The organism is Gardnerella sp. c10Ua_244 (assembly GCF_055818055.1).
The window spans coordinates 1-57,671 of sequence record NZ_JARFVS010000003.1 but is presented as its reverse complement, the minus strand read 5'-3'; the positions used below and the strand labels follow the sequence as shown (position 1 = coordinate 57,671).

The following is a 57,671-nucleotide window of genomic DNA, read 5'->3' as shown; positions in this document are numbered from 1 at the left end:
AATTACAATAGTAGTAGTTGTGTTTAAACAGTACGAAGGGGCTGTATATGCAGGAACATTTCGATACTAATTCCGCTTCGTCGGCTCGTCGTGCTCTTGTAGTTACTCACGCTAGAATCGATGTTCACAGTGATGTGGTAAATCAAGTCAAGACTCAACTTATTAAAGCTGGATTCGTTGTTGACATATTCAACAGTGCTTCTGTGTCTGATTTTGCTAAAAAAACTACTCGTATAGTTGATGAAAATACGGAAATAGTTGTGGTGCTTGGGGGAGATGGCACCATGCTTCAGGCTGCTGAGTTAGTGCATTGTACTACTGTTCCAATTATCGGCATAAATCTTGGTCATGTTGGTTTTTTGGCAGAATTTGAAAGTTTTCAAATTAATGATGCTATTCGTAGGATTGCAAACAAGGATTACACTATTGACAGGAGAATGGAAGCTCATGTAGATGTGTGGCTTCCTGGCGAAAGTAAGCCTTTAAGTGATTGGGCGTTGAACGATATAACTCTTGATCGCGAAGACAGAGGTCGAATGGTAGAACTTTCAATACGAGTAGACGATGTTGAAATGTCATCTTTTGGTTGCGATGGTGTAATAGTTTCAACTCCTACTGGTTCCACAGCTTACGCATTTTCAGCAGGTGGATCAATCATGTGGCCAAATGTAGAAGCGTTACAACTAGTGCCATTAGCTGCTCATGCTCTTTTTGCGCGTCCTCTAATTATTGGTGCCGGTTCTACTTTTACTATTGATATTCTTAATGAATCGTCTTCTGGAGGTTGGATTTGTTGCGATGGTAGAAGACAGCGCGCTCTTCCTCAAGGGTCAAGGATTCAAGTTCGTCAATCAAAAGATGACCTATTATTAGCTAGACTTTCTGGTGCTCCTTTTACGAAGCGTTTAGTTACAAAATTTGATTTGCCAATAGTTGGATGGCGTGAGCACAATAATAATTCTTTAAACTGAATTATTTAAGTAGAAAATAATATTAAATATAGCATTTATAAAACGAGGTACAGCGTGCTTGAAGAGTTAGAAATACGTAATCTTGGGCCAATTTCACATGCGCTTATTACTCCTTCGTCTCACATGACAGCTATTACGGGCGAAACAGGCGCTGGAAAGTCAATGCTTTTAAGTGCTATCAAGCTTATTTCTGGATCCAAAGCAGAAGTTGCAAGGATTTCTCCAAATGCTAAAGAAGCATGGGTTCAAGGCATATTTAGTATTCCTAAAACAAGTGAATTAGTAGATGCTGTTGGAAAATCCGGTATTGAATTAGAGCCTTCAGAAAATGACGAAAATAAATCAGATATGTATGTTTCTAGAACAGTACCACAAGAAGGTCGTTCAAGGGCAACAATTTCTGGTTTCGCAGTACCAAAAACAGTTCTTGAACAAGTATGCTCTCGATTGATAGTTATTCATGGACAAAGTGACCAATTACGCATAGCAACAAATTCAAAACAACGCGAATTGCTTGATACTGTATCTAAAAATAGTGAATTACGTAAGCAATACGCATGTGCGTATCAAGCGTGGAAAGATGCTAAAGAAACATGTAATCGACTAGAAAATCAAGCGTCTTCTTCGCGGCAACGTGCAGATTACCTTAGAGAATCGTTAGCGCGAATACGAGATGTGAATCCGCTGCCTAATGAAGATAAGGAATTGCGTGCAAAAAGAGAAAGAATTGAGAATTCTGCTCAAATTGTTAAAGCAGTGAGCATTGCGCTCGCATCCCTTGATTCCAGTCAAATAGATTATGGTGCTTCAGAATCATCTGAAGATGCTTGTTTTCTTGTAGATAAAGCTTCTCAAGCATTACGAAATATTCGTGTAGATGATTCTTTCAATTCTATTGCAAATCAACTTGACGATATTCATGCTCAACTTGACGATATCGTAATGCAGCTTGCTCAACAGTTGGATATCGATGTAAGTGAAAAAGATTTAGATGATTTAAATTCCCGTATTCATGATCTTACTGATTTAACTCGTAGGTGGGGGCCAACATTAGATGACGTACTTGATTGGTCCGAAAAAGCTCAGTTTGAACTTGAAGATTTAGATGATTCTCCTGAAGCTATTGCCAAAGCGCGTGCTAAGTGTGCTCAACGATATGATGATGCTCTTAAACTTGCTGAAGAATTATATAAAACTCGTTTAAATGCAGCTCATGATTTTGGCACTTTAGTTAGTGAAGAATTAAACTCTTTGGCTATGCCAGGTGCTCAATTAATTATCAGTGTAAATAGGCGTTGCGAAGATTTATCTTGTTCTATTCCGCTTGATTCTAACGGATGTGATGATGTAGAGTTTTTGTTCCGACCATTTCCTGCTTCTTCAGATTTGCCGATGAGCAAAAGTGCTTCTGGTGGTGAATTAAGTAGGCTTATGCTTGCAATTGAGCTTGTTGTTGCGAAGTTGACAGATTGCGACGAAGAAAATATTACATTTGTTTTCGACGAAGTAGATTCTGGTGTTGGTGGTGTTGCGGCAGTAGAACTCGGTAAACGTTTGGCTCAACTTTCTCAACATGCTCAAGTTATTGTTGTTACTCATTTAGCTCAGGTTGCTTCTTTTGCAGATGCACAATTTGCAGTACAAAAAAATCTTGTTGAGAATAGTGAGAATAGTTCTTCTGCTATAGTTGCGGATACTTCTGTTATTGAGCTTAATGATTTGATGCGTGAGCAAGAGATTGCTAGGATGCTTGATGGAAGTGAATCAAAAACTTCATTAGAACATGCTCGTGAGCTATTGAGTGCAAGTAGGAAGATCATTGATGGATTTACAAAATAATTCGTCTATTGTTGCAGCGATTTTTGATTTTGACGGCACGTTACTTGATTCTTTAAGCGTTTGGGATGATATTGATCGAGTAAGTTTTGCGAAACGTGGTATGAACGTTCCTTCAATCTTTGCGAATACGACTGCAACAATGAATCCTAGACAAATTGCAGAATATGTTATTAAAAATTACGGATTTACTGATGCTCCTGAAGATTTGATGACGGAGTGGTCAGATATGGCTTTTGACGCTTATGCTAATCATCTTCCGCTAAGAAAAGGCGCGTATGAATATGTGCATTATTTGCGTTCTAATGGTATAAAGCTTTTTCTTGTTACAACTCTTTCTAAACGCTTGTGTATTCCAGCTTTAAAAAGAGTTGGCATTTTTGATTGTTTTGATTTTATTCATTTTGGAGAAGATTTATCTGAAAAAGGTAAGCATAGTCCTAAAACTTATATCGATATTGCTAATCAACTTAAAGTAGATCCAGCTAAATGTGTAGTTTTTGAAGATTCTGCTACAGCTTTATGTTCAGCTCAGCAAGCTGGTATGCAAACATGTGGGGTAGTTGATAATTCAAACGTAAAAATTGATTTAGATTCGTCGTTTAATAAATGCTTAGCAGTATTTTCTGATTTTTCTTTCGCTCCAAGAATCAGCGATATAAGTTGAAAATATGCTATTGGTTGAGTTGATGAGGTTTCACATACCCCGGGTTTTGTCGCATACACAAGTGCATGCGGATGGCCATCCATCTCGATTTGACGTTACCGCCAAACTCTAGCAGTCTACCCGAAGACTTGAGCGAGCAGCTCTAAAGCGTCTTCTGCTTGACCTTGCTCCCAATGAGGCTTGCCATGCGGCTTACTGTTACCAGAAGTCCGGTGGTCTCTTACACCGCCGTTTCACCCTTACCCGAACGAAACGTTCAGGCGGTCTATTCTCTGTTGCGCTATCTCTCAGGTCGCCCTGGGCGGACGTTATCCGCCATTGTGCTCTGTGGAGCCCGGAAGTTCCTCAGCCACTCCGAATGAACATTGTGACCGCGGCCATCGTGAAACCTCAACCTTCCCAATTATAGCAGATACTATTAATATCGTAAAAAATTCGTTATTTTATAAGAAATTCCGTAATAAACGTTAATTTTTTTATTTTAATTTAATAAATCGCTAGGTTTGTATGGATTTAGCAGATATAATAGAAGAACCGACGGCATCGTGGCAGTCGGGTTGTACAAATCGAACTTAAGGTTCGAGTCTATATGGGGAGGTTTCGCATGGAAATCGTCATTACCGGTCGTCATACGCAGATTAATCAAAGGTTCCGTGACGTTGTAGAAAGTAAGATGAATCGTGTGACCGCCATTGCGCCTGATGCGCAGCGCGTGCAAATCGTGTTGACTCATGAAGGCAATCCAAGGCAGGCTGACACAGCAAAGCGAGTTGAAATTACTGTTGTTGCAGGAAGCACAGTGATTCGCGCAGAAGCTTCTAGCACTGATCAATTTAGTGCATTAGATATGGCGCTTGATAAGTTGACGCTTCGTTTGCGTCGCACTCGCGATCGTCGTAAGGATCATCGCCGTGGATATACGGAAATGACTCCTGTAGACATGGGTGCTGTAGAGCCTGAGATTGAGACTACTGTTGAAGAGCCAGAAGAAAATGAGGTTAATAGCGCAGATGCTGCTGTTGCTTCTGATTTAGGTCCTGGTGAATCTGTGGAAGTAAGTGTTGGCGACACTCCTATTGTGATTCGTCGTAAGCTACATATTGCAGAGCCTATGAGCATAGATGAGGCTTTGTATGAGATGGAGCTTATTGGACATGATTTCTTCCTGTTTGTAAACAAAGAAACTATGAGACCATCTGTAGTATATCGCAGACATGGTTGGAGCTATGGCGTGTTTGAAATTGATACACCTGAAAATGTTGCTAAGCAAAAGTAATGGTTAAAAAAACACGTCTAAAATGCGCGAATAAGTGCGTATGCCCGTCTAGCACAATGTTGGGCGGGCATTTTTATGTAGTAATCAGACTCGCTAACTTATAAAAATCGTAGCCGTCGCGTAATATGGGCACAGTTTACGTCTATGTTGGCTAGGCCGTCGTCATAGACATGACCTAAGGGAGCAAAACGTGGTAGATATCGTCGATAAAGCCTTGCGTATGGGTGAAGGCCATCAATTGAAGCGCCTTGAGAACGTAGCAAAGGCTGTGAATGCGTTGGAAGATGAAATTTCCGCGCTTTCCGATGAAGAATTGAAGGGTCAAACTGCTAAATTCAAGCAGCGTTTAGACAATGGTGCAAAGCTTGATGATTTGATGCCTGAAGCCTTCGCTACTGTGCGAGAGGTTTCAAAGCGTACGCTTGGCCAGCGTCATTTCGATGTGCAGCTTATGGGTGGCGCTGCATTGCATTGGGGCAATATTGCAGAAATGAAAACTGGTGAAGGTAAAACATTGGTTGCTACTTTGCCAAGCTATCTGAATGCTTTGGAAGGCAAAGGTGTGCACGTTGTCACAGTCAACGATTACCTTGCTAGCTACCAGAGCGAGCTTATGGGTCGTATTTATAGATTCCTTGGCATGAGTGTTGGATGCATTATTACAGACCAGCAGCCGCCAGAGCGTCGTAAGCAATACAATGCTGATATTACTTACGGTACAAATAATGAGTTTGGCTTCGATTACTTGCGTGATAACATGGCGTGGGAAAAGAGTGAACTTGTGCAGCGCGGTCATCACTATGCAATTGTCGATGAGGTCGATTCCATTCTTATCGATGAGGCTCGTACGCCACTTATTATTTCAGGTCCTGCTGAAGGTGATGTAACTCATTGGTATCGTGAATTTGCAAAGCTTGTTTTGAAGCTTACTCGCGATGTTGATTACGAGATTGATGAAAAGAAGAAAACCGCAGGTATTCTTGATCCTGGCATCGCAAAAATTGAGGATTACTTGGGCATCGATAACCTTTATGAGCCAAGCAATACAGCTCTTATTGGTTATTTGAATAACGCTTTGAAAGCTAAGGAGCTTTTCCTTCTAGATCGTGACTATGTTGTTACAAACGGCGAAGTTTTGATTGTCGATGAGCATACTGGTCGTGTTCTTCCAGGTCGTCGTTATAGCGAGGGCTTGCATCAAGCAATTGAAGCTAAGGAAAACGTGGAAGTCAAGGCAGAAAATCAGACTTTTGCTACTATTACTTTGCAAAACTACTTCCGCATGTACGACAAGCTTGCTGGTATGACTGGTACTGCTGAGACTGAAGCTGCAGAGTTCATGGGAACTTACAAGCTTGGTGTTCTTCCAATTCCTTCCAACCGTCCAGTAATTCGTAAAGATAAGGACGATTTGATCTTCCGCACAAAGAAAGAAAAGCTTACTGCTATTGTGCGAGATGTTGCTGAGCGTCATGCAAAGGGTCAGCCTGTGTTGCTTGGTACAGCTTCTGTTGAATCTTCTGAGATTCTTTCTTCGCTTCTTGACGTTGCTCGCATTCCTCACCAGGTTTTGAATGCTAAGCAGAATGCTAAGGAAGCTGCTGTTGTTGCTGTTGCAGGTCGTAAGGGTGCTGTAACTGTTGCTACTAACATGGCAGGTCGTGGTACCGATATTATGCTTGGCGGCAATGTTGAGTTCCTTGCAGATGCTAAGTTGAAGGCTGAAGGATATTCTCCAGACGATACTCCTGAAGAGTATGAGAAGCGTTGGCCAGGCGTTTTAGCTGAAGTTAAAGAGCAAGTTAAGGACGAGCACGAAGAAGTTAAGAATCTTGGTGGCTTGTATGTACTTGGTACTGAGCGTCACGAATCTCGTCGTATTGATAACCAGCTTCGAGGTCGTTCTGGCCGTCAGGGTGATCCTGGTGAGTCCCGCTTCTACTTAAGCTTGGAAGATGATTTGATGCGCCTGTTCAACACTCAGCTTGTTGCTCGTGTTATGGCTAAGGGATTGCCAGAAGGCGAACCAATTGAGTCTAAGTACGTTTCTAACGGTGTGCGCACGGCACAGAAGACTGTTGAAGCTCGTAACTTTGAAATGCGTAAGAACGTTTTGAAGTATGACGATGTTATGAATAAGCAGCGTACTGTGATTTATGCAGAGCGTCAGATGGTTCTTAAGGGTGAAGATATTCACGAGGACATCTTGAAGTTCATCAGTGACACCGTAGAAAGTTATGTGCGTGGCGCAATGAACGGTTCTGATAAGCCAAAGAATTGGGATTTGGACGGCTTAAAAGATGCTCTTAACTCTGTAATGCCTGTACTTCTTGATTGGGATCAGGTGCGTGAAACGATTATCAATCTTAAGGGCGAAAAAGCTGTTTCTGCTTTGCGTGATTTGATTGTCGACAGTGTAGTAAAGGTTTACTCTCTCATCGAAGATCGTCTCGGCGCTGATCCACTTCGTCAAATTGAACGTCGCGTTGTTCTTTCTGTTCTCGATCGCAAATGGCGTGAACATCTTTATGAGATGGATTATTTGAAGGATGGTATTGGTCTGCGTGGTATGGGTCAGCGTGATCCGCTCGTTGAATATCAGCGTGAAGGCTACCAGATGTACAATTCGATGATTGAGGCAATTAAGGAAGAAAGCATTCAGCTTCTATTCCACATTGATATCAATCAGATTGCTTCTACTGAAGATATTTCTTCTGACGATGAGCTTGATGAAGATGTTGCACAAGCTTCGTCTGAGGTAGATGCTGAAGATCAGGCTGCTGGTATTGTTGGTCCTGCACCTTTGAGTCATGCTGAGGGTGATGTTCCGTTGAGCATGCGACCAAAGAATGAAGAATGGAAGACTCCATGGTCTGATGGTCGTACATTCCCAGGAACAAATAAGAATGACGAGTGCCCATGTGGTTCTGGTCGTAAGTACAAGCTTTGCCATGGTCAAAACGAATCTGAAAATGAAGCTGAGTAACTTGAAAGCTGCTAAGTAAAATAAATAAAAGGCGGTGTGATTATAATCATGCCGCCTTTTTATTATATTCGATTGATTATTAGCTATACTCGAGCACCATCTCCATAATCGTTGTAATCTTCTTTATACGGATCAGGTTTTTTGCGATTCATAAGTAATCCTGCTCCACTAAGTAGCATTAATAGGCCGCATATAATACCAACAATGTTTGCTATAGCAGGAATAAAAGCACTTACAATAACACCGAAGATACCTATAACAAATAGAATCCACAAAACTACATTAACTAAAGATACGTTATAAAATTGTGGATTTGGGGGCACAAAATCATCTCCATAGTCTTCCATAGTCTTATCTAAATCAAGCCAACTTGTGCGTGTATTATCACGAGGACCTTTAGCAGTTATGATCGTGTGAGGGTCTTGCATTCTAGTAGGAATAATATAGGATTTATGGCTGCTTAGATTTTTTAAGCTAAATTTATTTTTTATAGCATTTTTTTGATTTTTAGAATTATTATCGCTTGCTATACTGTTGCGCTCTTTCTTTTTTTCTTCTTTCTGAGCGTGCTTTTCAAAGCTTTTTGCGCTACGTGAATTAGCAATATCATTCATATCGTCAGAATGCTCTGCAATAAAAGATGACCAATCGTCATCAAAATTTCTATTGTTTTGTTTTTGATTATTCTTTAACGATTCTGACGTTAACTCGTCATCACGGCGAGGGTCGTTGGTATTCTTAGAAGAAGTCATGAACTATACTGTAGCAAGTCTTCCTGATTCTATGCTTAAAATGTTCGAAATTGGACTTGCAAGAAAGGATATGGTATGTTGTACTGGTTCTTCGTGAAGGGACTTGGGGGTATTGCCTGCATGAGGATTCATCCATCAGCGCAAGGTGTTAAAAATGTACCTAAAAAGGGTGGAGCTATTATTGCTGCAAATCATCTTGCTGTTATTGATGACGCGCTTCTTCCATTGACTTGTCCTCGTATGATTCACTTTATGGGTAAAGCAGAATATTTTGAAGGCAAAGGTTTAAAGGGTCGTTTCAAGAAGTGGTGGTTTACTTCTGTTGGCGTTTTTCCTGTAGATCGTTCTGGAGGCGCAAAATCGCTTGGTGCCTTGAATCATGCTCGTGAAATATTAGAAAAAGGTCAGCTTTTTGGTATTCATATTGAAGGTACAAGAAGTCCAGACGGTCGTTTATATCGCGGTCATACTGGTGCTGCACGTCTTGCTCTTGAAACAGGTTGCCCGATTATACCAGTTGCAATTATTGGAACTAGAGAATTGCAAGTGCATGGTCAAGTTATTCCTGCAAAGGGTAAAACTAAGGCAATTTATGGCGAGCCTATTCAAGTAGAGCGTGTTTGTGACGAAAGCGAGATTACCCACGAGCGTTTACGTGAAATTACAGATAAAGTAACTAAGTCTATTCAGCAAATGAGTGGTCAAGAATACGTTGATGAATATGCTCAAACTGTAAAAGAACGTATGCGTAAAAAACGTGAAGAAAGTAACGAAAATAAGTAAAATATAATGCTGATTCTTATGCTATTAGATTAACATTATTACATATTTAAATTTTATTTATATTCAAATATGTAAGCGGCGAAAGTTATTTAGCTTCCGCCGCTTACATAACGCTCATATTACTGTAAGAGTGATAATAGAAGGATTTCCATTAGAATCCTTCAATGGTACTTCACTTCCAGCTCCAGGGGATTGGAAGCGCACTACGTGCATTAAATCACCAAGTGGAGCAGAAATACGAACTTTCAGTCCTAGATTTTCAATAATCCTTTTAGCTTCATCACTGTTCTTTCCGCAAACGTTTGGCAATGTAACAGTTTTTGGACCTTTAGAAACAACAACTTTAACACTGTCGCCCCAATGTAAGTCAGAACCAGCTTCAACGGAAGCGCGGATAATCTTACCCTTTGCTACAGTATCGCTATTTTCTTCTTCGTACTTTACATCCAGCTTAGCGTCAGTCAAAGCTAAGTCAGCTTCACTCTTTGTTTTCCCAACTATATCTGGCATTTGGACAGGCTTAGGTCCCTTAGAAAGTAAAACACTTACTTCTTCGTTATGGTTCATGCGTGTGCCAGGTTTAGGGTTAATATCAATTAAGCTGCCAGCTGGTATGTCTATAGAATACGTGTCTCCTGACTTATCGTGAACAATGTTAGTAAATCCTGCTTTACGCAATGTTTTCAAAGGATTTTTGCCATTGTAAGTCTTTGGATCTGTAATATCGTCCGGGATTGTAGACTTGCGAATTCCACGCGAAATCACAACATTAAGAGTGCTATTATTGTGCTTTTGAATATGGCTGCCGACGACATCAGGATTTGTTGAAACTACTTTTCCTTCTGGCACATCGTCACTATAATCTTTTGAAACTTTGTAAGGAATTCCAGCAATTTTAAGCGTGTGCTCATATTGTTGCCAATTGACATCAGTTATTTTGCAAGATGCATAATTTTTGCATTGAAGGTCGTCGGGCTTAGGCAGCGTCCAATAACTGCCAGAACCTAAGAAATACCAAAAACCACCAATAGCAGCAATTGCTAATACTCCAGCTGTGCTTAAACCTGCAATAAGGAAAACACGCTTTTTAGAAGAACGATTAGGCTTGTTTCCTAAGTTTTTTTCCTTATTTGACATGCCAAACGGTTTTGCTGCATTTAAGTTGTTGTTAAAATTGCGAGAGCTAATAGCAATTGTTGGCATATTGCTATCGTCAAATTCTTCTAAAGGATTATCTTGCGAATTGTATGACACATCTTCTGTATTAGTAGCATGCCATTGCATAGCTTGTGTTTTTTGAAGATTATTCGCATCGAAAGCACTGTCGGACTTCGCTAGTGAATTGTCTATTGCTACATTATTGACTTCAGGATTATGTAAATCATTATTTGTGTGTGAATCGAGTTCACTTACAGAACTATCTCTAGGTATTGCAACAGTTTCGTCTGTAGCATTTTGCAATAAAGAGTTGGAATTAGCAGAAAAATTAGAGCCTGAAGTATTTATTGCTCGTGTAGCATCTGAGTCATTATTAGGATTCAATTTGTCCGAATAATTTGCTTCAGGGGAAACACGCAAATTATTAATAGGAGAAAAGTCTGTTTCTTCTGAAAACTCTTGTGGTTCTTCTGCTTTGTATTGCCAATCTTCAGAGTTTAATTGTGTAGAAAGTGCACGTAATTTTGCTAATGCTTCACTTGCATCTTTAGGTCGTTCGTTCATGTCGCGAGCAGTGAGGTTTGCTATGAATTGTGCAACTTTTTCGCTAATTCCAGGGCAAGCTGTAGCAATTGAAGGAGTGTTTTCATGCACATGCTTGAAAACAAGCGTAACAGGATTATCTGCAGTAAAAGGCACTCTTCCTGCAAGCATTTCCCAAGCCATCATGCCTGCTGAATACAAATCACCTTGAGGAGTCGCAAGATTATGCTCAATAAGTTCAGGAGCAAGATAAGCTGCTGTGCCAAGAAGTAATCCTGTAGAAGATAGTGTTGCTTGCGAAATTGCTCTAGCTAAACCGAAATCAGTAATTTGAACATGACCTCGATCGTTAATTAAAATATTTTCCGGCTTAATATCTCTATGTACAACTCCAGCATTATGTGCAGAAGCGAGACCATCCAAAGTTTCTGCAAGTAGACGCAGCGTATCTCGCACACTGAATGTGCCTTGCATATTCATTTCATAACGCAAATTAACGCCATGAACATATTCCATTACGAGATAATCGAGCCCGTCATATTCGCCTGTATCATAAACTTGTACAATATGTGGATTTGCAATTGCTGCAGCAGAAGTCGCTTCTCTGCGGAATCTAGCAATAAATTGCTGGCGATGCACCCCTTGAGCAAGTTGAGTGTGCATGATTTTAATTGCTACAGGTCTATCAAGGCGTTCATCTTCTGCTTGATACACAGTAGCCATGCCACCCTGAGCTATTTTGCGCACAATGCGATAGCGATTTTCAATGCGCATACCTGGCTGCGCCTGCGTAGCTTCATCCATTGTCACAATCCTTATACGCGTAAAACCATTTTTACTACTTACGAGTGTACAAGCAAGATAGTAAAGAAAGCTAATTTCGAGCGTTATTTGCTAAATATTATTGTACATTACGCCATGCTTCAGGTATAAATCGTTTGCTAATTTCATGCAAAATAGCTTTTCCATTGTCGCTCAATGTACTTGATTCGATTGCTTGTTGTGAATCATTCCACAGATTCTCAATTCGCTTTTTTGATTTTTCAATAGCACCAGAAGTATGGTAAATCTGTATTATTTTATTTACATCATCTTCGCTTCGAGTACTACTCGTGTAAGCTTTTAATAGTATTTCTCTTTCGTTATCGTTTCCGTATTGCAAAGCATCTGCAAGAAGAACCGCACGCTTACCTTCTCTAATATCACCGCCAATAGGCTTACCTGTAATCTTGCTATCTGAAACAATATCAAGCAAATCATCAGCAATTTGGAAAGCAACACCTAACGAATTGCCAATAGAATTAGCAAGATTGTATGCTTCAGTTGGTTGCATATTTGCTGCAAGAAAGCCGAGAGTTAATGGAGCAACAGTAGTGTAGCTGGCTGTTTTCCATCTAAAAACATTCAAAGATGATTCCGCAAGTTGTATTGGATTATCTAGTTGCATCATTTCTATTGACAAATCCAATACTTGACCAATACCAACATTTCTTTGCATAGACGCAAATGCTGCTAACAATTCCTCGCCATAAGTAAAATTCTTCGCACGATTTCTTGCAATATCGAAACTTTCTGTGGCAAGTAGATCTCCCAGCATTAAACCTAAGCCTGTGCCAATATGCTTATTATTGCAAGCTTTACTTAATGCACAATACGCACTAGGCTTTCCACGTCTTAAATAAGATTCGTCAATAATATCATCATGAATTAATGCAGCTGTTTGAAATACTTCTAGAGCACAAGCTATGTCAAATACAGACTGTTCATGGATTTTTTGAATATTGGTTTCTTTTGATGCAGCGTAAAATGCTGAAATCGTAAGAAGAGCTCTAAGACGTTTTCCGCCTTCGCTTGAAACAATAGCTTGCTTTATTACTTGCTGTAGTATTTGCGCACATGTGGATGAAAGATTATTTTCTAATCCCGTATTAAATTGCTGAGAAATTAAAAAAGTAATTCTAGATTCAATATCGTTAAGACTGTAATTGTTGCCTATAAATGTGCTCATATTATGAAAGTTATCCACAGGGCTGAACATTACAAAACGCAATTATTATTATGGTTTAATAAGCTTTTCACCGCGGAAATAGTTTTTTATTGAATGCTGACTCATATCTTGAGAAACTTCAATATATCAAAAATGCTATTGCATAGTTTGATTATCAAAATAAAAAATCATGTAAAAAATGAGGGGGAGTATGCATGGAAATTGTAGAGGATGATTTGAAAACGAAGATATCGCATAATTGTATTGATGACTTTGATATGCAAAGTCTTATGCAAATTTATGGTGAAAGTGCTAATTCTTTTAATGGTTGTTTAGATTTTGCAGGTTCAGAAGATTTTGAAAGTTTTGCTGGAAGAGAAATTTCAGATATTAATGGGACTATATATCCTTCCAAAGAGTGCAGCTTTTTTATGACTTTTTCTAAGGAATATATTTACAACAACTGTAGTGATAGTGCGCAATGGATTAAAGGATTAGAATATTGGGTTCCGGCAGTTTCGGAAGCTTTTATAGAAAATGTTAATCAAAATGGCAAGCAATATGCTATTAGAGATATTGCAAGCAGAGCGCTTATGCGATGGTACAACATGTTTGCTTACGATGAAAAAATGTTTGGATATGATTTAGTAAATCTGCCAATAGCAATGTTGCATAATATTAATGTTCGTGATGCAATGCTTATTTCTATTCTGGATGAAAATCAAGAATGGTATGACGAAAAAACTTTGTCGGAATTTGCTTGGTGCCCTCATACACCTGAAGTATCTCGTAATTTGCGGCATTGTTTAGAAGCAAAATTCACTCAAACAAATAATAAGCCTGATATAAAGAGAGCTATTTTCGCGTGCAAAATTTTAAAATCTATGGCTATTATTACTAGAAGCATTCCAAAATTATCTGTGCAAGTTTACGCTTTGTTAGCTTATATCAGCTGGTGGTTTAGGCTCGGAGAAGTAAAATATTATTGTGATTGTGCATTGCGCATTGATCCTGATTGTTCTATGGCAAAAATAGTGTGTGGAGCATTCGAAAATGGTCTTGAGCCAGCATGGATTGAATAATTCGCCACGCCGCAAAAATTAGTTGTGGAATAATCGTCTTGCTTAAATGGTTTACTACTTAAGGTAAAACTTGCCCTTGCATGAACTATGCCTATATGCGTTACAAGGGGATAATACAGGAGGAACAGTTTGACGAGTGAAGTTGGATTAACGGTCGACAGCGACGAAATGCAAGATGATACTAAGCCTGTAAAAACTCGCAAGGCTAGCGCTGCGCGTAAAACCAGTACTCGAACTTCGTCAGCTGATAGCAAGACGCGCAGTTCTCGCTCAAAGAAAACTGAAGACAACAAGATTGATACTGAATCAGTATCGGCTGATGCTGAACATGACGAAACTGAAGATAGCGTAGACATTGAATCTCAAGATCAATTATCTATTGACGATCCTTTAGATGACGATTCACATCTTGATGTTGGTGATGAACATTTGAATCTTGATGATTTGGACGATATTCAGCCAGAAGATATATCTGATGTTGACGATTTAAGCGATATTGACGTTGCAGATGATCTTGATGATGAAGAGTCTGAAGATCTTGATGAAATTGATGATCACGACGAAATTAAGCATGATGCTCCGCAAGTGCCACAAGCAAAAGGCGCATTTGTTGTACGTGATGATGACGATGACGATAATCTAACTCCATCTGGTAATCCTAAGCGTCGTGTAATTGCTACAGGTGCTACTGCGGATCCTGTTAAGGATTATCTAAAGCAGATAGGTAGAGTTAGCTTGCTTAATGCTGAGCAAGAAGTTGATTTGTCAGAGCGTATTGAAGCTGGATTGTATGCTCAGCATTTGCTTGATACTCAAATTGATCAAATGGAGTTTAAGCGTAAACGTGAGCTTAAGTGGGCTGCAGCAGATGGCAAGAAAGCTAAAGATCATCTTCTTGAAGCAAACTTGCGTCTTGTTGTTTCTCTTGCTAAGCGTTATACCGGTCGAGGCATGCTTTTCCTTGATTTAATTCAGGAAGGTAACCTTGGTTTGATTCGTGCAGTTGAAAAGTTCGACTGGAAGAAGGGCTTTAAGTTCTCAACCTACGCAACTTGGTGGATTCGCCAGGCTATTACGCGTGCTATGGCAGATCAGGCTCGTACTATTCGAGTTCCAGTGCATATGGTTGAGGTTATTAATAAGCTTTCTAGGGTTCAGCGTCAAATGCTTCAAGATTTAGGTCGTGAACCTACGCCGGATGAGCTTGCTCGCGAACTAGATATGCCAGTAGAAAAGGTTCAGGAAGTACAAAAATACGGTCGTGAGCCAATTTCTTTGCACACTCCTCTGGGCGAGGACGGCGATTCCGAGTTCGGTGATTTGATTGAAGATACTGACGCAATCGCACCGTCTGATGCTGTTGCGTTCTCGCTCCTTCAAGAACAGTTCAGGCAAGTTTTGGAAACTTTGGCTCCTAGGGAGGCTGGAGTTATTAAGATGCGCTACGGCTTGGAAGATGGTCAGCCAAAAACTTTAGACGATATTGGTCGCGTTTATGGTGTTACTCGTGAACGTATCCGTCAAATTGAGTCTAAAACAATGTCTAAGCTGCGTCATCCTTCTAGATCGCAAACTTTGCGTGACTTCTTAGATCAGTGATTGTGTGAAGTTATATTACAAAGTGTCGTATTGTTGCTTTTGCGATAGTACGACACTTATTGCTTAAAATAATCGGTTGTACGTTTAATAAGTGCAAGGGGTAGAAGTGGTCTCTCATAAAGAGCAGTATGATGCCGACAGTTTGACAGTGCTAGAAGGCTTGGATGCTGTAAGAAAGCGTCCAGGCATGTATATTGGCACTACAGACAGCCAAGGCTTAATGCATTGCCTTTGGGAGATTATTGATAATGCGGTTGACGAGGCTTTGGCGGGTGCTTGTGACCATATTATTGTTACTCTTCACGACGATGGATCTATTGAAGTTGCAGATAACGGTCGTGGTATTCCAGTAGATGTTGAGCCAAAAACAAAGCTCACTGGTGTTGAAGTTGTTTTAACTAAGCTTCACGCTGGAGCAAAGTTTGGTAACGCTTCTTATAATGCTGCAGGCGGTTTGCACGGTGTTGGATCTTCTGTTGTAAACGCTTTAAGCTTGCGTTTAGATGTTGAAGTCGATAGAGACGGTAAAACGCATCATATGGCGTTCCATCAAGGGCATCCTGGTGTGTATAGCGATGCTGACCCGGAGCATCCATCTCCAGCTTCTCCATTTAAGCGTACGCGTAAGAACAAGCCTACTGAGCTTGAAATTATCGGCACTGTTTCGCCAAAAACTACCGGAACTCGTGTACGCTACTGGGCGGATCCAGAAATTTTTAATTCGACTGCGCATTTCAGCTATGAGCAGCTTATTGCTCGCGTGCGTCAAACAAGTTTCCTGGTTCCAGGCTTAAAAATTACTGTTATTGACGAGCATGTTCCTGAAGGTGAATCTGCAAATATTGAAGAAATTGATTCTACTAAAGATGATGTTGCAGAAGATAATCTTCTTGAAAACCAGTCTGATAATAGCGATAACTCTGTGTCTGAATTTGAAGAATTAGAATCTGAAACAGCATTAGAAGATGAAGATGATTCTGAAGATAAGACTGAAAATATCGCGACTGAAGATGAGGCTGAAGATGCTGAATCTGAAGAATCAGTTGCACAATCTGTTGCGAATGCTGAGTCTGCTAACTCAATGCAAAATAAGCATCATCCTCGAGTAGTTGAATTTTTGCATAATGGTGGCGTTAAAGATTTCGTTGATTTTCTTTCAAAAGGTGAAGCAGTATCGGATATTTGGCGTATTTCTGGCGAAGATACATATGTAGAAGAAACGCAAGCTGTTGATTCTGCAGGAGATTTACACGCGCAGCAAGTAACTCGAAAATGCGGCGTTGACATTGCAATGCGTTGGGTAAACGGCTACGATTCAACGATTATTAGTTTCGTAAACGTTGTTGAAACTCCTGGCGGAGGTATGCACGTAGACGGATTCTTGCAAGGATTGACTAAGCAAATTCGTAAAGCTGTTGAAGACAACGCGCGCAAACTAAAAGTAAATCTTAAAGATTCGAATACGAAAATTGAGCGCGATGATATTACAGCAGGATTGGTAGCAGTCGTAACTGTTCGCATTGCTGAGCCTCAATTCCAAGGTCAAACTAAGGATGTTCTTGGAACTGCTCAAGTTAAGCCAATCGTTACCAAAATGACTGACGCTCAATTCGGTGAGATGATTACCGGTTCTAAGCGAGGTTTTAAAGAGCAGTCTTCTAGAGTTTTGGAAAAAATTGTTTCCGAAATGCATGCGCGTATTCAAGCGCGTAAAACTAAGGAAGTTACGCGCAGAAAGAACGCTCTTGAGTCTGCTTCAATGCCACCGAAACTTTCTGACTGCCAGCCTGGAAACGACGATGTTGCAGAACTTTTCATCGTCGAGGGCGATTCTGCACTTGGCACTGCAAAAGCTGCTCGAAATTCTGCTTTCCAAGCGCTTCTTCCAATTCGCGGTAAGATTTTGAACGTGCAAAAAGCAAGTCTTGCACAAATGCTTTCCAACAAAGAGTGCGCTGCAATTATTCAGGTTGTTGGAGCAGGATCTGGCGCAAGTTTCGATATTTCACAAGCACGTTATAACAAGATTGTTATGATGACCGATGCAGATGTTGACGGCGCGCATATTCGTATTTTGCTGCTGACGCTGTTCTACCGTTATATGCGCCCGCTTATTGAGCACGGCCATGTTTATGCTGCAGTGCCACCTCTTCACAGGATTGCGCTCGCTGGAAAGCGCAAGGGCGAGTATATTTACACGTATTCCGACGATGAATTGGCTGGAAAGCTTGATGATTTGCAAGCTAAAGGCATTGATTTTAACAGCGATATTCAGCGTTACAAGGGCTTGGGCGAGATGGATGCAGATCAGCTTGCAGACACAACCATGGATCCTAGAACTCGCATGCTTCGAAGGATTCGTATGGAAGATGCTCAGCAAGCGAGTGAAGTATTTGATTTGCTAATGGGCGATGATGTTCCTCCGCGCAAGCAGTTTATTGTTGATAACGCAGACGACTTCGATCGTTCCAAAATCGATACCTGATATCGGTATGCCGCTCGCGTCGCTTTATGTCGCCTTGTATATTTGTATTCCTTTATATTGCTTTATAAAGTCGCGTTGGCATTACAAATATGAAGTACTAGTGTTGGGGAATTTTTATGGTTAACCTTCTTCTTGCTGTTATTTATCTTGCTTTTATAAGCTTGGGTTTGCCGGATGCTCTTCTTGGAGCTGCGTGGCCTACGATGAGTCATGATGTTGGTGCGCAAATTTCTTGGGCTGGTGGAATATCAATGGTTATTTCTGCAGGAACAATTGTTTCTGCGCTGCTATCTAATAGGTTTACGCATAAGTTTGGCCCTGGGAAGGTTACGCTTATTTCAGTTGCTTTAACAGCTTTAGCGTTACTAGGTTTTTCTTTTGCTCCGAATTATCTTGTGCTTATTTTTCTAGCTATACCATACGGTTTAGGTGCTGGAGGAGTGGATGCGGCTCTTAATAATTACGTTGCAATTCACTATGAAAGCTGGCACATGAGCTGGCTTCACTGCATGTGGGGAATTGGTGCTTCCGCAGGTCCTTATGTTATGGGTTTCGCACTTTCTCACGGTCAGCGCTGGCCTGCAGGCTACCAGTATATTGCTGTTATACAAATTGCTCTCACTCTTGTGTTATTCATAAGTTTGCCGCTGTGGAAAAATAATAATAAAAAGGCAGAGACGCATAATCTTACTGAGGTAAAGAAACAATCTTCTGGGATGCTATCTTACGCAGAAGTTTTGCGCATTCCAGGAGCTAAGAATATTCTTATTATGTTCTTTTGCTATTGTGCGTTGGAGCAAACTGCAGGATTGTGGGCTAGTAGTTACATGGTTTTGCATGGAGGAGTTAGCCGCATTGTTGCGGCAGGTTGGGCAAGCTTGTTTTATGTTGGCATTACAGTTGGTCGTTTTGTAAGCGGATTTCTTACTATGCGTTTTAACGATGCAACGATGATTCGTATTGGGCAGTGCGTAATGCTTATGGGCATTCTGGTATTGTTGCTGCCTTTGCCGAATCATATTGAGCTTATTGCAGGATTTGTAATTATTGGACTAGGCTGCGCTCCAGTTTACCCATGCATTATTCATTCCACGCCGCATTATTTTGGTGCAGATAAGTCTCAAGCTATTGTTGGCATGCAAATGGCAAGCGCATATATTGGGTCTATGGTAATGCCTGCGATTTTTGGACTAATTGCGCAGAATGTTTCTATGGTGCTTCTTCCGGCTTATTTGCTTATTCTTCTCGCTGTAATGACTTTTATGCACGTGCGCTTGCTTCGAACTTGCGTAACTCGAGTCTGAAAGTATTTGTGTGCGCGATTGCTTATATTTTTTTGATGTAGACTTGTGTTAGATGTGTTATGTGTGCTAGGTGTGTTAGAACTTGTTGTATACGCATTATCTAGTAGATGTATTTCTAATAATGTTTTTACAAAAGGAGGGGTTATGAATGATATTAAGCAAGAAGTCTTTGACAAAGATAAGCTTGATTTTGCAATATTTTGTATTGAAAATGTTGCTAAGAAGCTTAATCAAAACCCTCGCGATACGTATGATGCTTTGACTAAGAAGAGTAATATTCTTATGTCTTATATTGTTCCATCTTATGACGTTTTGCACACTCAAGGCAAAGAGTATATTACAAACGATATTATTTCCTTCATGCGCGAAAAAGGTGTAAAAGTATGATTGTTTATCACGGTTCTTTTATGCCTGTTGAATTTCCAGATGTATTGCATTCGCGTAAAGATGTTGATTTTGGCGCAGGATTCTACGTTACATCAATACGTAGTCAGGCTGATAATTGGGCGAAGAAATTTATTCGCAAGGACAAAGATGCTTTTGTTTCTTCTTATAATTTTGACAATAATGTTCTTAATGAATTATCTGTTCTTAAGTTTGATTCATATTCTGAAGAATGGCTTAATTTCATACTTAATGCTCGTTCTGGAAATGATACAAGCAGTTTTGATGTAGTAATTGGCGGTGTAGCAAACGATAAGGTTTATAACACACTTGAATTGTTTTTTGATGATTTAATTACTAAGTCTGAAGCTTTAGGCAGACTAAAATATGAAAAACCTAATAATCAAATATGTTTTAGAAGTCAAAAAGCTATTGATTTGTGTCTTACATACATAAAAAGCGAGTGTGTAAATAGTAAGTTTTTAGGGGAGTGATGGATTTTGAAGGCGAATCCTATTTTGTTGCAAAAGAAGTATGCTAGGGTTGTAAGTCTTCTGGCTGAGCGTGCTGGGTTGAGTTATGAGCAGGCGCTTGACGTGTTTTACCATTCTGTTACTTACGATTTGATGCGTAATGGTATTTCGGATATGCATTGTATGAGCGACGGATATTTGGTTCAAGATTTGCTTGATGAGATGCATAATTCTAAAATGTGTGTTAATGCATGACTTTTGTAATAAATTAAACGATTGTGTGATATGCCATGCTTGCATTTGTATTTCGACTATAAAGCGTACAATGTGTATACGTTTTTACATTATCTCGTTATCTATTTTTTAAGAGGGTAAATGAATAAGAGAACTGGTCTTATGTTGACTAGCACTATGATGGGTATTGCTACTGCTGCTTGTGCTTTCTGCATGGCACAAAGTGCGAATGCTGCCGAAACTTCAGCTTCTTCTGGTGTTAATACGACTGTAAATTCTTCTACCACAGCTTCTAATACAGAAACTTCCTCTACAGAAGGTTCTTCTTCCGTAACTTCTTATAACGCAGCTTCTAATACGCCCAATGGGGGGGGGTCTGCTTTAGATAGCACTTCCGCAAAACCTTCTGGAAATACTGTACCTTCCAAGTCTAGCGAAACTGCAAAAACTGCCGAAACCACAAAATCTACTAAATCTTCTAAAGCTTCTGAATCTGTAACTGATGCTGAAAATTCTGAAAATGCTAGACTTACACAAACTCTTATAGATGTAAGCAATACTAATCTTCAAACAAATAATCGTGAAGATAGAAGCGTACACGCATCTGCAGAATCTAAAGCAGCATCAACTGATTCGGGTACTACAGATGATGCATCTTTAACTTGGACGAAGGACGACTTTAACATTTCTGACGATGGTAAAACTATTGGAGGTAGGAAAAATGTTTATTATCCGGAGACCGGTCAAACGGTAAATGAGTATGTGGACGGACTTAGTGCCAAAGGCAAGGAGAAACTTAAGAAAAATCATCATGTTGTGATTCCTGAGGGTATTGAGGTAATTCATGAATGTGCTTTTACCGGTCAGGCTGACAAAGTTGGGAATAAGCATAAACACGTTGACGGCGAGACTTATATTGAGGGTGTCACTCTTCCGCAATCTCTTAGAATAATAGAATATGGAGCTTTTGGTTGGAATAAAATTAAAGGAACCGTTGTTATTCCAAAAAATGTGGTTTCAGTAAGCGATGCAGCCTTTGTTGCTAATGAAATTGAAAAAGTTGTGTTTGAAGGCGTGCTTGATGATAAGGGAAAAGAGCACGATATAGATACTAATCCGTATTATCTTGCTGGAGTTGGTAGTGTTGCTTTCCAAGGTAATAAAATTTCTGAAATTGTCGTAAAAGGTAATTTAGGACAATATAAGTTTCGCTCAGGGGAAAATGATTCACCGTTTGACAATCAAAATCCTGGACCTTTCACTATTGAAGTGGGAGAGGAATACAAAAGTCCTATCAAAATTACGCAAGAAAGCACTGGTCATACAATCAGTGTTATGGAGGGTTTTGAGGAGAATGGAAATCCTGTAACGATTGACCTCTCACCATATTTTAAGAAAAATGCTGATGGAAAATATGTAGCTGTAAAAACTGGCACACTTGAAGGTCAGTGCATTTTTTATGACTTTGTTCAGCGTGTGCCTAGGATGATTGGTAGATCGCATTTTACGTACAACATTGTTCCTAAAGCTACAATTTACACAGTTACTTTTGTAAATGGCACTAATTCTCATTATGCTTCTGTGCAAGTTAAGGAAGGCAAGAGCATAAACGATAAGAGTGTTGATAGTCAGTCGATGCCTAAAGATCCTACGAAGATTGGGTACACTTTTGAAGGGTGGAATGAAGATCAAGACGGTACTGGTGCAGTGTTCCTTGCCAGCACTAGTGTAAACAAAAATTTGAAAGTTTACTCCATTTTTAAGAATTACTTACCAGTTATTACAGTTCAGAATAAGACTATTACTGAGGGTGATTCACTCGATTTGAATAGTCTTGTTGTGTCTGTTAGTGATATTGAGGATAATTCTATAGCAACTAAGGTTAAGCGTATTAGTGACGGTGGTTTTAATAACAATGTTCCAGGCGTTTACACTATCACGTTTAGCGTAACGGACAATGGCGGTGCTACTGCAACAGCAGTTGCAACAGTAACTGTTAATAAGAAGCCAACGCCTCCAACTCCACCAACTCCTGTTCCAGTTCCTGAGTCGCCGGCCCCTGTCGCTCCAGGTCCGATTCTGACACCTTCTGAGTCTGAGACAGAACCTGAGTCCGCTCCAGCTCTTTCGCAACCCGAGCAACCGGAAGCTAAGCGCGTTGTTAAGCATCTTCCTAAAACTGGCTCTTCAGTAGCTATGGTAATAAATTATTTGTTTGCATCTGTGACTGCAGGAATTTTTGCACTTGTAGAAGCTAGAAAATCACTTCGCAGATATTCCAAGCATGCTCGCAAAAACTAGCTTTAAAAAGTGTAAAATTAGCAAGCAAAAACATTACTACCCAATGTGCGCAATTGGGGAAACGAGTTCAGTTCCAGAAGCATCCCTACGCATATCTGGCTTAGGTAACTCAACATTGCTTCCGCCTTCTGTAACGGCTTGCAATGGATAGTATCCAACGTACGCGTGTATCAACGTATCTTGACCTTTAAGGAATCTTTGCGAGCGCACGCCACCAGTTGCGCGACCTTTTGTTGGGTACATGTCAAATGGAGTAATCTTTGCAGAACCGTTTTCGGTTCCAGGAAGAGCTTCACTGTCTCCAGCAACGGTGAATACAACTGTTCCAGAAGCGGAGAATAAACCATTTTCACCTTCTTCGTAATGCCACTCTATTGATTTTTCTGGCACTACTGCGAAGGTTGCAACTTTAGCACCTTCTGCTAAACGAATGCCTGCCATTCCGCCTGCTGTGCGTCCTTGTGGTCTAACTTGTTTAGCGTCAAAGGTAAGTAATGAAGAATCACTACTAATGAACACGAGTCTGTCGTTGTCTTTTGCTGGAGCTGCGGCAATAACGGTGTCGTCGTCTTTTAAGTCAATTATGCTCCATGAATCCATGGTAGTTGGAGCTTCAAAATTCCATCTTTTAACTACACCGTTTCGTGTTCCAATTGCAAGTGGAGTAGCGTTTTGTGAGGCATCAAATGCTATTGCTGAAACTACGCGTTCTCCTCTTACTGGATCCGTGCTTTGCGTGGAAGTTAGCAGTTCTTGTGCTTTTACTCCGTGGTTGAGCAGCGCAGGTTTTCCTTCTTCATAGTTAAGTTGTGGCAAATCTGCAACATGAGCTAGAACTAGTCGACCAGATGAAGTAACAAGAGCACAAGTTGAACGCGTTGTTGTTGCAAACATTGTTTTACAAGGAGTGTTAAATACGTTGTTGTTGTGCGAATTCCAATGTTCTAACACTGCAATGCTTGTTCTGGCAATTAACCCTGAAGTGCTTAATGCTACTGCGCAAGGTTCGTCACTTAATTGCATTGCGACAGAAGATGCGTCAGCTTCTCCAGTTTTACGAGCTGCATTAGCTGCTGCAGCCAAATCTGCTTGAGTTGAAGTAATTTTATTTGCTGATTGAACGGCTTTAATTGCAATATCCTCACTGTTTTTATTTATGCTGGAGGCTACTGGAGTAAAACTACCATCTTCATTTTCGTCAAGCAAAATTGTTCTGCGTGGAGTATTCCATTGTTTAACTGCAGAATCCATATCTGCTATTACGACGTTGTCGAGTTTAGCTTCAGAACTTAATATTTGATTTAGCTCTTCAATTTTTTTGAGCAAATCGTCGCGTTCAGCTTCGAGCTCTATTTGGCTCATTTTAGTAAGTCTGCGAAGACGTAAGTCAAGAATATACTGTGCTTGAATTTCATCAAGATCGAATACTTTAATTAACTTAGTTTTTGCACTATCTGCATCTTCAGATGAACGAATGACCTGAATTACTTCATCAATATCAAGAAGTGCAAGAAGCAAGCCATCAACCAAATGTAAGCGTTCTTGAGCTTTTTTGCGCCTAAATTCGCTGCGTCTGCGTACCACGGTTCTGCGGTGAGAAATCCAAACGTCTAATAGCTCTCGCAAGCCCATTGTGTGAGGTCTACCGTCAACAAGTGCAACATTGTTAATAGTAAAGCTCTCTTGCAAAGGAGTGTGCTTAAAAAGTTGAGCAAGCACAGCGTTAGGATCAAAACCTGTCTTAATCTCAATAACAATACGAGTTCCGTTATGTCGATCTGTTAAATCAATAGCACCTGAAATACCGTCTAATTTTCTTGATTTAACTCCTTGAGAAATTCTTTCCAAAACGCGCTCTGGGCCAACCATAAACGGAAGTTCTGTAACGATAATAGCTTTTTTGCGAGCAGTAATATTTTCGATATGTGTTGTAGATCTTGTAGTGAATGCTCCGCGACCTGTTGCGTAAGCTTCGCGAATGCCATTTCTACCAATGATAATTCCTCCGCTAGGCCAGTCAGGTCCTGGAACTAGTTTCATAAGATCATCTAGGGTTGCATCAGGATGTTTCATAACATATTTTGCTGCAGCAACTACTTCTCCTAGATTATGTGTTGCCATATTAGTTGCCATGCCTACAGCAATTCCAGAAGCACCATTTACTAAAAGATTTGGAATAGCTGCAGGAAGCACAGTAGGTTCTTTTAGTTTATTGTCGTAATTTGGTACGAAATCAACTGTGTCTTCGTTGATATCCGCGTTCATACCTAGTGATGCAGGAGCTAAACGCGCTTCGGTGTATCGAGAAGCTGCTGGACCGTCGTCAAGAGAGCCAAAATTACCGTGTCCGTCAACAAGCGGCAAGCGTAGGGAAAATGGTTGAGCTAGACGAACCATTGCCTCATAGATTGCAGAATCACCGTGAGGATGAAGTTTACCCATTACTTCACCAACAACGCGCGCTGATTTCATATAAGCATGATCAGGACTCAAATTCATATTGCCCATTTGATACACAATGCGTCGCTGCACTGGTTTCATTCCGTCTCGTGCGTCCGGTAAAGCTCGAGCATAAATAACTGAATAAGCATATTCCAAGAAGGATTTGCTCATTTCTTCGTTTAATGGTGTTTCAACAATATGCTCTTTAACTTTTCTTGGGTCGAAAGCTTGCTGTGTTGAGTGATGGCGTGAGGGCATATTTAGAACTCCTTGAATGACATTACGGCTATCAATCTTACCAATTTATATGCACAAACAGCATGTTTTTGCTGAATTTTTCAGCAATTTGACTAGTTATTTATATAAATATTTGTTATTCGCGTTTTGTTCAATGCAATATAAGTGGTTCAATAGTAAGTATGAGTGCTGAAATACCGTCTGAAAATGATCTTTTGCAATTTGTTGGTAATGTTAAGTACGGTGATTTTTCTAATTCCGCAGTTAATGAAAATTTTTCTTACGATTTTAATGAAAAAAATCTTGGTGGAGCGTTACATATATCTTCGGTTCTTCCAGCTTTAAGTGATGCAATAGATGCTCCTGTTAAAACAGCTATTCATAACGATCCACACGCTTTGCGAGAAAGTCTTGGTTTCCCTAAATCTAATTCTGCAATTGTAGTGTTAATAGATGGTTTAGGATACTGGAATATTCTTATGCGCAAAGGTCACGCTCCTTATTTACGATCCTTGCTTAACGAATCAATAAATCAACGACCAATTAGCACGTGCGTTCCAAGCACAACTGTTGCTGCAATGGCTACTTTTGGAACAGGCACATGTCCTGGTCTTACTTGCATGACCGGTTACACGCAAAAGAATTCTCAAACTGGTAAACTTGCGCAGCTTATTCAATTTAATGATGCGCCTGATCCGCTAGTTTTGCAGCAAGAGCCGACTATATTTGAAAGTTTAGTTTCTAATGGAGTCCGTGCAGATAGCGTGGGATTACCAAAGTTTGAAAATACTCCTCTTACCAAAGCTGCTTTTCGTGGAGCAAATTATATTACTGCTGGAACTCCTAGAGCTCGCATTCTTAAGGCTGCTAATAACAGTAAAACTCCAGGTTTAACTTATATGTATTTACGTGACGCTGATAAAACCGGTCATAATTATGGTTGGGATTCTCAGCAGTGGGTTTCTGTTTTTGAGCAAATTGACGAGCAGTTGCGTCTTTTGCGAGCAAATTGTGCTCCTGGAACATTAATTGTTATTACTGCAGATCATGGGATGATTAAATCCGATCCCAATAAGCGAATTGATATTGCTAAACATGATGAGCTGATAAAAGGCGTATCGATGGTTGGCGGTGAACCTCGTTCTGTAATGTTGTATGCTAACAGTGACGCAAATCCTGAAGATATTATTTACCGTTGGCGTGAATATTTTGGAACTAATGCAATTGTACGCAGTAAAAAACAAGCCATTGACGATGGTATTTTTGGTTTAGTAAACAACAGGGCAGAGGATGTTATTGGCGATGTTATTGTGCAAGCTTGTGGAGCTTACACAATTGTTGATTCTCGCATTCAATCTGATAAAGCTATGAGTTTACCTAGCGTTCATGGATCGATGACTCATATGGAAATGGATATTCCGTGCCTCATAGATTTAGTGTAAGCGATTTTTGCTTCTATTATTGAAAATATTTTATAAATCGTAACTTAGCAAATAAAATGTGTGGCACTCAAATTTTACTAAGAGTGTCACACATATTGTTAATAAGCGAAAAATTTATTTTTAAACTTCTTATTTAGCTTTCGCCAAATAATATTTCATCCCAGCTTGGTACTGCTGCTCTTCCAGCTTTACGTTTATTGTGCTCAGAAGATGATTTTTCTTGGCCATTAGTATTAATTTCTTGATTATTTTTAGCAGAATTTTGATTACTTTCAGCAGCATTTTTTTGCAAATTCGTACTAACAATATCTGCTTTTTCAGCATTTTGAACTTTCGCAGCCAATGATTTTTGTGCTTCATTAGACGCATTGACGATTTTGCTATTCGTTTCGTTTCTATTAATAAATTCAGCATCTGGTTGTATTAGCGAAGTCTGCTGAGGATTATCTTCTTTAATAAATTGCGTATTTGTTTCAGTAGAACGCTTAGAATAGCCTTTTTCTAATACTTGCTGTATGTCAGAATTATTGTCCTGATTTTCGAAGGAAGATTGGGCTTGTGCATCTGCAAGTTTGTCACTGTTTCTAAGTTCCCATTGAGAAACAGCTCGTTCGATTCTGGCAGAACGAATAGAATTTCCTGGAAGCTCTTCAGTGTTGAATGGGAAATTAATGCTTACAGTGTCTCTATAAGCTCCACCATATGGAGACTGTTTAGAAGTATCTGCTGCATTAACATCTTCACCAAGCAATAATCTAGACGAAGGGTTCGCGCATGTAACAGAGTTGTCATGCATGTTCCATGTCCACTCAGCTTTAATAGTGCGAGTAGCAGTTTTGAAAGTAGCAGTAATTCGCCATGGCTCTAATCCTCTGCGCGTTGCTTTCCATTGCACTGTTTCCATGCCAATATGTGCTTTAGCTAATGTTCTTTCAATTAAATCTGCAATAGTGCGCATATTGCTTTGTTTAGGAGCAGGTACTAGAAGGAACTGCTCAATTGCATACTGCTTTTCGGTTTCAACGCCTGCAGAAAAACGCCTAACTTGTGCTTCACTAACGTTGTATCTTTGCGCTACATGTGAAGGTGCAACTCCTGCGCGAATCAATGCCTGAATTTGCGAAATAGGCAATGTTGCATTAGATTGCATAGAATTTGTGCCAGCATCTGCTGAGTTATGTTCATCGCTGTTTTTACTCGTAATTTTATGTGAACCAGCGATGGCGCGTTCCAGCGTGTCGTCCACTTGAATACGTAACGGCGTGTTTTCACAAATGAAAATCAAATTACCGTCTGCGTCAATATGGTCGAAACTCGCCTCTTTTGGCGGATTTTCAAGCATTATGCACCACTTTCTTCGCTTTTAACAATACTATTTATATACTTTAGTCCATACACTGCATTCTTTACCATTTTATTTAAAATAAAAAATGTGTAATATACGGGGTAGCATTCGTGTATGCTATGCGCGTAAGTAGCTTTAAAAACGAAAGGACCATAATGGCACAGGATTATGATTCTCCTCGTAGCAAAGATGAGGACGAAGAGTCGTTGGAAGCTTTGAGTAAAGGTTCTCAAAATTCAAACAGCGATATTGACGATGATGAAAATGCTATTGCTGAAGACTACGAGTTGCCAGGTGCTGATTTAAGTAACGAAGATGCATCCGTAACTGTTATCCCTATGCAAGGCGATGAATTTATTTGTTCTGAATGCTTCTTAGTTAAGCATCGCAGCCAGTTAGCTGAAACTAATGCTGATGGTCAGCCTGTTTGCAAGGAGTGCGCAGCTTAAATGGCATATGACGAGACCTATACTGGCCCCGAACAGGTTGAGGTATTAATTAAGTATCTCGATGATGAAACATCTACATTACAGCCGCTTTGCTACGCGCATGCAGGTGATGCAGGTGCCGATTTAAGAACTACCCAAGATTTTACTTTGCGTCCTTTCCAGAGAGCGCTTGTTCCTACTGGAGTTGCTATAGCTTTACCTGCAGGTTACGTTGCTTTAGTGCATCCTCGTTCTGGTTTAGCAGCAAAACAGGGTGTGACTGTGCTAAATGCACCTGGAACAGTTGATGCCGGGTATCGTGGTGAAATTAAGGTTCCTCTTATTAATTTAGATCCTGAGAACACAGTGCAATTCCATAAAGGTGATCGTATCGCTCAAATGGTTATACAACGTTATGTAGAAGCACAATTTATTCCCGCATCTAAATTACCTGAATCTGATCGCTCTGATAAAGGTTTTGGCTCCACTGGCGTACAATAATCTTTTTATAAATATCCGACCGGTTTTTAAAACTGAGTCGGATTTATTGTATGTATTTTTTGTTTTGGTAGTGTATTGAGCGAATTGCAGGTAGGATAGTAAAAAGTACCAGGAGGTGCCAAATGGGTGAACTTCAAGAGGATGTAAAAGGATCCAATAGGCTCGGATGTGAAATCAGCGAAGATTCTCGAAATCCATTATTGCCGATATTGAGCATGTGCAAATGGCATCATCCTAATGAGGATATGAGCATTCTTCATAGAGCTTATGATTGTGCTGTAAAGCAGCATACAGGTCAAAGACGCAAATCTGGTGAGCCATACATTATTCATCCTCTTGCTGTAGCTCAAATTCTTGCAGATCTTGGAATGGGACCAATTGTTGTTGCTTCAGGATTATTACACGACACTGTAGAAGATACAGATTACACGCTAGAAGAATGTCGAGCTGAATTTGGCGATACTGTAGCAGGTCTTGTAGATGGTGTTACAAAAATATCCAACATGGAATATGGCGAAAGTGCTCAAGCAGAAACTATTCGTAAGATGGTTGTTGCAATGAGCCGCGATGTGCGAGTGCTTGTAGTAAAGCTTGCGGATCGTTTGCATAATGCTCGTACTTGGAGGTATGTTAAGCCATCAAGTTCACATAAAAAAGCAAGAGAAACTCTTGACGTATATGCGCCTCTTGCTAACCGTTTAGGCATGAATGCAATTAAAACTGAACTTGAAGAGCTGAGTTTTAAAGTACTGTATCCAAAAATTTATAATGAAATTGTTGTTTTAGTTGCTCGTAGAGCAGGTCAGCGTGAAGTTTATTTACGACAAATTCTTGAAGAAATTAATGCAGATCTTGCAGAACAACATGTTAAAGCATCGGTAAAAGGTCGACCAAAAGATTATTTCTCTATTTACCAAAAGATGATCGTTCGAGGTCATGATTTTGCTAATATTTACGATTTAGTTGGTGTGAGAATAATAGTCGATTCTATTCGTGACTGTTATGCAGCATTAGGTGCAGTGCATGCTCGATGGAGCCCTGTTCCAGGACGTTTTAAGGATTACATTGCAACTCCAAAATTGAATATGTATCAAAGCTTGCATACTACAGTTGTAGGCCCTGGTGGAAAGCCAGTAGAGATTCAAATACGCACATGGGATATGCATAGGCGTGCTGAATTCGGCATCGCAGCTCATTGGAAGTACAAAGCTAATGGTCAGGCTGGTCGCGCTTTAAGTAAGCCTGATAATGATGATTTAAAACGCGAAAATAATATTGATGACAAAAAAGAGCTTAGCGAAGCAGATAATCTTAAGTGGATTCAACAGCTTGCTGATTGGACTAGTGAGACTCCAGATTCAGATGAATTCTTAGGTTCATTAAAACAAGATCTTGGTGCTTCTGAAGTTTATGTTTTTACTCCAAAGGGGAGTATTGTTGCGCTTCCGCAGGATGCAACTCCTGTTGATTTTGCATATTCTGTGCATACTGAAGTTGGTCATCGCATGATGGGTGCGCGTGTAAATGGACGCTTGGTTCCTCTTGATACGAAACTTTCAAACGGTGACACTGTAGAGGTGCTTACTTCAAAGTCGGATACAGCTGGACCATCTCGCGATTGGCTGAGTTTTGTAAAATCTCCTCGTGCTCGAAATAAAATACGCCAATGGTTTAGCAAGGAACGCCGCTCTGAGGCGATTGAAGAGGGTAAGGATGAGCTAACTCGCGCTATGCGTAAACGTAACTTGCCTTTAACTACTTTGATGACGCAGCAGGCATTAATTGGCGTTGCTGATGAATTGAATTTGCCTACTAATGTTGAGTCTTTATATGCGGCTATTGGCGAAGGTCAAGTTTCTACACAGAATGTTATTTCGCGTTTAGTAAAAGATGCGGGCGCTGATGAAGTTGCAGAAGAAGTAGAACAAGAAGCATTGCCTTTACGCCATGTTGAGCGCAGCCATAAGTCTAACGGTGCTTTGGGAGTATCAGTTAAGGGTGTTGGAGACGTTTGGGTCAAGCTTGCAAAATGTTGCATGCCAGTTCCAGGAGATATGATTATTGGTTTTATAACACGAAACCAAGGTGTGTCTGTGCATAGGACTGACTGCCAGAACATGCTCGATTTGCAAAAAACTCAATCAGAGCGCGTTATTCCTGTTCAATGGACTAGCGATAAAGGCTTGTTCTTGGTTAAGGTCCAAGTTGAAGCATTGGATCGACAACATCTTCTTTCGGATGTTACTCGCGTTCTTTCAGATCATGGAGTAAATATTCTTTCCGGAACTATTGCTACAGGCGATGACCGTGTTGCAACAAGTCAATTTACCTTTGAAATGGCAGATCCTCAGCACTTAGCAACTCTACTTGCTGCTATCCGTAAAATTGAAGGCGTTTTTGACGTTTACCGCATTACGGGAGCAAAAGATAGCGCAGAGCCGCGTTTGCGAAAAATGGAACGAGGAAATCTATAAAAGATGGGCACTCCAGCTTCGGAGTGCCCATCTTTGTTTTGCGCAAATAGTATTTGTTTAATGTAATAAATACGAAAAACGCTTAATTTCAGGCAGTAACAGCCTTCTTCAACAAGGAGCCAGCAGAAATACGTACACCGTAAGAAGCTGGAATCTTGATGGTTTCACCGGTACGCGGGTTGCGGCCAGTGCGCTCAGCACGCTTTACGCGTTCTGCGGAGAACAGACCAGTAAGCTTCAAACCTTCACCGGACTGTAAAGCCTCAACGAACACATCCTGGAATGCGTTGACGGCGGCTTCGGCCTGTGCCTTGGTCAGGTTGGACTTCTGTGCGATCTTAGAAACGAGATCAGACTTGTTGTATGCCATGCAGCATCCTTTGTGTCAGGGGACCTTCTCTTCAAAGGTCACGTTCATACTAGATATTAGTACATTTTCCCTACAAATGTAGCCATTTTTGCATTTTTTCTTAATATTTTTTATTTATTTTTTGCTGTTTTTTATTTAAAACGCACTTGCATAGAAACAGATACGATATTTGCTAATAAAAATACACAAATGTTTGTAAATCTCACTTATATAAGCTCATTATTGCTGAGCCACTTCATTGCAAACGCGCCTAACGGAATTCTCAACCAGTAGAACATAAGCCTATACAGAAGAGTGGCAGACAAAGCAACTGTTGGAGGAACACCTACAGATGTAAATGCGAAAGTAAGAGAAGCTTCAACAGCACCCAAGCCGCCTGGCGTAGGCACTGCCGATCCAGCAGCGTTAGCAAGTAAGAATAGTAAGATTGTTTCCCAAGGATTTGCGTAATATCCAAATGCAAGCAAAGAAATCCAATAACCCAATCCAATGCATGAAACAAGCACAATAGCACCAAAAGAGCCTGCAATAAGTTGCATAGGATGTGAAATAAGTTCCTTAATTTGATGGCCGTAATCAGATAATATTGGCAAATAATGCTTTCGAATTGCTTTACGAGCGGACGGAATAACCATTAAAACACAAACTATAAGTGTGATTATTCCAATGAAAGTAATGAGCATATGAGTAGGAATCATTCCAGAAAGCACATTTTTACCAGTGAAAACGCCTATAGAAAGTAATACTAAAGTTGTCATTAATGCTTGAATAAGCCATACTGCACTAGTAATTGCTGTAGCTTGAGCTGAAGTGTACCCGCTTTTCTTTAATAATTGCATATTTACAAATGCAGGACCAACACCAGCAGGCATAGAAACTGCTGTGAAACCAGTAGCTGCTTGAGATGCAAACAAAACATGTGCAGAAGGTTTTTGATCATCCATGAATGAGCCGAGCGTAATTGCAGATCCAATCCAAGCAAACATGCTGCAAGCAAAGCACATAAATACCATTACATTATCTGCGTGACGCAAGGCAGCAAATACTTCCTGAGGATGCCACTGTGTAGCAATAACAGCGACAGCAACAATCGAAAGAACCAAGCTAACAAAGAAACGTATATTGAAGCGCGCTAAACGCACAGTATCATAATCTTCTTCATCTGTGTGTAAAGCAACTATTTGACTTAACTTATTGCAAAGATTTTGGAAAACTTTTTTATTCCAAGATGGCAAAGATCTCGTGGAAGCAGGAATAGCAGCTTTCTGCATAAAAGGCAATAGTGCAGATAACTTTTCTGCACCCCATGTGTTAATAGCAGCTTTAAGAGCAGTGTCAATATCTGTGCAAGATGCAATAAGCGTTAAAAGCTGAACTTTATCAAGTGCAATATTTGTATCATCGCTGGCAACGTCGCCGTTTTGCCAACCTGCAATAACTGGTGTTCCGTCTTCAAGCCTAGCAATAGTTTCAGGAGTGATGCGTCTATGCGTAATACCGCGAGTGTTAGCAGCATCTACATAACGCATTAATTTTGCTGCATCATCAATAGTTAAAGTGTTCAAATTGCAAGGCAGTAGAGCGTTAGAAGCGTGAAAAACCATTATTGAAGATTTATCACTGTCGCTTACTCCATAAACATTCGCTGTTGGCAAATGCATATTTCGTAAAACAAGAAGCATAGAAAGGTGGTGATGAACAGAATGTCTAGCAGAACGATCTCTACGAGTTGGTATATCTACTAAACGCACCCACTGCCATAATTGATTTAAATAACCTGGTAAATGAACTTGATTATCTAATACTGAAATTACATAACGTATGCCGTGGATGTCTGTTGCATCATACAATCTTGAATTTTCAATTAAATCGTCATCAAGACTTGAACGAAGAACTCCAGTATGATCAGCTTGCTGAGTTCTACGAGTTAATTGAGTAAGATTATCTATGCCAATATTTTTTAAAGCAAGAACAATATCGTCACCCCAAGCACCCTTACTGCGTGTGCCTTTTGCGAAACGAATAAGCGTACCAATTGCTCTTCCTAAGCAACATGATACAAGAATAGCAGAGTAGGAATCCCAAGATGAAAATAGAAGTATTGCTGTAACAATGAATAAAGCATTCCAGCCCCACATTACATGCTTATATTCGCGTCTAGGACCACTAACTGTAAGAAAAGCAACCAGAACAGCATACATGTCTGGAAGCAAATCAGCCCAAGTGTTATTAGACCGCATTTGTAAAGATTCAATCAAAGCTATATTGTGTGTAGAAAATATCGCAATAGATAACAGCCATACTGAACCATAACTTATAAACAGCGTAATAACAGAAATAGCGGTATCAATCCAACGCCTGTCAGAAACCATGTGTGCAATAACTTCTGCAACAACAATAAGAGTAAGACCTTGCTGTATCAGAACAAATGAAAGATTATTAAAAGATAATCCTATAATTTGAGTAGCACTTCGTGCATCAATCTTCATAGCATCAGCCGTTGCTGATAAACACATTGACGACAACAAAGTAAAAACGCCAATTACAACTGATGATATTGCATACAACAAATCAGCCCAACTACGTACTAAGCTAGGCTGAGTATCTTCAATAACAAGATTTGGATTTATGCTAGATTGCATGGCTTTACCGTCTACTTAATCAATAAAGTCCACCAATTGTGAAGCAAATCCAGTGTAAGATTCTGGTGTCATTGCTTGCAAACGAGCTGCAGTATTGGCATCAAAGTTACGAGATTTAATGAATTCTTCTACGTCACTTTGTGAAATATGGTGACCGCGCATTAATTCTTTTACTTGCTCATATGGTCGTTCCATACCAGGTACGCCAGCAATTTCTTCAGCACGCATTGCTGTTTGAATTGGCTCTCCAAGAACTTCCCAATTTTCGTCTAATTCTTTTGCCATAAATTCTTTATTAGGATGAATAGACTTCAAACCGCCTAAAAGATTATTCAAAGCAAGAAGAGCATAGCCGAAAGCTGAGCCAACATTCCTTTGAGTAGTAGAGTCTGTAAGATCACGCTGCCAGCGGCTTTCAGTAAGAGTTGCACATAATGTGTCAAACAGTGAGCAAGAAATCTCAAGATTAGCTTCAGCGTTCTCAAAACGAATAGGGTTAACCTTATGAGGCATAGTAGAAGATCCTGTAGCTCCCTTTACAGGAACTTGCACAAAAATACCTCTGGAAATATACATCCATACGTCAACTGCAAGATTATGCAGAATATGGTTTATGTGACTTACAGTGCTATAAAGTTCAGCCTGCCAATCGTGGCTTTCAATTTGAGTTGTTAATGGATTCCATTGGAGACCCATTCTATTTTCAACAAACTCTTGAGATACGCTAATCCAATCAACTTCTGGGAAAGCAGCTAAATGAGCTCCAAAAGTTCCTGTAGCACCATTCAACTTTCCTAAATACTCTTGAGTATCAAGATGACGAAGTTGACGACGCAAACGATATGCAAACACTGCCAATTCCTTACCTAAAGTAGTTGGAGTAGCAGGCTGGCCATGAGTTAACGAAAGCATAGATAAATCTCTATATTCGTTAGCATTCTTAACTAAATAATCAACTATCGCTTCTAAATTCGGACGATAAACGTTTAAAACAGCTTGCTTTACGCAACGCGCAATAGAAAGATTATTAATATCTTCACTTGTGCATGAAAAATGTACTAAAGTTTTTAAATTTGAAAGCTCAGTAGCATGACCAAGCTTATTTTCTGCTTCGTCTAACGCATCGTCAATGTAGTATTCAACAGCTTTAACATCGTGATGAGTAATAGCCTCATGCGCAGCATGACGAGCAATTCCTTCAGCATCAAAATTTTCAGGAATAGAACGTAAATATGAGCATTCTTCATCAGTTAAAGGATTAACACCCTTAACAATTGGCTGGAATTGATTAGCTTCATAACCATTTGCGAGAAGAATCATCCACTCAACTTCTACACGCATGCGCTCGCGATTTAACGCAGGTTCGCTTAAATATTCAACGAGTGTGGATGTTTGATTATGATAACGTCCATCGAGAGGAGTCAGAGCTATTGCAGGAGAAATATCGGTAAGCTTCATAGTTTTAAGGTTACATCATGCTGCGAATTAGCTTAATTTTGCTCAATAAGAATTTAATTATTTTATTTTTTCATTACTCCTTGCCACAATGTAGTACTTTGCAATTTGCCATTAATAGTATTCTGAAAATGTCGATCTTGCTCGCGCACACTTTTAGATCCGAGTTGAAGAGCATCTTCATAAGCTGCAGTATGGTAATGCAAATCATGAGTTAAAGTTCTTTCTTCTGGAACGTCATTAACGAATATTCCGTCATTATTGAATTTTTTAGTCGAATATTGTTTGCCAGAAAAACGCGTGACTCCAGGAGGTAAAGAACGCTTAGATTCTTTAACATGAATTGCATGTCCATGAATAGTCACCCAATTATTTCTACGAGGATTCTCTTTGCCATCTAAAGAAGGCACAATCTCATCGTCCATCTCAATACTAGTAACCCAAGTTTTCTTAGGAATTGGATGATTTGCAATAGGAGATCCAGCAGTAACAACATGCTGTATGTTGTATTGCTTAGCGTAATCGCTTGCAATGCTTGCTGCAACAATACCTCCTTGAGAATGTCCTACTAAAGCAACAGGCTCGTTAGATTTAATTCCAGAACGTTTCATAGCTTCTACAACCATTCGAGTGCTATCAGCTTGTTTTCTAACTAAAGAACTATGACTCATTACTTCTGCGTTTTGTGCCCAACCAAAAGGAGAGTGTGCTTTACCGTCAGTTCCTGGAATTATTACTAACCATGACGAACTGCCATCGCTGCGCCTAAAACGTTGAATTGCAATAGTAGCAGCATCTGGATTAACAAGTGGTGGACTAACGCCCAAATTTTCGCTTCCAAGTTCCGTTAAATTTTCTAAAGTTTCAAGCAGATTACGTCCAGGTCTAGCAAGAACAGATCCAGGTTTTCTCCACATCTCATTTACTTTAGTGAGAAGTAAATTATTACCTTGCTTTCGATCATTAATAGGCGCGCTTACGAAGCTAAGAGCACTAGAAATAAATGGAATAGCTTGTGATAAATATTTTTGAGCATTGGATAAAAAGTTTAGTGAGGTTTCACGCTCTTTTTTATTTATGGGGCCTTTTGCATTTCCGGCAATAAATATTGGCAAACTTGTAATAGGATTTAAAATAAGGTGCTGCGATAAACCTCGAATAATTCCTTGTTGTATATTCTTAGTTGCGTAGGACCATCTAGCAAGATTTTGGAAACCTGAATGATTTTTATTATCTTGATTAACGGCGAGACCTGCGGACAATAAAACATGTAAAGCAAAAATAGGGTTTGCAAGAGCCAAGAAAGAAATTTTATTGTCTAACTCGTCTTTTGCACGAAATTCTGCATCTTCATACAAATTATTTGCTCTTGCAATAAGAAAAGCAAGATTTTCTAAATTTTGAGACATTAAATAACATTTATGAGCATATTCATGACATATGCTTTCAGTTAAAAATGATTGCGAAGAATCATGAATATATGCTCCTGATTCTTTTTGTATACCATAATTTTGACCGGCAATAACCATCGCTGCATTAAGCCATAAATTTTTTAGCGTAAGTAATTCTTTAGCAATATTATTGAGTTTTCTGGAAAAACTAATATACGCTTCTCTATCAGCAACGCTAAGCGTCATTCCACCTACAACAGAGGACTTAACTTTCCAAGACATACTATATTCCTCCGCGAATGTTATATAACGCATACGCTTGTGCAGAAATATTTTTCATACTATGACGAAAATGTTCGGCTGCAAGCCCTTGCCAATCTTCTAATTCAGTCGCTGCGGATTCTGCCATAACGCAGCGAGCGCACTCTTGAGTGCGTTGTATAAGCCATTGCCATTCGTAATATGTGTGCATAATCGTTATTACACACGTTTATTAATGAAAAGTCACTAAAAAATATTCAATGTGGTTAAAAGGTTATTAATGCTTATTGCTTCGCTTATAGATAATCGTTGAAGATTTAATTACCAAGGCTTATTGCTGCTTTCATCAGTTTTAGTACGTTTTTCTGTCTTTTCTAAACCTTGCTGGTCTTCTTGATTCTGTGAAGATTGAGAATCCACATGATCGTTCTGTTTTAGCAAGTTTTCAACTTTATTGCGCTGAGCATTGCTCAATTGAGGCTTAGACGAATCTGACTGCTTTTTATCTTTAGAAGAATTGTTAGAATTATCGTTTTTAAAATGATTGTTATGCTTTTTCGGTTTCTGTTGCTTATTAGTATTGTTTTGATTCTGCTTTAATTTTTCTGTTAACTTTCGTGATAATTCAGCATTTTTGTCAATACTATTTCGAAGTTGAGGAAGCAGTATCATTTCTTGAGATTTAGCATCATCAAATTGCGCATCAGTTTGCTGTTGCTGAGTTAAAAGCACATTCTTGTCGCTATCGATACTCTTAGCAGATTTTATGTTAGAAATAAGGCTATCCGTAGCAGTATTATACGCGTATTGTGCTCTCCAATTTACGATAGCAAAATACGCTACGAATATCGCAATAATCAAGAACAAGAATGTAACAATGCGAATAATTATGCGACTAGATATGTGCTTCATACTAATTTCCTTGAAGTTATAAACCACGACATTAATTCCCAAATTAAAAGTATCGACGCAAATATTGCAAACGGCCAAATAATTGGTTCAGGTCTCAAACGAGGTTTTGCTGTCTCGTTCATTCTCCATTGGTGTGAGAGAATTGGTTTTGCTTCGTCTCCAAATGTTACGTTTAAAGATGAGCGCATATACTTGCCGCTAAGTTCATCGGCAATATTTCGTAAGTTCTTTTCATCGAGCTTTGAAATGCCAGGATTTCCTGTAGCCGGATCAATAACCCATTGATTAGAGGTATTGTCTTCGCTGTAGTCGTCAAGTTGCAGCTGTGTTTTTTCCAAAGGTATTTTAGCTCCTTTAGATGAACCTATTCCAATAACAAATGCGTTAGTAATATAAGCTCTGAGCGATGAAAATGTGCGGCGCTTTCGTTGAGTAGTTTCCTCACCGTCGCTTAAAATATACAAAACTGTTGTATCATCTGGATGAGCATCATGTATAGTTTTTGCAGTAAGCAAAGTTTGATCTATAGGAGCGTCAAGACTAGTTCCAGTAGCTACGCTAGTTGGCTCAGTTCGTAGAGTATTTATCCAATTGTCAACTGCTCTAGCATCAGGCGTTAATGGGACATCAACAGACGTAGAAGCACCAAAAGAAATAGCAGCAAAACTTGAGTTAGCATAGGATTTTGTTATTTGATGAATAATATTCCTTGCTGCTTCAATACGCTCAATCTTACTATTTCTTGCATAATCAGCGTCTTTTGCTCTCATTGAACCTGTTATATCTAGAGCAATAATCACGTTTGTTGCATTTACTGCTCTTTGTAAAGTTGAACGCATAATACTTGGAGATAGCACGCAAATTATTAGCATTATACATATGCCAATACGTCTTAATCTCATGCAAAAAGTTTCATCACTTGATTCAGGTTTCCTGCGTATAGGCACAATTTCAAAAAACATTGCTGCCAACAAAACCAATATTGCAATAATCGCAATAATCCAACCATATGATGGAGAAAAAACCAACTGACCTGCTTGAGAAGTGTCAGAAGCTTCAATTTTAGCGTGTGCAAACAGTAGGGTAGTAGCAGAAAATAGTGTTGTTGTCATCGCTTCATCCTCTTTGCAATAGCTAGCCAAATCACAACGCTAAACACAGTAAACAAAACCCAAAGACCAGGATCGTCACTAAATGCAGACTGAGCAGCGCCTTGAGGAATTGCTGTATGTCTTTTTTCAATTTCTTTTACTAAATTAATAACGGAATCAGAATTGCGTTGAGACAGGAAAATTCCACCATGAGATTCAATAAGCTGTTTCATTTCTAATGTAGTGTCATCATTCTCATTCTGTTTTGCGCCAGAATATAACCCATCGACAGTAATTTTAGCCTGCTTTGTTAAATCTAAAGCTTGCTTTAATGAGTAAGTTTGTTTTCCAGAAACAACATTATCTGTAGCAAGAACAATAGAAGAACTTCTATTAAAACGGCTTTGTATTTTATGGTTATTATGAGCAGAACCATAAATAAAACCTGGAAGCATTGCTGCGCAACTAACTAAACCGTCTCCAATAAGCGATGTTGCGTTTTTGCGATTTTGAGTTCCTTCAAGCCAGTCAGAAATTTCTTGATATTGACGTTGTTGTAAACGATTAATGCGACTTTGCGATTGAACTCCGCCAAGCAAATTTGCAGCATATTGCAATTGTTTTTTAGCCAATCGATAGTCGTCAGTCAGTGGAAAAACTGTCCTAGATGTGGAGTTAAAAATGCTCAATCCAATGCGTTCACCCTGAAAATGCTCAATAAAATTAAGATACGCTTGAATTACTTCGCGATCATATGGTAGAGCAGAACCTGAAACGTCTAAGCATAAAACAATGTCTCTAGAACTAACTTGCTCGTTCGCATTAAACACTCGTGCTGGCCTGGAAGCAACAGCAAGCGCACTGCACAAAGATACTACCAATGCAGCCGTAGCAAACCTTCTAAACATTCGCCACATATACCATGAATGACTAGTAGTAGTTCCTTGTAGATCATTGTCAAAAGTAAAAGTATAGAATTTTCGCGTAATATTACTAGTTTGACTCTTATACTTCTTTTTTAAAATATTGCTACGAATGGAATCTAAAATTAGTAAGACAGCAAAAATTGCTACAGAAACAACAACGCCTGCAACAAAAAGCAATGGCCATTGCCATCTCCATGGCCATATGTATCCCCAAACATTATTACTCATCAACGTTTGTCCTTCGTTTGCCAGCCTTCAAGCAATACTAAAACCCATTCAGCAGCCTGCTCAACAGTAGTATTTCGCGCTTGCTCGTTTGCTTTGCGATCAGCAAATTCTGGAGGATACAAAGCAGATATTGTTTGGCGTAACATATCAGCACCTTTTTTATTGCGCCATTTCAAGCGCAAAGAAGCCAATTCTCCCAAAGTGTGAGTTTGAATATCTTCACCGCTCATCTTCGAAATATAAGATCTAGCAATAGACGCCAATTTTGCACAAGCCTGATCTTTAGTAAGTTCATTGTTATGATACTTCTCAACAATCGCATCAATATCTTTACGCCAAGCTTGTTTGTTTACATTATGAACGTGAACTGCTTCTGTAGAATTGCTACTTTCAGCTAATTTCTTTGGCTTTTTAAAAGAAAAATATAAAACCGCAAAAGCAATAAAGATAACAACAAGCGATGCGGAAAGTAGTATTAAAAAAAGCGTTTCATCATGTAAAGGCTTTTGAATATCTTCCAGGCTCATTCTATTCAACCTCCTTGCTAAATGAGTCAGCAAGATAATTTGTACGGCTCACTTTTTGCGCAGAAATATGGAAAACTTCTTCACTTGAAGAACCATGAATTATTGAAGATTGAACACCAAGCAGCATATCGTATAAAGCGTTTATTCTAATATTTCTACGAGCTTCAACTTCATTTTTATTTGATTCTTTTTTCAAAAACGCCGGTACTTTACGTAAAGTAATTCCATCAAATATTTGCAAATCAATTGCAGAATCAAAAGGATTAATAGGAGAAATAACAATAACAACAAGCTTATGGTTTTGCGTAATTTTGCGCAAAGATTCAGCGTTATGAGCTTGTAATGCATACTCATCAGTTATTAAAACTACCAGACCATTATTGTCAATATTTTTTAGTAGCGAAGTAAGCAACGCATCAATATCTCTGGTATTTTTACGAGTATTAAGCAACGTATAATCTAGATTTCGCTCAAAATCAGAAAAGTTGCTAGCAGCATGAACATTGATAACATTTTTTCCATCTGCACACAACAACGAAACAGCATCATGACGTTTTAAACTCAAAGACGCAAAAAAGCATGCAGAATTAGACGCAACTTCATACAGAGATTCTCCAGAAACACAAGTTCCATTCATATTTATGCTTGTATCTAAAGCAATCCAAGTATGAGAAGACGAAGTACGCTCTCTAGAAGACACCATAGGCTGTCCAGTTCGAGCGCTCGCAGACCAGTTCATCATGCGAGCTTCATCTCCTGGCTGCCATGCGTGTATGTCAATAACATCACCTGTGCCAAAACGCCTGTGCGAAGGATGGTCTCCCTCTAATAAGCCTAAAGCTTTACGCGCAATAGGCAAATCAATTCGCTGATCCAAAAGCTCAATTTTGCGACGCACGGCTTTAGCAGGTTCAGATAATACTAACCGCTTCGTACGCATCATGGCACAGGAACCGTCTTAACTAATGCATCAATTACTTGATCTGTAGTAATAGAATCAGCTAAAGCTTCAAAAGTTAAAAGTATGCGATGCCTTAACACTTCATGCGCAAACAATTTAATATCTTCAGGTATCACATAATCGCGTCCAGAAAGTAAAGCGTGAGCTTGAGCAATACGAATAAGTGCAATTGATGCACGCGGGCTAGCTCCCATACGAACCAATGAATTAATCGTAGGAAGTGGATGCGTACCTTCACCGCGAGAAGTGGCAACAAGATCAACTACATACTTCATAACTGCTTCAGAAACGTGTATATGACGCGCTGCAGTACGCATAAAAACAACATCTTGCAAACTTATGCGTTGAGTATTTAGCTTTGAAGGATCAACGACATCCGATCCTCGTTGAGTAAGTAATTGCAGCATACGAACTTCCTCGTCAGGATTAGGGTAAGTCATAACTGCTTTTACCATAAAACGATCCATCTGGGCTTCTGGAAGATTAAATGTTCCTTCTTCCTCAATTGGATTTTGCGTAGCAATAACCATAAATGGTTGAGGCAGAGGAATTCTTTCGCCTCCAATAGTTGTTGCTCCTTCTGCCATAGCTTCAAGCATTGCAGATTGAGTTTTTGCATTTGAGCGATTAATCTCATCCAACAAAATAACATTTGCATGGATAGGACCAATTTGCGTAATAAAACGTTGGGAAGCAAAATCAAAAACTTGAGTACCAACTAAATCTGCTGGCATTAAATCCGGAGTACACTGCACACGACGGAAACTACCTGACATAGCTGTTGCAAGAGTTTGAGCAGCAGTAGTTTTTGCGAGACCTGGTACTGATTCAATAAGAATGTGTCCGCCTGCAATAAGAGTAAGAATAAGAGACTCTCGTAAAGCGTCTTGACCGACTAAAGTTTGTGCAAAACGCGCGCGCAAAATATTTGCAATTTGCTGACAACGACGTATGTCATCACTCGAAATAGTTGCAGTGACTTGCGCACTTGCATTAGAAACAGCAGACGGTTGAGGTACAGCTGATCCAATGCCAAGCTTAGAAGCAATTGAAGTTTTATCGGTTAACGGTTTCTTCTGTGGTTGCGGTGGAAATAATGCCATAAGAGACATTTTAACCGATATGCAGTACTGACATGTTCAAAAATGGCATTTTTATTGTCTTTATAAGATAATTTGCAATATTTAAGACAATTAGATTTCTTGAGAATCTAGGGACCAATTAATTGGCGAAACTCCCATATTAATTAAGGCCTGATTAGCTCTTGAAAATGGATGCGATCCAAAGAATCCTCGCATTGCAGAAAGAGGGCTTGGGTGCGCTGAAGTAATGAGAGTTGCATTCGTCAGCAAAGGAGCCAAACTTTGCGCATTACGACCCCATAAAATAGCTACAAGCGGCAATGGATTACCATTGCAATCAGTTCTATTGTTTAATGCTCGAATAGCTGCATCGGTTACAGGCTCCCAACCTTTTCCTTGGTGGCTATTTGCCTTACCGGCCTCAACAGTTAAACATCTGTTAAGAAGCATCACACCCTGCCTGGTCCACGGTGTTAGATCTCCACTTTTTGGAGTTTCTACACTTAAATCGTTTACTAATTCTTTATAAATGTTTATGAGACTTTTTGGCAGTGGGCGCACTTTTGCAGCTGTGCAAAAACTTAAGCCTACTGGATGGCCCGGCGTTGGATATGGATCCTGGCCAACAATTAAAACTTTAATGCTTTTTAGTGGAATAGAAAAAGCACGCAAAATGTTGTGGCTAGCAGGAAGAATATGATGTCCGCTTTCTATCTGCTCTCGCAAAAATACTCCCATTGCGCGTATTTGTGGCTCAACTGGCTTTAATGCTTCAGCCCAATCAGGATCCATTAGCTCGTTTAAAGGTTTAATATTTTGAGGATTCATATTGCTACTGTATGTCAAGGCATACCATAAAAGGAAATCAATCAAATTTTCTAAATTTGTGCTTTGTGCTAAGCATTAGATAGTATAGATTCATTATTGTTTAAATGATTTTATAAGGAGTGCAATTATGGCGCGAAATAATCAGAACGTGTCGTATACGCCTGATGCTTTTGATGAGCCACCAGAGGGACCGATTGGAGTTCATCGTGGAAATCCTGCGTGGTATGCCGTAATACTTCCTTATTTTGTTGCATTAATTGTTGCAGCGGTTGTTGGTGTTTTGGTTTGGGCTATCGCTTCTGGCGAAATCTCACATCTTCCGTTGCCTTGGAATCATCAGCAACAATTATCTCAATCAGCATCGCCTTCTAAGACTTCTGAAAACAAAAAGTCGGTTAAAAGCGACGAAGATAAATCTTCTGAAGGCGAAGATGACGACGATAATAAATCTGAAGAAAATAAATCAGATAGGAAAGATGCTGGTGACTCTAAGGATAATTCAGCAAATGATTCTAAGACGCAAACTTCACTAGATAAATCAGTTGCTGTGAAAGTTCTTAACGCAACCAAGATAAGCGGTCATGCTGCTGCTGGCGCAGATAAGTTAAAGCAAGCGGGATACGCAAATGTGACAGCTGGAAATCCAACTGGTAAAGTCCCAGGCGAGTCTGTTGTTTGGTATAAAGACGATTCACAAAAAGCTGCAGCTGAAGATATTGCAAAGACTTTAGGTATTAGTGCTGTCGAAAATGAAAAACAAATCGTTTCTCCGATTGTAGTTGTGCTTTGCAAGTAATATTTTTAGCATAAAAATAACCGGTTAGAATTATTTTCTAACCGGTTTTTATGTATAAACGCCAAAAAAGTTGGCACTCGGGTACATAGAGTGCTAATCTTCAAATTAGCACTCAAGCCTTGAGAGTGATAATAAGCAGCTGACGGCTTATTACTCAAGATTGCAGTGAAAAGTTCATAAATAACGTATGTGGAGGAACTATGGCAAAGATTATTGCCTACCAGGAAGACGCCCGTCAGGGTATGCTCGCCGGTTTGGATAAGCTTGCAGACACTGTTAAAGTTACACTTGGTCCAAAGGGTCGCAACGTTGTATTAGATAAGACTTACGGTGCACCAACTATCACAAATGATGGCGTTTCTATCGCTAAAGAAATCGATCTTGAAGATCCATACGAGCGTATTGGCGCCGAACTTGTTAAGGAAGTAGCTAAGAAGACTGATGATGTTGCAGGCGACGGTACTACAACTGCTACTGTTTTGGCACAGTCTTTGGTGCATGAAGGTTTGAAGAATGTTGTTGCAGGAAGCAACCCAATCGCTCTTCGCCGTGGCATCGAAAAGGCTGCTGAAGCAATCGTCAAGGAATTGCTTGCTTCTGCAAAGGATGTTGAGACCAAGGAACAGATTGCTGCTACTGCTACGATTTCTGCAGCTGATCCTGAAGTTGGCGAAAAGATCGCTGAAGCTTTGGATAAGGTCGGTCAGGATGGTGTTGTCACAGTTGAAGACAACAACAAGTTTGGTCTTGACTTGGACTTCACTGAAGGTATGCGCTTTGATAAGGGCTATATTTCCCCTTACTTCGTCACTAACGCTGACGATCAAACTGCTGTTCTTGAAGATCCATACATTTTGCTCACTTCTGGCAAGGTTTCAAGCCAGCAGGATATTGTCCACATCGCTGAGCTTGTTATGAAGTCTGGCAAGCCATTGCTTATTATTGCTGAAGATGTTGATGGTGAAGCATTGCCAACACTTGTTTTGAACAAGATTCGTGGCACTTTCAACACTGTTGCTGTTAAGGCTCCAGGATTCGGCGATCGTCGTAAGGCTATGCTCCAAGATATGGCTATTTTGACCGGTGCACAGGTTGTTTCTGACGACCTTGGCTTAAAGCTCGATTCTATCGACGCTTCTGTGTTTGGTCACGCAGCTAAGGTTATTGTTTCTAAGGATGAAACAACTATCGTTTCTGGTGCTGGATCTAAGGAAGATGTTGATGCTCGCGTGGCTCAGATTCGCGCAGAAATCGAGAACACTGATTCCGATTACGATCGCGAAAAGCTTCAGGAGCGTCTTGCTAAGCTTGCTGGCGGCGTTGCTGTTATTAAGGTTGGCGCTGCTACTGAAGTTGAAGCTAAGGAGCGTAAGCATCGTATTGAAGATGCAGTTCGTAACGCTAAGGCTGCTATTGAGGAAGGTTTGCTTCCAGGCGGTGGCGTAGCTTTGGTTCAGGCTGCTGCAAAGATTGAAAAGTCTCAAGCAATCACAGAGCTTAAGGGCGAAGAAGCGACGGGTGCTGCAATCGTGTTCCGCGCTGTAGAAGCTCCAATCAAGCAGATTGCTCAGAACTCTGGCGTTTCTGGAGATGTTGTGCTCAACAAGGTGCGTGAGCTTCCAGAAGGCGAAGGCTTCAACGCTGCAACCAACACTTACGAAGATTTGATGGCTGCTGGCGTTACTGACCCAGTTAAGGTAACTCGTTCTGCTCTACAGAACGCTGCTTCTATTGCAGGTTTGTTCTTAACCACTGAAGCTGTGGTTGCTAACAAGCCAGAAAAACCAGCTGCAGCACCACAAGCTGGTGCCGACATGGGCTACTAAATTAAAAGTTGTAAAAATTTTATAGCTGAATAGCTCATAGTAAATGGCGGTATGCTCACAAATAAAGTATACCGCCATTTATATTTCATTAGATTATTCAGACTATTCAGCCCATTCCAAATAGGGAAGTAGCTTGAGCTTCCGCATCAAGATACACTCCTGACGCATGTTGCATAGCTTGCTGAATTGCTTCTAATGATTGTTCCATTTGTTGTTGCGCCGCTCGCCACTGCTGAGCGGTCGACGCAAATTGTGTAGCCGCCGATCCAGTCCACACGCTCTGCAATTGCTGTAAATTGGTATACATCCCGTTGACTGCATCTCTAATTGCACTAACCGAGGTTCCAACGGCTGCCGCAGCCTGCTGAATTTGCTCTGAATCAACTCGAAATTGTGCCATATTTCCCCTCCATTTGTTTTGCGTCTAAATAAACGCTTTTTATAAATTATTTTGCGAAACATTCCAAATAAATTAAGCAAAGATTTTTATAATGCTACTTTTACTTGTGTGATGTCACGCTATTATGAATATATGCCATCAAAAAACTACGAAAAAGATTTATGCACCAATGTGGTTAAAAGCTTAGCTTGCACGCGTATTGCAAATTTTAACTACCAGCATTCTCATTCAAAACTATTTTTAGCTAAACGCGTATTGCTTTTATTAATGGCATTTTTATTTAGTTTTTCTTTTATTCTTCCAACTCTTCCAATAAATTCGCTCATATTTTCACCTTTAAATAGAGTAAATACAATTAATGCATATGCTGAAAGTAATGAGCAAAATTCTGGAATAGTTGCAACAGACTCAATAACAGACACAGAAAATTTGCTTGGGGATTCTGTCAGTAAAGTTGCTGACATGATTGAGACAACAAAAAAGCGTACAGGAGTAAATGTTAGGCTCTTATATTTGTCTACTTTTGGAAATACAAAAAATCCATCAAAATGGGCTAGTGATTTGTTGATTAGTACGCTTCCAGCTAAAAATACTGTGCTGCTTACAGTAGCAACTCATGATGGAAGATTAGTTGTAGCTGTTTCGCCTAATTCCGATGAATGGCTCAAAAATAAAAATACTGTAGACTCGTTATCCGATGCAGCTTATAAGCCATTAGTAAGCACAACTGGAACGCATTGGGATCAATCTGCAATAATGATGATGAAACAAATAATGCGTGCAAAACGTACGTCAACAACTTCTTCTGCAAGTCTTATTTCTACAATTATTATGCTATTAATATTGTTGGCATTATTCTCAATAGTCGCGATTATTCTGTTTAGAAAGAATCGCATACAACGTCAAATACTTGCTGGTGTTAGAAAAGCTCGTAGAAGGCACGCTCGTCACAGGTAGACAAAAATATTCGATAACTTGTTTTATTTTCAGCAATTATTCAGGAAACATTCAGCTTGATAAGTGATGCTAATCAATATGAGTAAGAACGTTGAAGCATCTATTGTCGTGGTCGATGACGAGCCATCAATCCGTGAACTTTTGGTAGCATCTTTGCATTTTGCTGGGTTTGAAGTAGAAACTGCTGCATCCGGCTCAGAAGCTGTTGAAGTAATTGAACGAGTAAATCCAAATCTTATCGTTATGGATGTTATGCTCCCAGATATTGATGGTTTTACTGTTACGAGGCGTATTCGTCAAAATGGAATTAAAGTTCCTGTATTGTTCCTAACTGCAAGAGACGATACACAAGATAAAATTATGGGTCTAACCGTTGGTGGAGATGACTACGTTACAAAGCCATTCAGCTTGGAAGAAGTAGTGGCAAGAATACGAGCAATTCTTCGCAGAACACAAGAACCTGATGAAGAAACTCATATTATAAAAGTTGCGGATCTTGAGATTAACGAGGATTCTCATGACGTAACTCGATGCGGCGTGCCAATCGAACTTAGCCCAACTGAATACAAACTACTTCATTATCTTATGGACAATGAAGGTCGAGTTCTGTCAAAAAGCCAGATTTTGAATCACGTATGGCAGTACGATTGGGGCGGAGACGCAGCAATCGTTGAATCTTATATTTCTTATTTAAGAAAGAAGATTGATGGCATTGAAATTACTGATGATTCAGGAAAACAGCAAAAAGTAGTTCCTCTTATTGAAACTAAACGTGGCATCGGTTATATGATTCGAGAGCCTAAGGCAGGTCAAGCCTGATCATGCAATCTAGTAATAATAACTACAATAACGCTGAATCAACTATTAGCAACAGCACAAATAATAACTCTAAAGATGATTCAGATGTTAGAACTGCTGGAAAAAGTGTTGCGATAGAGCTAAGTGAAAATAACAAAAAAAACAAAAAGCCTCGTAAAACCTGCTGGCTACGTCGTCGCATAAATGCAATACCAGTGAGTACGCGTTTAGTTGCATGTACTCTTGCTATTTTAACTGTAGCCGCTTTTTGCATATCACTATCAATTCAGCAGCTCGTAGGAAATTATTTGCTAGAAAAAACTGATGTACAATTAGCAAGTCAAGCGCAATTTGTTTATGACAATGTTGATTCATTGCGCATGAAAAACTCAAATCAATCTTCAGTAGGTCCAAATAATTACTTTATGCAAGTTAGAGATACGCATAATAAAATTATTTCTACTCCATTAATACCAATTAAAGGATCGGTTGTTTCGGTTCCTAAACTTCCTGCAGACGGTTTTGATAGTAAAAAAATTGTTACCCACAAGCCTTACACAGCACCTGCAATTGTCAAGGGGAATACTAATAAAGTCGATGCAATCACTAAAAAGGCTGCAACAGCTCCATGGAGAGTTTTAGTATTAACGTGGGGTCAAAAAAATAGCTATAATTCAGAGTTAAGTGTTAGCGGTTATGTCTATATTGCTTTATCTCTTAGCGATCAAATTGATACCGTTAGCACACTTACTCGTTACTGTATAATGGTGAGTATTGCAGTTATTTTGTTTGGAGCAGTATTTTCAGCAATTATTATTCAATCAGCTTTAAGACCGTTAAAACGAATTGAAAAAACAGCTTCAAAAATTGCTTCTGGAGATTTAAGCAAACGAGTTCCATCTGCTCCTGAAAATACTGAGGTTGGATCTTTAGCAGCTTCTCTTAACTCTATGCTTGCTCGTATTGAAAGAGGATTTAATGAGCAAGAAGATATGACAGAAAAAATGAAGCGATTCGTTTCAGATGCAAGTCATGAATTACGTACTCCATTAGCTGCAATTCATGGATATGCTGAGTTATATACAATGTGGCGCAACATGCCAGGAGAGCAGGAGAGAGCAGATGACTCTATTGCCCACATTAAGGCTTCTAGCGAGAGAATGACTGAACTAGTAGAAGATTTGCTTTCTTTGGCGCGTTTTGATGAGGGTCGTGGAATTAATATTTCACAGCAAGTTAGCTTATCTCCAATACTTTCTGACGCGGCTAATGATCTACATGCTCTTGATCCTGCTAGATCCGTTCAACAAGGCTATTTAACTATTTCGGATGAGTGGAAGCTTATGAGTTGCACAAATTGCGATTTTGAGCGTAAGCTCCAATTCCATGTTGGTACACTTCCAACTGTTACGCTACTCGGTGATGGTGCTAGATTACGCCAAGTAATGACAAATATCGTAGGAAATATTCATAGATACACCCCTGTTGATTCTCCTGTAGAAATTGCAGTAGGAGTTATGAAGGCGTCTATAACTCCAAATGAATTATCTAAATTACCTTCTGTAAAAGAATCACTGAAGGAGTTTTTGGAAGCAGCGGAAGTCAGCCAATCTACTGATACGGGTCATAAGTATGCTGTAATTCGAGTTGTTGACCATGGCCCTGGAGTTCCAGAAGAATCATTGTCTAGAATTTTTGAGCGTTTCTATATTGCTGACCCATCAAGAGCTAGAGAAAAAGGTGGAACTGGCTTGGGTATGGCAATTGCGCAATCTGTAGTAAAAGCGCATCATGGTTTTATTTGCGCAACTATATCTTCTCCATTAGAAGCATCGACCAATTCTAAAACTAATCTTGATGACACTATGGATGGGTCTGAGCAAATAGATGTTAAAGCTCATGGCCTAACTCTTACTGTAGTTCTGCCAGTTAATGAAATCGATGAGCCTTCTAAAATTGTTAACGATTAAAATATTGGCATTAGCAACACTTGCGTAGGTTAAAAAAATTTTATTGCCCGCGTGTATGCGCTACAATGTAATAAGGAAACAAGTAATAACAATATTTGGTACACTATCTATAAACCTATCGCATATGCTGATACTTTATGCCTTGTGCACTTCAGCGTGCGAAATGAGAATTATTTGGAGTGAGGTGTGTTATGCCCAATGGGCGCGTGCGTTGGTACGATACGCAGAAGGGGTACGGCTTTATTGTTGGAGATGATGGTAAGGATGTTTTCTTGCCAGCAGCAGCATTGCCAGTTACTGTAAAAACTTTACACAAGGGTACACGAGTTGAGTTTTCTGTAATTGAAGGTCGCAAAGGACCACAGGCTATGGGCTTGAATGTTATTGCAACAGCACCATCGCTTGTAAAGGCTACTCGTCCTAAAGCCGAAGATATGGCAGCTATTGTAGAAGATCTTATTAAGCTTCTTGATTCTGCTGGTAATGGTTTGCGTCGACGTCATTACCCATCAACTGTTGAAAGCAAAAAACTTGCTACATTGTTGCGTGCAGTGGCAGATAATTTTGACGTTCAGGAATAGTGTCTGGAATATTATTTATGACTGATGAAGTGATGGATCCACAAGAACTAGCTAGAAGTATAGCTGTGGAAACTTCAGAACGTACTGATGCAGTAGGAGATTTTGTATCTTCTATAGAGCTTGGCGACGGAGTTACAGACTTTCGTTTCGTAAGCAATTTAGTTGGGTATGAAGGCTGGCAGTGGTCAGTTACGTTGTATCATGATGAAGAAACGCAACGTTGGACCGTGAACGAATCAACGCTTGTTCCTACTGAAAATTCTTTGCTTTCACCACCATGGATTCCGTGGAAAGACCGCTTGAAACCAAGTGATCTTTCTGTAATGGACTCTATTGGCACATCTGAAGACGATTCTCGACTAGAAGATGGCTTCCGTCAAGTAAATAATATTGATGATAATAATTCTGAAAAGAATATAGAATCAGCAAATTCAGATGATTATTCTGAGTCTAAAACTGAAGATGACGCTAAAGCTAATACTAGCGAAGAAGATGCAGACACAAACGCAAACGCAGAAAAAGATATTAATCAAAATCAAGAATCTTGCGATGCAAATAATGATTTTGACGAAGATCTTGAAGAAGCTGTTTCAACGCTAAGACTGTCTCGCAGACGAGTAATGACTGCGGAAGCAATTTCGCAAACAGCTAAACGCTGGTACGCAGGTCAACATGGCCCAAAGTCGTTATCTACAAAAATTGCCGATGGCAAAGCATGTTCATCATGCGGATTCCTCATTCCTCTAGCTGGAAGTTTAGGCTCTATGTTTGGCGTATGCGCAAACATGTGGAGCCCAGACGATGGGCGAGTTGTATCGCTTGATCATGCTTGTGGTGAGCATTCTGACATTGAACCACCTGAGCCATCGCAGCTTTGGATTCAATCTGAACCTGCATACGACGATTATCATATTGACATTTTGCAACAAGCTCCACGAGATGAGCGAGCAGACGTTGAGCTTATTGAGGAAGCAATCGAAGACAGTAAGATGCATCGTCGTAAGCGCAGAAAATTAGATTCAAAATTGCGCAACAAAAAAGAAGCCTCAACAGACAAAGATGAACAAAATAATTTATCTGAATCTGATTTAATAGACAATTCAACTATTGACGAAAAATCATATGAAAATAATGATGACAAAAATCGCGAAATTGAAGTTGAAAATCAAACTGAAAAAATTGAAGAGACTGTAGCTAATGAATCTGAAAAATTTGAAAAATCCCAAAAAGATACAGATTATCCTGATTCTTCAGAAGTAAACTTAGTAGACGAAAATTCTGTTACAGAAGAAATACCGTTAACAGGAAAAGTGGAAGAGTCACAAGAATCTGAAGACACTTCAAAAACTAGAGCATCCACATCAATGCGATTATATAAAAGAAAATCTCGCAGACAACATAAGTAATTATGCAAGAAACGAGAATATGAATATTTAGGTTCATCATTCATGATTATTGTGATGCTATGGAATGCTGTACGAATGAATAAATATATACGACGCTTCGCGTCATGGCGACTCGTTACCATGGAATGAAGGAAAAGAACGGAAGGCAGTTATGTTTGAACGGTTCACTGATCGCGCACGACGCGTGATTGTGCTAGCTCAGGAAGAGGCTCGCTCACTTCAGCACAATTATATTGGTACTGAGCATATTTTGCTCGGGCTTATTCGCGAAGGTGAGGGCATTGCCGCGAAAGCGTTAAGCTCAAAAGGTGTAGGCCTAGAAGGCACTCGCAAACAGGTTGAAGAGATGATCGGCAAAGGCACTGTTTCGCCTGCTGGTCATATTCCTTTTACGCCTCACGCTAAGCAAGTGCTTGAACTGAGTTTGCGCGAAGCTCTTCAGCTTGGTCACAGTTATATTGGTACTGAGCATATTTTGCTAGGGCTTATACGCGAAGGCGAAGGTGTGGGCACGCAAGTACTTATAAAGATGGAAGTTGATCTTGGAGACTTGCGAAGCACTACTGTTGATTTAATTCGTGGAGATAATGCTCCTAATGGTAGCGAGAAGGGCGAGTTAGCTAATGCTGGAAGTGTGCAAGATAAGCGAAATCAATCCGGCTCTGCTCTTCTTGATCAATTTGGACGCAATTTAACATTTGAAGCTCAAGAAGGAAAGCTTGATCCTGTTATAGGTCGTTCTGAAGAAATTGAACGCGTTATGGTTGTACTTAGCCGACGCACGAAGAATAATCCTGTGCTTATTGGAGAGCCTGGAGTTGGTAAGACTGCAGTTGTAGAAGGTCTCGCACAGAAAATCGTTGAAGGCGATGTGCCGGAAACGTTAAAAAATAAGCAAGTTTATTCTCTAGACTTAGGTTCAATGATTGCAGGATCTCGCTACCGTGGCGATTTCGAAGAGCGCTTGAAAAAAGTGCTTAAAGAAATTAAAACACGCGGAGATATTGTGCTTTTTATTGATGAGATTCACACTATTGTTGGAGCAGGTTCTGCTGATGGAGCTCTTGGTGCATCCGATATGCTTAAACCAATGCTTGCGCGTGGAGAGCTACAGACAATTGGTGCTACTACTACTGACGAGTATCGCAAGTATATTGAAAAAGATGCTGCTTTGGAGCGTCGTTTCCAGCCGATTCAAGTTCCAGAACCTACAATTGCTGAAACTATCGAGATTCTTAAAGGATTGCGTTCTCGCTACGAAAATCACCATCATGTAACTATTACCGATGGAGCTTTACAGTCTTCTGCTGAGCTTTCTGATCGTTACATTCAAGATCGTCACCTTCCAGATAAGGCTATTGATCTTATTGATGAAGCTGGTGCGCGCTTGCGTATTAAGCGCTTGACTCAGCCGCCTGAGCTCAAAGAATTAAACCATAAGATTGCTAAGATTTCCGAAAAGAAAGATGAAGCAATCAAGCAGCAAGATTTTGAAGAAGCTGCCAATCTTCGCGACGATCAAGAAAAGCTTGAGAATGAAGCTGCAGAGAAGGAAAAGGCTTGGCGCGAAGGCGAGTCTAACGTCAAGATGGTTGTTGATGAAGACATGATTGCTTCCGTTGTTTCAAGCACTACAGGCATTCCTGTAGTAAAGCTTACTCAAGCGGAATCACAGAAGCTTCTTCAAATGGAATCTGAACTTCACAAGCGTATTGTTGGTCAAGATGAAGCTGTGTCTGCTTTAGCTCGCTCGATTCGTCGTGCTCGAGTTGGTTTGAAGGATCCTAAACGTCCTTCTGGATCGTTTATTTTTGCTGGTCCTACTGGAGTTGGTAAAACTGAGCTTGCCAAGGCGCTTGCAAACTTCTTGTTTGATGACGATAATGCCTTAATCAGAGTTGACATGTCAGAGTTTGCAGAAAAGTATGCTGCGTCTAGGCTTTTCGGTGCTCCTCCTGGATATGTTGGATATGAAGAAGGTGGCGAGCTTACTGAAAAAGTTCGCAGAAAGCCATTCTCTGTGGTGCTTTTCGACGAGATTGAAAAAGCTCATCCAGATATTTTCAACACGCTTTTGCAGGTACTCGATGACGGTCACTTAACAGACGGTCAGGGTAGAAAAGTGGACTTCAAGAATACGATTATTATTCTTACCACCAATCTTGGTACTCGCGATATTGCGAAGGCTGCAAACACTGGCTTTACACTTGGAAATAACGCTGATTCCACGTATCAGCGCATGAAAGATCAGGTTAATTCTGAGCTTAAGCGTCATTTCCGTCCAGAGTTCTTAAACCGTTTGGACGACACTATTGTGTTCCGTCAGCTTACGGAGCCAGAAGTTCGTCAAATTGTTGACATGGACGTGAAGTTGCTTAACGACAGGCTGTTTGATCGTCACATGTCTCTAGAAATTACGGATGCCGCTAAGAATTTGCTTGCACAGAAAGGCTTCGATCCTTTGCTTGGTGCACGTCCGTTGCGTCGCGTAATTCAGCGAGATATTGAGGATACTATTTCTGAAAAGATTTTGCTTGGTGAACTTTCTGACGGCGAACACATTAAGGTGGATGCTGAAGGCGAAGGATTGCTGGGGGAGTTCACAATTAAAGGCGAAAAGTTTGAGACAATAGACACAACTGCTGCTGTTGCTACTGAAGAAAATAAGTCTGAAGAAAATAAATCTGAGGATAATAAGTCTGAAGATAGCGCAGCTAAAGAAGATAGCAATAAGAATAAGTAAAGTTACACAATAACTAACTGAATACACTAAAAGCCCGGCGCGTAAACTCGTCGGGCTTTTTGTTTGAATAAATTTTATAAAAACGTATAAATTACTTAGCAGTTATGTCAGACGCAGTGCACATTACATTAGCAGAAGTTCCAGTTGCGCTCTTATGAGACACTTCTTTGCCATCAACAGTAATTGAACATTCAACTTTGTAATTGTCTGGCGTTGGATTATCAACGTCTATTTTTGGCGATGCCATGATTGTCCAATCCTTTTGAGCATCCTTGCCAGTAAAGACTTTCTCCCAAACACCATTATTTGTGCTTTCATTGCTGTTAGAACCAGAAACTAATAAGTTAATATCAGTTGGAGCAGTGCCCTTAACTTGAATCTTCATCTCTTTAGCATTCTCATTGGCAATACCTTTTGCCATATTGTCTAGCTTTTTACTTGCTTTATCTAAGCCAGACTTAGCTTTATCTATAGAAGCACTAAAACTTGCTTGCATAGATAAAGTAATTACTATTGAAAGGATACCTAGAACAAGACCAGCGATTACCATTCCATGACCACGCTTGTGTCCTTTTTTACCAGTTGATTTCCAAGAGCATCCAGCAAAAACTATTGCTAGAACTCCCAACACTATGCACAAATTGTTAATAATTGGAACTACAGAAAATACAATGCTAATAATACCCAATACAAGCGCAGATATTCCAAGCCCACTCAAATGCTTGTTATTGTTATCATTATTCACTGGAGGCATTTCCATATTCTCCCCATTCATCTTTCTTCCTTTCTTAATTCGATTTGAAAATTATGCAAAATTAGAGTCAGCCCCAAAATTTGCATACAGCACAATAAAGTTTATTCACTTAAAAAAAAAAGCAATATTTTTTTCGAACTATGTGGATAAAAGGTTCAGTTACGAGTTTCACAATTCAACTGCGTATTGTTTCAGAAGAATGAATATGCTAGAAGGTCACACAAAACTTGTGACCCTCTGCTAACAGCAATCAACACTTCTTAATATAAATCCTGACTTGTAGAAACTACAGATTTGTTTTTAGTTTTGTGGGTTTGTTTATATTAAATTCATTCCTTAGTCATGTGAATATAGGATTTGAAGAGAATTTCTAGGCGCTCGTCGTTATTAGTGCAAGGCTTTGTAGCACCAAAAGCAACATCTACTATTTTATCTAGCTCGTCATGAGCTTTGCGCAAATCTGTTGGCATGTATGTTTGGTCTAGTTTCTTAACTCTTGTGTGCAATGAAACTTTTCCTTTTGTACTCTGAAACTATTGCTTTCTGTGCTATATATCCCAACACTCACCACGTCGAGAGTGTCGTATTGATGTCAAAGGCTTAATAGGTGGGTGCATTTTTGCCCTTATGTAGCAGGGTTTAGCGAGGGCTATCGTTAAAAGGTTTAATGCGAAGCAGCTTTAAGCTGTGTTCTTGCGGTTTTTGAGCGCAGTTTGGCTGTTTGAGGGAAGATATCAACGCTTTAGGGTCGAGTGCACAGGATGTTAACGTTAAAAAGTGCACACACTTTGCACCCACCTTGTGAAGTGGGAAAATAAGGTTTAGGCTAATTATCATGGAGAAGAAATCTAGGTTTCGTTAGTCTAAAAATAGGGAGAGATGGCTATGGATAAGATAGATGAGCTAAATAAAGATGTGATAGTCATCCATCCTCAGCGTGTAATTAAGGATTATGCTGTGGGTATTTATGCTCGTGTGAGTACGAATCGTAAAGAGCAGCTGGATAGTCTTTCGACTCAAGTGTCTGGTCTTACTCGTCTTGCTGCTTCTCACATGACTTGGTTTGTTGCTGATAT

The 57,671-nt window shown here is 39.8% G+C and carries 46 protein-coding genes, 1 other RNA gene and 1 pseudogene; 27 read left to right on the top strand and 21 right to left on the bottom strand.

Annotated elements, in window-relative coordinates; genetic code table 11:
* The first annotated feature begins 47 nt into the window (after positions 1-47).
* From P0108_RS05670 to P0108_RS05660, 3 genes are read left to right on the top strand one after another with little or no spacing between them, the layout of a single operon-like run.
* Positions 48-971 carry an NAD kinase gene (locus P0108_RS05670; RefSeq protein ID WP_102703056.1) on the top strand — a complete coding sequence of 308 codons (924 nt, stop codon included), beginning with the start codon at positions 48-50 and terminating at the stop codon, positions 969-971.
* Between the two features lie 54 nt (positions 972-1,025).
* Positions 1,026-2,810: a DNA repair protein RecN gene (gene recN, locus P0108_RS05665; protein WP_102703057.1), complete on the top strand. Its 1,785-nt coding sequence runs from the start codon at positions 1,026-1,028 to the stop codon at positions 2,808-2,810.
* Positions 2,794-3,474, top strand: coding sequence for an HAD family hydrolase (locus P0108_RS05660; RefSeq protein WP_102703058.1), 681 nt, complete (start codon positions 2,794-2,796; stop codon positions 3,472-3,474). The genes recN and P0108_RS05660 overlap by 17 nt, the downstream gene beginning before the upstream one ends.
* Before the next feature lie 19 nt (positions 3,475-3,493).
* On the opposite strand, the gene rnpB is transcribed toward P0108_RS05660, so the two are convergent.
* Positions 3,494-3,867, bottom strand: an RNA gene (gene rnpB, locus P0108_RS05655) — RNase P RNA component class A.
* A 211-nt stretch (positions 3,868-4,078) separates the two neighbouring features.
* On the opposite strand from rnpB, the gene hpf reads away from it, so the two are divergent.
* Positions 4,079-4,750, top strand: a complete 672-nt coding sequence (gene hpf / locus P0108_RS05650; protein ID WP_004106803.1) for a ribosome hibernation-promoting factor, HPF/YfiA family — start codon at positions 4,079-4,081, stop codon at positions 4,748-4,750.
* A 190-nt stretch (positions 4,751-4,940) separates the two neighbouring features.
* Positions 4,941-7,736 carry a preprotein translocase subunit SecA gene (gene secA / locus P0108_RS05645; RefSeq protein WP_473730857.1) on the top strand — a complete coding sequence of 932 codons (2,796 nt, stop codon included), beginning with the start codon at positions 4,941-4,943 and terminating at the stop codon, positions 7,734-7,736.
* Between the two features lie 83 nt (positions 7,737-7,819).
* Here the strand turns inward: secA and P0108_RS05640 are convergent, their stop codons facing one another.
* Positions 7,820-8,488 (bottom strand): hypothetical protein, encoded by a 669-nt coding sequence (locus tag P0108_RS05640; RefSeq protein ID WP_473730856.1) that lies wholly within the window; start codon positions 8,486-8,488, stop codon positions 7,820-7,822.
* 75 nt (positions 8,489-8,563) lie between these two features.
* On the opposite strand from P0108_RS05640, the gene P0108_RS05635 reads away from it, so the two are divergent.
* Positions 8,564-9,271, top strand: coding sequence for a lysophospholipid acyltransferase family protein (locus tag P0108_RS05635; protein ID WP_012914113.1), 708 nt, complete (start codon positions 8,564-8,566; stop codon positions 9,269-9,271).
* Between the two features lie 114 nt (positions 9,272-9,385).
* On the opposite strand, the gene P0108_RS05630 is transcribed toward P0108_RS05635, so the two are convergent.
* Positions 9,386-11,776: a Stk1 family PASTA domain-containing Ser/Thr kinase gene (locus P0108_RS05630; protein ID WP_473730855.1), complete on the bottom strand. Its 2,391-nt coding sequence runs from the start codon at positions 11,774-11,776 to the stop codon at positions 9,386-9,388.
* Positions 11,777-11,873: 97 nt separating this feature from the next.
* Positions 11,874-12,980 carry a polyprenyl synthetase family protein gene (locus P0108_RS05625; RefSeq protein ID WP_473730854.1) on the bottom strand — a complete coding sequence of 369 codons (1,107 nt, stop codon included), beginning with the start codon at positions 12,978-12,980 and terminating at the stop codon, positions 11,874-11,876.
* 194 nt (positions 12,981-13,174) lie between these two features.
* On the opposite strand from P0108_RS05625, the gene P0108_RS05620 reads away from it, so the two are divergent.
* From P0108_RS05620 to P0108_RS05585, 8 genes are all read left to right on the top strand, one after another.
* On the top strand, positions 13,175-14,041 hold the full coding sequence (locus P0108_RS05620; RefSeq protein ID WP_119504403.1) for a hypothetical protein: 867 nt from the start codon (positions 13,175-13,177) through the stop codon (positions 14,039-14,041).
* 129 nt (positions 14,042-14,170) lie between these two features.
* Entirely contained in the window at positions 14,171-15,640 is a 1,470-nt protein-coding gene (locus tag P0108_RS05615; RefSeq protein ID WP_415697725.1) for an RNA polymerase sigma factor, read from the top strand.
* A 106-nt stretch (positions 15,641-15,746) separates the two neighbouring features.
* Positions 15,747-18,125 (top strand): DNA gyrase/topoisomerase IV subunit B, encoded by a 2,379-nt coding sequence (locus tag P0108_RS05610; protein WP_473730853.1) that lies wholly within the window; start codon positions 15,747-15,749, stop codon positions 18,123-18,125.
* Between the two features lie 116 nt (positions 18,126-18,241).
* Positions 18,242-19,429 (top strand): MFS transporter, encoded by a 1,188-nt coding sequence (locus P0108_RS05605; protein ID WP_473730852.1) that lies wholly within the window; start codon positions 18,242-18,244, stop codon positions 19,427-19,429.
* A gap of 144 nt (positions 19,430-19,573) precedes the next feature.
* The gene (locus P0108_RS05600) at positions 19,574-19,816 is read left to right on the top strand and encodes a DUF3791 domain-containing protein (RefSeq protein ID WP_012914119.1); all 243 of its coding nucleotides are present in this window, start codon (positions 19,574-19,576) and stop codon (positions 19,814-19,816) included.
* Positions 19,813-20,307, top strand: a complete 495-nt coding sequence (locus P0108_RS05595; RefSeq protein WP_012914120.1) for a DUF3990 domain-containing protein — start codon at positions 19,813-19,815, stop codon at positions 20,305-20,307. Before P0108_RS05600 ends, P0108_RS05595 begins: the two co-directional genes overlap by 4 nt.
* A 6-nt stretch (positions 20,308-20,313) precedes the next feature.
* Positions 20,314-20,541, top strand: coding sequence for a DUF3791 domain-containing protein (locus P0108_RS05590; RefSeq protein WP_004111475.1), 228 nt, complete (start codon positions 20,314-20,316; stop codon positions 20,539-20,541).
* 120 nt (positions 20,542-20,661) lie between these two features.
* Positions 20,662-22,821 carry an InlB B-repeat-containing protein gene (locus P0108_RS05585; protein WP_473730851.1) on the top strand — a complete coding sequence of 720 codons (2,160 nt, stop codon included), beginning with the start codon at positions 20,662-20,664 and terminating at the stop codon, positions 22,819-22,821.
* A 36-nt stretch (positions 22,822-22,857) separates the two neighbouring features.
* On the opposite strand, the gene P0108_RS05580 is transcribed toward P0108_RS05585, so the two are convergent.
* The gene (locus tag P0108_RS05580; RefSeq protein WP_473730850.1) at positions 22,858-25,521 is read right to left on the bottom strand and encodes a DNA gyrase/topoisomerase IV subunit A; all 2,664 of its coding nucleotides are present in this window, start codon (positions 25,519-25,521) and stop codon (positions 22,858-22,860) included.
* Between the two features lie 161 nt (positions 25,522-25,682).
* Between P0108_RS05580 and P0108_RS05575 the strand changes: the two genes are divergently transcribed.
* The gene (locus P0108_RS05575) at positions 25,683-26,942 is read left to right on the top strand and encodes an alkaline phosphatase family protein (RefSeq protein ID WP_004111479.1); all 1,260 of its coding nucleotides are present in this window, start codon (positions 25,683-25,685) and stop codon (positions 26,940-26,942) included.
* 133 nt (positions 26,943-27,075) lie between these two features.
* Here the strand turns inward: P0108_RS05575 and sepH are convergent, their stop codons facing one another.
* Complete coding sequence (gene sepH, locus P0108_RS05570; protein WP_012914123.1) at positions 27,076-28,284, bottom strand: septation protein SepH; 1,209 nt, start codon at positions 28,282-28,284, stop codon at positions 27,076-27,078.
* Positions 28,285-28,442: 158 nt separating this feature from the next.
* On the opposite strand from sepH, the gene P0108_RS05565 reads away from it, so the two are divergent.
* The 3 genes from P0108_RS05565 to P0108_RS05555 all read left to right on the top strand — a co-directional run bounded on the left by P0108_RS05565 (position 28,443) and on the right by P0108_RS05555 (position 31,690).
* On the top strand, positions 28,443-28,736 hold the full coding sequence (locus P0108_RS05565) for a DUF4193 domain-containing protein (RefSeq protein WP_004111484.1): 294 nt from the start codon (positions 28,443-28,445) through the stop codon (positions 28,734-28,736).
* Positions 28,737-29,216 (top strand): dUTP diphosphatase, encoded by a 480-nt coding sequence (gene dut, locus P0108_RS05560; RefSeq protein ID WP_004106773.1) that lies wholly within the window; start codon positions 28,737-28,739, stop codon positions 29,214-29,216. It begins immediately after the preceding gene.
* 122 nt (positions 29,217-29,338) lie between these two features.
* Positions 29,339-31,690 carry a RelA/SpoT family protein gene (locus P0108_RS05555; protein WP_464398110.1) on the top strand — a complete coding sequence of 784 codons (2,352 nt, stop codon included), beginning with the start codon at positions 29,339-29,341 and terminating at the stop codon, positions 31,688-31,690.
* A gap of 88 nt (positions 31,691-31,778) precedes the next feature.
* Here the strand turns inward: P0108_RS05555 and P0108_RS05550 are convergent, their stop codons facing one another.
* The 12 genes from P0108_RS05550 to P0108_RS05495 form a co-directional block, all read right to left on the bottom strand.
* Complete coding sequence (locus tag P0108_RS05550; protein ID WP_004119480.1) at positions 31,779-32,060, bottom strand: HU family DNA-binding protein; 282 nt, start codon at positions 32,058-32,060, stop codon at positions 31,779-31,781.
* 206 nt (positions 32,061-32,266) lie between these two features.
* Positions 32,267-34,702 carry a lysylphosphatidylglycerol synthase transmembrane domain-containing protein gene (locus P0108_RS05545; RefSeq protein WP_004111489.1) on the bottom strand — a complete coding sequence of 812 codons (2,436 nt, stop codon included), beginning with the start codon at positions 34,700-34,702 and terminating at the stop codon, positions 32,267-32,269.
* Between the two features lie 15 nt (positions 34,703-34,717).
* On the bottom strand, positions 34,718-36,160 hold the full coding sequence (purB, locus tag P0108_RS05540; protein ID WP_012914127.1) for an adenylosuccinate lyase: 1,443 nt from the start codon (positions 36,158-36,160) through the stop codon (positions 34,718-34,720).
* Positions 36,161-36,222: 62 nt separating this feature from the next.
* Entirely contained in the window at positions 36,223-37,830 is a 1,608-nt protein-coding gene (locus tag P0108_RS05535; RefSeq protein ID WP_464398109.1) for an alpha/beta hydrolase, read from the bottom strand.
* Between the two features lies 1 nt (position 37,831).
* On the bottom strand, positions 37,832-38,020 hold the full coding sequence (locus tag P0108_RS05530; RefSeq protein WP_041160494.1) for a hypothetical protein: 189 nt from the start codon (positions 38,018-38,020) through the stop codon (positions 37,832-37,834).
* A gap of 110 nt (positions 38,021-38,130) precedes the next feature.
* Complete coding sequence (locus P0108_RS05525; protein WP_064621430.1) at positions 38,131-38,721, bottom strand: DUF6466 family protein; 591 nt, start codon at positions 38,719-38,721, stop codon at positions 38,131-38,133.
* On the bottom strand, positions 38,718-39,833 hold the full coding sequence (locus P0108_RS05520; protein ID WP_064621429.1) for a vWA domain-containing protein: 1,116 nt from the start codon (positions 39,831-39,833) through the stop codon (positions 38,718-38,720). Before P0108_RS05520 ends, P0108_RS05525 begins: the two co-directional genes overlap by 4 nt.
* Positions 39,830-40,966 (bottom strand): vWA domain-containing protein, encoded by a 1,137-nt coding sequence (locus tag P0108_RS05515; protein ID WP_064621428.1) that lies wholly within the window; start codon positions 40,964-40,966, stop codon positions 39,830-39,832. The genes P0108_RS05520 and P0108_RS05515 overlap by 4 nt, the downstream gene beginning before the upstream one ends.
* Entirely contained in the window at positions 40,966-41,493 is a 528-nt protein-coding gene (locus tag P0108_RS05510) for a hypothetical protein (RefSeq protein ID WP_004106752.1), read from the bottom strand. The genes P0108_RS05515 and P0108_RS05510 overlap by 1 nt, the downstream gene beginning before the upstream one ends.
* A 1-nt stretch (position 41,494) precedes the next feature.
* The gene (locus P0108_RS05505; RefSeq protein WP_064621427.1) at positions 41,495-42,436 is read right to left on the bottom strand and encodes a DUF58 domain-containing protein; all 942 of its coding nucleotides are present in this window, start codon (positions 42,434-42,436) and stop codon (positions 41,495-41,497) included.
* Positions 42,433-43,557 carry an AAA family ATPase gene (locus P0108_RS05500; protein WP_064621433.1) on the bottom strand — a complete coding sequence of 375 codons (1,125 nt, stop codon included), beginning with the start codon at positions 43,555-43,557 and terminating at the stop codon, positions 42,433-42,435. The genes P0108_RS05505 and P0108_RS05500 overlap by 4 nt, the downstream gene beginning before the upstream one ends.
* A gap of 90 nt (positions 43,558-43,647) precedes the next feature.
* Entirely contained in the window at positions 43,648-44,364 is a 717-nt protein-coding gene (locus tag P0108_RS05495; protein WP_473730849.1) for a uracil-DNA glycosylase, read from the bottom strand.
* A gap of 127 nt (positions 44,365-44,491) precedes the next feature.
* Between P0108_RS05495 and P0108_RS05490 the strand changes: the two genes are divergently transcribed.
* Both P0108_RS05490 and groL read left to right on the top strand, forming a co-directional pair.
* Entirely contained in the window at positions 44,492-45,160 is a 669-nt protein-coding gene (locus P0108_RS05490; protein WP_064621425.1) for a LytR C-terminal domain-containing protein, read from the top strand.
* Between the two features lie 200 nt (positions 45,161-45,360).
* Positions 45,361-46,986, top strand: a complete 1,626-nt coding sequence (gene groL / locus P0108_RS05485; protein ID WP_012914136.1) for a chaperonin GroEL — start codon at positions 45,361-45,363, stop codon at positions 46,984-46,986.
* 106 nt (positions 46,987-47,092) lie between these two features.
* Here groL and P0108_RS05480 read toward each other — a convergent pair whose 3' ends face one another.
* Positions 47,093-47,386, bottom strand: coding sequence for a WXG100 family type VII secretion target (locus P0108_RS05480; protein ID WP_004111519.1), 294 nt, complete (start codon positions 47,384-47,386; stop codon positions 47,093-47,095).
* Between the two features lie 51 nt (positions 47,387-47,437).
* On the opposite strand from P0108_RS05480, the gene P0108_RS05475 reads away from it, so the two are divergent.
* From P0108_RS05475 to P0108_RS05450, 6 genes are all read left to right on the top strand, one after another.
* The gene (locus P0108_RS05475; protein WP_082915432.1) at positions 47,438-48,343 is read left to right on the top strand and encodes a hypothetical protein; all 906 of its coding nucleotides are present in this window, start codon (positions 47,438-47,440) and stop codon (positions 48,341-48,343) included.
* A gap of 78 nt (positions 48,344-48,421) precedes the next feature.
* Positions 48,422-49,162: a response regulator transcription factor gene (locus tag P0108_RS05470; protein WP_004111521.1), complete on the top strand. Its 741-nt coding sequence runs from the start codon at positions 48,422-48,424 to the stop codon at positions 49,160-49,162.
* 2 nt (positions 49,163-49,164) lie between these two features.
* Positions 49,165-51,111 (top strand): sensor histidine kinase, encoded by a 1,947-nt coding sequence (locus tag P0108_RS05465; protein WP_473730848.1) that lies wholly within the window; start codon positions 49,165-49,167, stop codon positions 51,109-51,111.
* 191 nt (positions 51,112-51,302) lie between these two features.
* A complete protein-coding gene (locus P0108_RS05460) occupies positions 51,303-51,692 on the top strand; it encodes a cold-shock protein (RefSeq protein WP_064621422.1) in 390 nt (129 codons plus the stop codon).
* 17 nt (positions 51,693-51,709) lie between these two features.
* Positions 51,710-53,098, top strand: coding sequence for a DUF3027 domain-containing protein (locus P0108_RS05455; RefSeq protein ID WP_174182768.1), 1,389 nt, complete (start codon positions 51,710-51,712; stop codon positions 53,096-53,098).
* Between the two features lie 151 nt (positions 53,099-53,249).
* Complete coding sequence (locus tag P0108_RS05450) at positions 53,250-55,841, top strand: ATP-dependent Clp protease ATP-binding subunit (protein ID WP_064621420.1); 2,592 nt, start codon at positions 53,250-53,252, stop codon at positions 55,839-55,841.
* A 91-nt stretch (positions 55,842-55,932) separates the two neighbouring features.
* On the opposite strand, the gene P0108_RS05445 is transcribed toward P0108_RS05450, so the two are convergent.
* Positions 55,933-56,616, bottom strand: coding sequence for a DUF4190 domain-containing protein (locus P0108_RS05445; protein WP_102704484.1), 684 nt, complete (start codon positions 56,614-56,616; stop codon positions 55,933-55,935).
* A gap of 308 nt (positions 56,617-56,924) precedes the next feature.
* Complete coding sequence (locus P0108_RS05440; RefSeq protein WP_231130929.1) at positions 56,925-57,101, bottom strand: type IIL restriction-modification enzyme MmeI; 177 nt, start codon at positions 57,099-57,101, stop codon at positions 56,925-56,927.
* Between the two features lie 379 nt (positions 57,102-57,480).
* On the opposite strand from P0108_RS05440, the pseudogene P0108_RS05435 reads away from it, so the two are divergent.
* Positions 57,481-57,671, top strand: a pseudogene (locus P0108_RS05435) (recombinase family protein); the annotation flags it as partial.

What these genes read in the sequence shown, in the direction of transcription:
- P0108_RS05670 (WP_102703056.1), top strand. Translation starts at nt 48, where the DNA reads ATGCAGGAACATTTCGATACTAATTCCGCTTCGTCGGCTCGTCGTGCT.
- P0108_RS05660 (WP_102703058.1), top strand. Translation starts at nt 2,794, where the DNA reads ATGGATTTACAAAATAATTCGTCTATTGTTGCAGCGATTTTTGATTTT.
- hpf (WP_004106803.1), top strand. Translation starts at nt 4,079, where the DNA reads ATGGAAATCGTCATTACCGGTCGTCATACGCAGATTAATCAAAGGTTC.
- P0108_RS05640 (WP_473730856.1), bottom strand. Translation starts at nt 8,488, where the DNA reads ATGACTTCTTCTAAGAATACCAACGACCCTCGCCGTGATGACGAGTTA.
- P0108_RS05635 (WP_012914113.1), top strand. Translation starts at nt 8,564, where the DNA reads ATGTTGTACTGGTTCTTCGTGAAGGGACTTGGGGGTATTGCCTGCATG.
- P0108_RS05630 (WP_473730855.1), bottom strand. Translation starts at nt 11,776, where the DNA reads ATGGATGAAGCTACGCAGGCGCAGCCAGGTATGCGCATTGAAAATCGC.
- P0108_RS05625 (WP_473730854.1), bottom strand. Translation starts at nt 12,980, where the DNA reads ATGAGCACATTTATAGGCAACAATTACAGTCTTAACGATATTGAATCT.
- P0108_RS05620 (WP_119504403.1), top strand. Translation starts at nt 13,175, where the DNA reads ATGGAAATTGTAGAGGATGATTTGAAAACGAAGATATCGCATAATTGT.
- P0108_RS05605 (WP_473730852.1), top strand. Translation starts at nt 18,242, where the DNA reads ATGGTTAACCTTCTTCTTGCTGTTATTTATCTTGCTTTTATAAGCTTG.
- P0108_RS05600 (WP_012914119.1), top strand. Translation starts at nt 19,574, where the DNA reads ATGAATGATATTAAGCAAGAAGTCTTTGACAAAGATAAGCTTGATTTT.
- P0108_RS05595 (WP_012914120.1), top strand. Translation starts at nt 19,813, where the DNA reads ATGATTGTTTATCACGGTTCTTTTATGCCTGTTGAATTTCCAGATGTA.
- P0108_RS05585 (WP_473730851.1), top strand. Translation starts at nt 20,662, where the DNA reads ATGAATAAGAGAACTGGTCTTATGTTGACTAGCACTATGATGGGTATT.
- P0108_RS05580 (WP_473730850.1), bottom strand. Translation starts at nt 25,521, where the DNA reads ATGCCCTCACGCCATCACTCAACACAGCAAGCTTTCGACCCAAGAAAA.
- P0108_RS05575 (WP_004111479.1), top strand. Translation starts at nt 25,683, where the DNA reads ATGAGTGCTGAAATACCGTCTGAAAATGATCTTTTGCAATTTGTTGGT.
- sepH (WP_012914123.1), bottom strand. Translation starts at nt 28,284, where the DNA reads ATGCTTGAAAATCCGCCAAAAGAGGCGAGTTTCGACCATATTGACGCA.
- P0108_RS05565 (WP_004111484.1), top strand. Translation starts at nt 28,443, where the DNA reads ATGGCACAGGATTATGATTCTCCTCGTAGCAAAGATGAGGACGAAGAG.
- dut (WP_004106773.1), top strand. Translation starts at nt 28,737, where the DNA reads ATGGCATATGACGAGACCTATACTGGCCCCGAACAGGTTGAGGTATTA.
- P0108_RS05555 (WP_464398110.1), top strand. Translation starts at nt 29,339, where the DNA reads ATGGGTGAACTTCAAGAGGATGTAAAAGGATCCAATAGGCTCGGATGT.
- P0108_RS05550 (WP_004119480.1), bottom strand. Translation starts at nt 32,060, where the DNA reads ATGGCATACAACAAGTCTGATCTCGTTTCTAAGATCGCACAGAAGTCC.
- P0108_RS05545 (WP_004111489.1), bottom strand. Translation starts at nt 34,702, where the DNA reads ATGCAATCTAGCATAAATCCAAATCTTGTTATTGAAGATACTCAGCCT.
- purB (WP_012914127.1), bottom strand. Translation starts at nt 36,160, where the DNA reads ATGAAGCTTACCGATATTTCTCCTGCAATAGCTCTGACTCCTCTCGAT.
- P0108_RS05535 (WP_464398109.1), bottom strand. Translation starts at nt 37,830, where the DNA reads ATGTCTTGGAAAGTTAAGTCCTCTGTTGTAGGTGGAATGACGCTTAGC.
- P0108_RS05530 (WP_041160494.1), bottom strand. Translation starts at nt 38,020, where the DNA reads ATGCACACATATTACGAATGGCAATGGCTTATACAACGCACTCAAGAG.
- P0108_RS05525 (WP_064621430.1), bottom strand. Translation starts at nt 38,721, where the DNA reads ATGAAGCACATATCTAGTCGCATAATTATTCGCATTGTTACATTCTTG.
- P0108_RS05520 (WP_064621429.1), bottom strand. Translation starts at nt 39,833, where the DNA reads ATGACAACAACACTATTTTCTGCTACTACCCTACTGTTTGCACACGCT.
- P0108_RS05515 (WP_064621428.1), bottom strand. Translation starts at nt 40,966, where the DNA reads ATGAGTAATAATGTTTGGGGATACATATGGCCATGGAGATGGCAATGG.
- P0108_RS05510 (WP_004106752.1), bottom strand. Translation starts at nt 41,493, where the DNA reads ATGAGCCTGGAAGATATTCAAAAGCCTTTACATGATGAAACGCTTTTT.
- P0108_RS05505 (WP_064621427.1), bottom strand. Translation starts at nt 42,436, where the DNA reads ATGATGCGTACGAAGCGGTTAGTATTATCTGAACCTGCTAAAGCCGTG.
- P0108_RS05500 (WP_064621433.1), bottom strand. Translation starts at nt 43,557, where the DNA reads ATGGCATTATTTCCACCGCAACCACAGAAGAAACCGTTAACCGATAAA.
- P0108_RS05495 (WP_473730849.1), bottom strand. Translation starts at nt 44,364, where the DNA reads ATGAATCCTCAAAATATTAAACCTTTAAACGAGCTAATGGATCCTGAT.
- P0108_RS05490 (WP_064621425.1), top strand. Translation starts at nt 44,492, where the DNA reads ATGGCGCGAAATAATCAGAACGTGTCGTATACGCCTGATGCTTTTGAT.
- groL (WP_012914136.1), top strand. Translation starts at nt 45,361, where the DNA reads ATGGCAAAGATTATTGCCTACCAGGAAGACGCCCGTCAGGGTATGCTC.
- P0108_RS05480 (WP_004111519.1), bottom strand. Translation starts at nt 47,386, where the DNA reads ATGGCACAATTTCGAGTTGATTCAGAGCAAATTCAGCAGGCTGCGGCA.
- P0108_RS05470 (WP_004111521.1), top strand. Translation starts at nt 48,422, where the DNA reads ATGAGTAAGAACGTTGAAGCATCTATTGTCGTGGTCGATGACGAGCCA.
- P0108_RS05465 (WP_473730848.1), top strand. Translation starts at nt 49,165, where the DNA reads ATGCAATCTAGTAATAATAACTACAATAACGCTGAATCAACTATTAGC.
- P0108_RS05460 (WP_064621422.1), top strand. Translation starts at nt 51,303, where the DNA reads ATGCCCAATGGGCGCGTGCGTTGGTACGATACGCAGAAGGGGTACGGC.
- P0108_RS05455 (WP_174182768.1), top strand. Translation starts at nt 51,710, where the DNA reads ATGACTGATGAAGTGATGGATCCACAAGAACTAGCTAGAAGTATAGCT.
- P0108_RS05450 (WP_064621420.1), top strand. Translation starts at nt 53,250, where the DNA reads ATGTTTGAACGGTTCACTGATCGCGCACGACGCGTGATTGTGCTAGCT.
- P0108_RS05445 (WP_102704484.1), bottom strand. Translation starts at nt 56,616, where the DNA reads ATGAATGGGGAGAATATGGAAATGCCTCCAGTGAATAATGATAACAAT.